At 34.6% G+C, this 44704-nt stretch carries 49 protein-coding genes and 2 pseudogenes; 41 read left to right on the top strand and 10 right to left on the bottom strand.

Annotated elements, in window-relative coordinates; all coding sequences use genetic code 11:
* On the top strand, positions 1-734 hold a 734-nt coding region (locus M1R56_RS08935; RefSeq protein WP_248035853.1), incomplete at its 5' end, for an IS3 family transposase.
* A gap of 318 nt (positions 735-1052) precedes the next feature.
* Positions 1053-1297, top strand: a pseudogene (locus M1R56_RS08930) (AI-2E family transporter); the annotation flags it as partial.
* Positions 1298-1504: 207 nt separating this feature from the next.
* Here the strand turns inward: M1R56_RS08930 and M1R56_RS08925 are convergent.
* Together M1R56_RS08925 and M1R56_RS08920 are read right to left on the bottom strand one after the other, a co-directional pair.
* Positions 1505-4957 carry an Eco57I restriction-modification methylase domain-containing protein gene (locus tag M1R56_RS08925; RefSeq protein ID WP_248035851.1) on the bottom strand — a complete coding sequence of 1151 codons (3453 nt, stop codon included), beginning with the start codon at positions 4955-4957 and terminating at the stop codon, positions 1505-1507.
* A complete protein-coding gene (locus M1R56_RS08920) occupies positions 4944-8657 on the bottom strand; it encodes an SNF2-related protein (protein ID WP_248035849.1) in 3714 nt (1237 codons plus the stop codon). Before M1R56_RS08920 ends, M1R56_RS08925 begins: the two co-directional genes overlap by 14 nt.
* 263 nt (positions 8658-8920) lie before the next feature.
* On the opposite strand from M1R56_RS08920, the gene M1R56_RS08915 reads away from it, so the two are divergent.
* The 4 genes from M1R56_RS08915 to M1R56_RS08900 are packed head-to-tail and all read left to right on the top strand — an operon-like array spanning position 8921 to position 11613.
* Positions 8921-9157: a hypothetical protein gene (locus tag M1R56_RS08915; RefSeq protein WP_248035846.1), complete on the top strand. Its 237-nt coding sequence runs from the start codon at positions 8921-8923 to the stop codon at positions 9155-9157.
* Entirely contained in the window at positions 9157-9699 is a 543-nt protein-coding gene (locus tag M1R56_RS08910) for a hypothetical protein (RefSeq protein ID WP_248035845.1), read from the top strand. Before M1R56_RS08915 ends, M1R56_RS08910 begins: the two co-directional genes overlap by 1 nt.
* Position 9700: 1 nt before the next feature.
* Positions 9701-9949, top strand: coding sequence for an ABC-three component system middle component 6 (locus M1R56_RS08905; protein WP_248035841.1), 249 nt, complete (start codon positions 9701-9703; stop codon positions 9947-9949).
* Entirely contained in the window at positions 9931-11613 is a 1683-nt protein-coding gene (locus tag M1R56_RS08900; RefSeq protein WP_248035839.1) for a hypothetical protein, read from the top strand. The genes M1R56_RS08905 and M1R56_RS08900 overlap by 19 nt, the downstream gene beginning before the upstream one ends.
* 432 nt (positions 11614-12045) lie before the next feature.
* Here the strand turns inward: M1R56_RS08900 and M1R56_RS08895 are convergent, their stop codons facing one another.
* From M1R56_RS08895 to M1R56_RS08880, 4 genes are all read right to left on the bottom strand, one after another.
* Positions 12046-12342 carry a hypothetical protein gene (locus M1R56_RS08895; RefSeq protein WP_248035837.1) on the bottom strand — a complete coding sequence of 99 codons (297 nt, stop codon included), beginning with the start codon at positions 12340-12342 and terminating at the stop codon, positions 12046-12048.
* A 15-nt stretch (positions 12343-12357) separates the two neighbouring features.
* Positions 12358-12660, bottom strand: a complete 303-nt coding sequence (locus tag M1R56_RS08890; RefSeq protein ID WP_248035835.1) for a hypothetical protein — start codon at positions 12658-12660, stop codon at positions 12358-12360.
* A 24-nt stretch (positions 12661-12684) separates the two neighbouring features.
* Positions 12685-12846, bottom strand: coding sequence for a hypothetical protein (locus tag M1R56_RS08885; RefSeq protein ID WP_248035834.1), 162 nt, complete (start codon positions 12844-12846; stop codon positions 12685-12687).
* 350 nt (positions 12847-13196) lie between these two features.
* Positions 13197-14405 (bottom strand): ATP-binding protein, encoded by a 1209-nt coding sequence (locus tag M1R56_RS08880; protein ID WP_248035832.1) that lies wholly within the window; start codon positions 14403-14405, stop codon positions 13197-13199.
* Between the two features lie 1069 nt (positions 14406-15474).
* On the opposite strand from M1R56_RS08880, the gene M1R56_RS08875 reads away from it, so the two are divergent.
* The 24 genes from M1R56_RS08875 (at position 15475) to M1R56_RS08760 (ending at position 30717) form a co-directional block, all read left to right on the top strand.
* A complete protein-coding gene (locus M1R56_RS08875) occupies positions 15475-15681 on the top strand; it encodes a hypothetical protein (RefSeq protein WP_248035830.1) in 207 nt (68 codons plus the stop codon).
* 173 nt (positions 15682-15854) lie between these two features.
* Positions 15855-16400: a T6SS immunity protein Tdi1 domain-containing protein gene (locus tag M1R56_RS08870; RefSeq protein WP_248035828.1), complete on the top strand. Its 546-nt coding sequence runs from the start codon at positions 15855-15857 to the stop codon at positions 16398-16400.
* Between the two features lie 353 nt (positions 16401-16753).
* Positions 16754-17137, top strand: a complete 384-nt coding sequence (locus M1R56_RS08865; protein ID WP_248035827.1) for a hypothetical protein — start codon at positions 16754-16756, stop codon at positions 17135-17137.
* Between the two features lie 351 nt (positions 17138-17488).
* The gene (locus M1R56_RS08860; RefSeq protein WP_248035826.1) at positions 17489-17917 is read left to right on the top strand and encodes a hypothetical protein; all 429 of its coding nucleotides are present in this window, start codon (positions 17489-17491) and stop codon (positions 17915-17917) included.
* A gap of 231 nt (positions 17918-18148) precedes the next feature.
* Positions 18149-18724 carry a TipC family immunity protein gene (locus tag M1R56_RS08855; protein WP_248035825.1) on the top strand — a complete coding sequence of 192 codons (576 nt, stop codon included), beginning with the start codon at positions 18149-18151 and terminating at the stop codon, positions 18722-18724.
* Between the two features lie 100 nt (positions 18725-18824).
* Positions 18825-19319: a hypothetical protein gene (locus M1R56_RS08850; protein ID WP_248035824.1), complete on the top strand. Its 495-nt coding sequence runs from the start codon at positions 18825-18827 to the stop codon at positions 19317-19319.
* 515 nt (positions 19320-19834) lie between these two features.
* Positions 19835-20293 (top strand): hypothetical protein, encoded by a 459-nt coding sequence (locus M1R56_RS08845; RefSeq protein WP_248035822.1) that lies wholly within the window; start codon positions 19835-19837, stop codon positions 20291-20293.
* A gap of 744 nt (positions 20294-21037) precedes the next feature.
* Positions 21038-21736 (top strand): hypothetical protein, encoded by a 699-nt coding sequence (locus tag M1R56_RS08840; protein ID WP_248035820.1) that lies wholly within the window; start codon positions 21038-21040, stop codon positions 21734-21736.
* A 150-nt stretch (positions 21737-21886) separates the two neighbouring features.
* Positions 21887-22360 (top strand): hypothetical protein, encoded by a 474-nt coding sequence (locus M1R56_RS08835; RefSeq protein ID WP_248035818.1) that lies wholly within the window; start codon positions 21887-21889, stop codon positions 22358-22360.
* A gap of 863 nt (positions 22361-23223) precedes the next feature.
* Positions 23224-23640, top strand: a complete 417-nt coding sequence (locus M1R56_RS08830) for a hypothetical protein (RefSeq protein ID WP_075231509.1) — start codon at positions 23224-23226, stop codon at positions 23638-23640.
* Positions 23641-23747: 107 nt separating this feature from the next.
* Positions 23748-23993, top strand: a complete 246-nt coding sequence (locus M1R56_RS08825) for a hypothetical protein (RefSeq protein WP_248035816.1) — start codon at positions 23748-23750, stop codon at positions 23991-23993.
* A gap of 61 nt (positions 23994-24054) precedes the next feature.
* Complete coding sequence (locus tag M1R56_RS08820; RefSeq protein WP_248035814.1) at positions 24055-24471, top strand: hypothetical protein; 417 nt, start codon at positions 24055-24057, stop codon at positions 24469-24471.
* Between the two features lie 47 nt (positions 24472-24518).
* Positions 24519-24947, top strand: coding sequence for a hypothetical protein (locus tag M1R56_RS08815; protein WP_248035812.1), 429 nt, complete (start codon positions 24519-24521; stop codon positions 24945-24947).
* A 176-nt stretch (positions 24948-25123) separates the two neighbouring features.
* Positions 25124-25444: a hypothetical protein gene (locus M1R56_RS08810; protein ID WP_248035810.1), complete on the top strand. Its 321-nt coding sequence runs from the start codon at positions 25124-25126 to the stop codon at positions 25442-25444.
* 41 nt (positions 25445-25485) lie between these two features.
* Entirely contained in the window at positions 25486-25830 is a 345-nt protein-coding gene (locus M1R56_RS08805; protein WP_248035808.1) for a hypothetical protein, read from the top strand.
* 106 nt (positions 25831-25936) lie between these two features.
* On the top strand, positions 25937-26365 hold the full coding sequence (locus tag M1R56_RS08800; protein WP_248035806.1) for a hypothetical protein: 429 nt from the start codon (positions 25937-25939) through the stop codon (positions 26363-26365).
* Between the two features lie 93 nt (positions 26366-26458).
* Positions 26459-26845 carry a hypothetical protein gene (locus M1R56_RS08795; RefSeq protein ID WP_248035803.1) on the top strand — a complete coding sequence of 129 codons (387 nt, stop codon included), beginning with the start codon at positions 26459-26461 and terminating at the stop codon, positions 26843-26845.
* A gap of 3 nt (positions 26846-26848) precedes the next feature.
* Entirely contained in the window at positions 26849-27076 is a 228-nt protein-coding gene (locus M1R56_RS08790) for a hypothetical protein (protein ID WP_248035801.1), read from the top strand.
* Positions 27077-27263: 187 nt separating this feature from the next.
* The gene (locus M1R56_RS08785) at positions 27264-27797 is read left to right on the top strand and encodes a T6SS immunity protein Tdi1 domain-containing protein (RefSeq protein WP_248035799.1); all 534 of its coding nucleotides are present in this window, start codon (positions 27264-27266) and stop codon (positions 27795-27797) included.
* 148 nt (positions 27798-27945) lie between these two features.
* Positions 27946-28485, top strand: coding sequence for a T6SS immunity protein Tdi1 domain-containing protein (locus M1R56_RS08780; protein WP_248035798.1), 540 nt, complete (start codon positions 27946-27948; stop codon positions 28483-28485).
* Between the two features lie 198 nt (positions 28486-28683).
* Complete coding sequence (locus M1R56_RS08775; RefSeq protein ID WP_248035795.1) at positions 28684-29151, top strand: hypothetical protein; 468 nt, start codon at positions 28684-28686, stop codon at positions 29149-29151.
* A gap of 249 nt (positions 29152-29400) precedes the next feature.
* Positions 29401-29718 carry a hypothetical protein gene (locus tag M1R56_RS08770; RefSeq protein WP_248035793.1) on the top strand — a complete coding sequence of 106 codons (318 nt, stop codon included), beginning with the start codon at positions 29401-29403 and terminating at the stop codon, positions 29716-29718.
* A 111-nt stretch (positions 29719-29829) separates the two neighbouring features.
* Positions 29830-30090 carry a hypothetical protein gene (locus M1R56_RS08765; RefSeq protein WP_248035791.1) on the top strand — a complete coding sequence of 87 codons (261 nt, stop codon included), beginning with the start codon at positions 29830-29832 and terminating at the stop codon, positions 30088-30090.
* A gap of 63 nt (positions 30091-30153) precedes the next feature.
* Positions 30154-30717: a hypothetical protein gene (locus tag M1R56_RS08760; RefSeq protein WP_248035790.1), complete on the top strand. Its 564-nt coding sequence runs from the start codon at positions 30154-30156 to the stop codon at positions 30715-30717.
* 154 nt (positions 30718-30871) lie between these two features.
* On the opposite strand, the pseudogene M1R56_RS10095 reads toward M1R56_RS08760, so the two are convergent.
* Positions 30872-30973, bottom strand: a pseudogene (locus tag M1R56_RS10095) (integrase); the annotation flags it as partial.
* A gap of 155 nt (positions 30974-31128) precedes the next feature.
* Here M1R56_RS10095 and M1R56_RS08755 point away from each other — a divergent pair.
* The 5 genes from M1R56_RS08755 to M1R56_RS08735 all read left to right on the top strand — a co-directional run bounded on the left by M1R56_RS08755 (position 31129) and on the right by M1R56_RS08735 (position 35891).
* Positions 31129-31641, top strand: a complete 513-nt coding sequence (locus tag M1R56_RS08755; RefSeq protein ID WP_248035789.1) for a GNAT family N-acetyltransferase — start codon at positions 31129-31131, stop codon at positions 31639-31641.
* 693 nt (positions 31642-32334) lie between these two features.
* Positions 32335-32784, top strand: a complete 450-nt coding sequence (locus tag M1R56_RS08750; RefSeq protein WP_248035788.1) for a MarR family transcriptional regulator — start codon at positions 32335-32337, stop codon at positions 32782-32784.
* 18 nt (positions 32785-32802) lie between these two features.
* Positions 32803-33657 carry an SDR family oxidoreductase gene (locus M1R56_RS08745; protein ID WP_248035787.1) on the top strand — a complete coding sequence of 285 codons (855 nt, stop codon included), beginning with the start codon at positions 32803-32805 and terminating at the stop codon, positions 33655-33657.
* Positions 33650-34378, top strand: a complete 729-nt coding sequence (locus M1R56_RS08740) for an ABC transporter ATP-binding protein (RefSeq protein ID WP_248035786.1) — start codon at positions 33650-33652, stop codon at positions 34376-34378. The genes M1R56_RS08745 and M1R56_RS08740 overlap by 8 nt, the downstream gene beginning before the upstream one ends.
* Complete coding sequence (locus M1R56_RS08735) at positions 34371-35891, top strand: ABC transporter permease/substrate-binding protein (protein ID WP_248035783.1); 1521 nt, start codon at positions 34371-34373, stop codon at positions 35889-35891. The genes M1R56_RS08740 and M1R56_RS08735 overlap by 8 nt, the downstream gene beginning before the upstream one ends.
* Positions 35892-35956: 65 nt before the next feature.
* Here the strand turns inward: M1R56_RS08735 and M1R56_RS08730 are convergent, their stop codons facing one another.
* Both M1R56_RS08730 and M1R56_RS08725 read right to left on the bottom strand, forming a co-directional pair.
* The gene (locus M1R56_RS08730) at positions 35957-36289 is read right to left on the bottom strand and encodes a glucuronide permease (protein ID WP_248035781.1); all 333 of its coding nucleotides are present in this window, start codon (positions 36287-36289) and stop codon (positions 35957-35959) included.
* 32 nt (positions 36290-36321) lie between these two features.
* Entirely contained in the window at positions 36322-36867 is a 546-nt protein-coding gene (locus M1R56_RS08725) for a TetR/AcrR family transcriptional regulator (RefSeq protein ID WP_248035779.1), read from the bottom strand.
* Positions 36868-37142: 275 nt separating this feature from the next.
* Here M1R56_RS08725 and M1R56_RS08720 point away from each other — a divergent pair, with 275 nt between their 5' ends.
* From M1R56_RS08720 to M1R56_RS08710, 3 genes are all read left to right on the top strand, one after another.
* On the top strand, positions 37143-38033 hold the full coding sequence (locus tag M1R56_RS08720; RefSeq protein WP_248035777.1) for a cation diffusion facilitator family transporter: 891 nt from the start codon (positions 37143-37145) through the stop codon (positions 38031-38033).
* 120 nt (positions 38034-38153) lie between these two features.
* Positions 38154-38996: an aldo/keto reductase gene (locus tag M1R56_RS08715; RefSeq protein ID WP_248035775.1), complete on the top strand. Its 843-nt coding sequence runs from the start codon at positions 38154-38156 to the stop codon at positions 38994-38996.
* Positions 38997-39181: 185 nt separating this feature from the next.
* A complete protein-coding gene (locus tag M1R56_RS08710) occupies positions 39182-40219 on the top strand; it encodes an alcohol dehydrogenase catalytic domain-containing protein (protein WP_248035773.1) in 1038 nt (345 codons plus the stop codon).
* 61 nt (positions 40220-40280) lie between these two features.
* Here M1R56_RS08710 and M1R56_RS08705 read toward each other — a convergent pair whose 3' ends face one another.
* Positions 40281-41282, bottom strand: coding sequence for a LacI family DNA-binding transcriptional regulator (locus tag M1R56_RS08705; RefSeq protein ID WP_248035772.1), 1002 nt, complete (start codon positions 41280-41282; stop codon positions 40281-40283).
* A 168-nt stretch (positions 41283-41450) separates the two neighbouring features.
* Between M1R56_RS08705 and M1R56_RS08700 the strand changes: the two genes are divergently transcribed.
* The 3 genes from M1R56_RS08700 (at position 41451) to M1R56_RS08690 (ending at position 44603) form a co-directional block, all read left to right on the top strand.
* Entirely contained in the window at positions 41451-42629 is a 1179-nt protein-coding gene (locus M1R56_RS08700; RefSeq protein ID WP_248035770.1) for a galactokinase, read from the top strand.
* A gap of 18 nt (positions 42630-42647) precedes the next feature.
* On the top strand, positions 42648-44129 hold the full coding sequence (locus M1R56_RS08695) for a UDP-glucose--hexose-1-phosphate uridylyltransferase (protein WP_248035768.1): 1482 nt from the start codon (positions 42648-42650) through the stop codon (positions 44127-44129).
* 69 nt (positions 44130-44198) lie between these two features.
* Positions 44199-44603, top strand: a complete 405-nt coding sequence (locus M1R56_RS08690; protein WP_006152721.1) for a PaaI family thioesterase — start codon at positions 44199-44201, stop codon at positions 44601-44603.
* Positions 44604-44704: the final 101 nt, after the last annotated feature.

Below are 44704 nucleotides of genomic sequence, written 5' to 3'. Positions count from 1 at the left end.
AAGAGCTTAAAGCTGAAATTCAATCCATTTTTATCGAACATAAGGGAAATTATGGTTATCGTCGGATTCATTTAGAATTAAGAAATCGTGGTTTTTTGATCAATCATAAAAGAGTTCAACGCTTGATGAAAGTGCTCAATTTACAGGCTAAAATGCGACAGAAACGCAAGTATTCTTCTCATAAAGGAGACGTTGGCAAGAAAGCAGATAACCTCATTCAACGTCAATTTGAAGGTTCTAAACCAATGGAAAAGTGCTACACAGATGTGACAGAGTTTGCCATTCCATCAAGCAGTCAAAAGCTCTATTTGTCGCCAGTTTTAGATGGCTTTAATAGCGAAATTATCGCCTATAATCTTTCTAGGTCTCCGAACTTAGCACAAGTAAAGACGATGTTAGAACAAGCTTTCTCAGAGGAATACTACGAGAATACTATTCTCCATAGTGATCAAGGATGGCAATATCAACACAATTCTTATCATCAATTCTTAGAGAGTAGGGGGATTCAGCCGTCCATGTCACGTAAGGGTAATAGCACAGACAATGGCATGATGGAATCTTTCTTTGGCATTTTGAAATCCGAAATGTTTTATGGCTATGAGAAGACCTTCCAATCACTTAACCAATTGGAACAAGCTATTGTAGACTATATTGATTATTACAACAACAAGAGAATTAAGGTAAAACTAAAAGGACTCAGTCCTGTGCAATACAGAACTAAATCCTTTGGATAAATTAATTGTCTAACTTTTTGGGGTCAGTACAATTCGCAGCGTTTTTTATATATCTTCTTAAAATATTTGTACACACAAATGACAGTCAAATTGATTTTTTGGATTATTTTATCGAAGGGGATAGATTTCTCATAATATGACTTTGCGAGCTCAGAGTCTGTATACACATACTCCCAAAATCACACCCAAAATTTGTATACACATAGTGTATGTACTTTTGAGGTGATTTGAATTTTGGGGAATCCCCATCCCCCTTTAGGCTAAGAGATGAAATTTTTTTAGTCTTGTTTCATTTTATTTCACAATAGATGGAATTTAATCTGGTAGTTAACAGTCAGTTCAACTCAAGCCTTATTTTCTATTTTTCTTTATCAAGTTATACAGCTGTAAATCAGTCCATTGCTTTAGCAGCTGTTTTTATGATTGCAGCAGCTAGTATCGGAGGTAAACTCTTTGGCATACTTGGAATGATATTCTTTAAAGCGATATTTGCTGTTATCTATCAATTGATTAAAGAATTTGTCGTTGCAAAGGAAAATCAGATAGATAAAGAATTAATTTAATGAGTCTTGTTAAATAAAGCCTTATTGTTTCTAACTGATATATCTGTTATATTTTTTCAAGAGGGCTTTTATCTGTTTCATCATGGAAAACATCTCCTTAACTATAATTTATCAAATAAAAAAGAAATCCAAATACAGAATTGTATTTGAATTTCTTAACCTTATGACATTGTACGAGATACGTTCTCTCTTTTAAAATATTTATACCTATTTTATTTGATATATTTCAAGAATAATATCTTCGATTTTATCTTCGATTAGTTTTAATGCCCTAGCCTTATCTTCTTGGGAGCTATAATCAGATTTCTTTATTTGAATCACCTCATGGAAGAGTGGAAGTAACTCTTGAAGTTTTTCAGGAGATGGTACAACTATTGGCAATTGGCGTGCATCGTTTATTTGGAATGTCTGAGTATTATTTACAAAATCATTAACATACTCGCTCATGAATTTTGAATTAATGATACTTATGATATAGTATTCTGGTACTTTCTGAGACAATCCATATAAACTCATACTTTTAACATCATTAATACTTTTTTGTTTCAAGCGACATTTCAAATAAGTAGTATTTATATCAGACCAACAGAAACCTTCTTTAAAAAAGTAGGAATATCCTTGATATCTTGCCCGAGGATCAGTTTTCAGATAGCTTACGTTTTCTTTTGACCACGCAATGGCAAATGGTGTTTCTAGGTACCATCTGTTTCCGTCTTTATCTCCTTTGTCATATGGAACGTAATAATTTTTTTCGGTAGAAATTCCGTGTAATTTTTCGTCATCAGTGAGGGAATCTACATCAGTAATTTCATTGTCCTCTATAATTCGATAAAGATATCCTTGTCCGAAAACATCTCGACCATATTTTTCTTTTATTGAATCAAAGAGTTCAGCGATTTGATATTCATCCAAATCAATCAATAGCTGGTTCGGATCTGAATAATCATTTAAGTCATTAGATGTAATGTTATATTTATTGATCGCATTTTTTAATTTTCTAGGGCGTGTGTTCATAATATTTTCAGCCCATTTAGTTGATTTCCTAACAGCAATATACTTACCATTATTACCAGTTTGTAAACCAACACCTCCTACTGATAAACAGCCTAATAAAGCAATGTCTCCAGGTTTTAAATTGCTTCGATATTCATTGAGTTCTTTTTTATTCTGTTCAATTTTGCTACTGGTGGAAATTTTATCCCACCACATATTATTTAGTTCTTTAATCTTATCTCTATATAATTGATAAATTTTTAGGTTGTGCTTAGTTGGTTTAAAAATAACAGTATTTTGAGTATTTACATAAGTAGATTGTTCAACTTTAAAATATATAGGTTCTAATATATTTTTACTTCCGTCAATAAACATAATCGTGTTTTCTAACTCATATTTATTCTTATTAACGGATGTAATCGCAGTATCTACCATCGCGGATTCAAATGGATTAGCAGTGTCAAAGATATAATTTATTGTGTTAGAAAGTAGTAAATCTCTTAAGTTTTTCTTCGATTGAATCGTCCAAAAAGATTTAGAAGTGATATATGTAAGACTTCCTCCTTCTTCAAGTAGTTCAATTCCTTTGAAGAAGAAGTGGCTGTATAGATCATCTGCAAATCCAAATTCATTTTCTAGAGCTATTTTATCAGCCGTGCTCCGCTTTTTGGTTCCAACGTAGGGAGGATTTCCAATAATTGCATCAAATTTGTGAACTCCAAACATAAAATAACTGTCAAAAAAGCTTGCTGGTTTCTTTACAATAAAAGGGTCGAAGGATTTTAATTGTTCGGAACGTACCGATTCCCAAAGTTGAATTTTTCCTGTTGTTAATTCATAATACTTTTTTTGCCAGTTATCTTTGGAACTCTTTATACGAGCATTAAAATATTTTTGTCGAATGTCCGAAAGTTTTAGGTCTAAATCTTGGTCGTCAAAAATATTATCGTCATCTTGAGATAAAGAGATTAAACTATTAGCACAAACAAACTTAAAATCTAGGTTAGGTAAAGGCTGGATTTTACTTTTATCGGGTTCGTCAATAATTACTGAAAGCCAAGCTCTTAAACGAGAAATCTCAATTGCCATCGGTTCGATATCTACTCCAAAGATGTTGTTTTCAATAATAGAAAGTTTAAGTTCATATGCATCAAAGGATTTTAGTAATCTTTCATATGTTCTAACAAGTAGTTGAATCATCCCCATTGGAAAAGCACCAGAACCACAAGCGGGATCTAAAACCTTATAGCTATCTAGTGCCTCAAGGATAGTTTTTGTTATATTTTTACTATTGATTCCCCATAAATCAGCACCAGATGTACTTTTTCTTGCTAAAAATTCAGCATCTGAATAGTCAATTAGTAAGTCTATTCCTTGATTGAAGACTCTATTTCCCACCTTGTTATATAAATATTCCCTTAAAGATTCTTTACAAATAAATGCTACAATATCTCTCGGAGTGTAGAATGCTCCACTTAATTTCCGTGCGCTCTGTCCAGTATCTTCATTTTGGGAAGCCAATAGATTTTCAAATACTTGTCCTAACATTTCAGGATCGACTGCAATCACTTCAAAATCAGCACTAGATTCATCAGTAGTAAAATTGAACTCGTTAAACCTATCAAAAAGATTTTTAAAATAATCTTGTGGGAAATTGATTGTTTCACCAATAAAATCATTTTCCTTGGGTTCAAATAACCCACCATTTAAATACGGTGTTATATAATCTAGGTGTTTACGATCGGAAATATCAGTGTTTAGGGTACTAAAAAATAGAAGTTTTATTTTCTTTTCATAATATTCAGTAGCTGATAAACCATCTATTTCAAAGTATCCAAAGTCCTCATAAATAATACTCATTTTCCGTAAGAACCAAATGAAAAGCATTCGTCCTAGAAGTCGGGAAGAAAATTGTTTTGCATCTTCTGAGTTCTTTCCTTGATTTTCCATAGTTTCAACTAGATCTTCAAAGAATTTTGCAATAATTGAATAGAATTGTTTATTAACTTCTTTCAGTTGCAACGCATCCCATAGTTTTTTATGAATAGTCTGTTGAGGTTCGAGATTTTGACCATTATTAATTTTTGAATCATCACCATTTGCTGCTTTAAATAGATTGTCAAAAATTTGTTTTTGAGTATTACTCAAATGATCATGTAACTCCATAACACGAATTTTTTTTCTATTTGAAAGTACAATTAGGAGAGAATTGGCATCAGATGTCAGGAAAAAATCGATTCCAATCTTGTTGCTTGGAATTCTTGTTAAGTCAGAGTCTTCCCAGTTAGATGTAAATTCTGTTGAAGCTGAAATCTTTTGTTTAGTTGCACTTTCACTAAACCAGAATAACTTACTTTCAACTACACAGTCATCCTGTTTGAAGTGTTGAAAGGCTGAACGTGCAGAATTAGATTCTGGGTGTTCACGAAACCATGTTCTTTGTTTTTGATTATGGAAAATATCCATTGGAAGAGGAGAGGGGAGATTTCCAGTATTTTGACTATCGTGTTCCAACATACTAGTCCATCTATCTTGATTTGGAAGGATCCCTCTCATTATTTCATCAGCTAAGTCAATTGCTATAGCGAGGGATATCCACTCATTCTTTTCACTCGATAGTTGTTTGACTAATTTGTCTATTGTATGAATGCCATTATGGTTTTGCATAGAATAATACACCTTCGACTTTCTCTATTCTTTTTACGTCCGATTCAGCTTGTAAAAGCTTAGTTAGTAAGTTCTCAAAATTCTTGATTACTCGTGGTGTTAATTCACCATTTTCTTTGTTTTGTTTATTTACTTCTCGAACAATTTGTTCAAAAGCTCGTTTATCATTTGAATAACGTATTCCTTTTTCAATAATTCCAACAAGATTGTAACTTGAACCAAAATAAGTTTTTAAAATTTCAAGAGCGTGCATCCCTTGTTGCTTTATACTATAAACTGGATTAGCTGATTCAAATTGCACACAAATTTCAGTATTACCTTTTTTGATATATTCCGATCTATCGACTGGTATTTTATCTATCATACGTTTATTATCTTGGGGAGTCGTTTGAATTTGTTTCAAAGCATCCTTTTCTTGAATGTATTTTGCTTGAAGCGAGCTGAATGGCCCTCTTTTTTCTGAGCTTTTTTCGATGCTTACGAAACCAATATCTTTTATCAGTGCACCAGTAGCAGAGATTTTACCTTTGGCTCTATATAGTCCGATAACATAGTCTAGATTCTCAAAATTTTCAGTTGATTTCGGAAGGTAATTCCATTTTCCATCAGGGATACTTTGAATCCTCTTAATTGCTCCATCTTCTTTGTGAGCATCAATAAATTTCCGTAATTCAGTGGAATAATTATCAACCCAATCTAATATATCTTCGGTATTTTCAAATCGTTCCATTGCTTTTGAAGCTTTGTCAATATCATCATCAAAAATGTTATCAGATTCCAATATTTCATGAAATTCTATTGGATTTTCACTTTCACCTAATATACTTTGATCGTTACCAACGGTAAAGTTGATTGTTGCAATTTTGTGTTCTAGACGTCTAATTAAGTTTAGATAGAACTCTAAGTCATCATGAGGCTTTACGTTTGCAATAAGGATGTTTTCATATGTTGATCCTAAACGATTGATTCGACCATTTCTTTGAATCATTCTCACAGGATTCCAATGTAAATCATAATTCACTAAGAAACCAGCATCTTGTAAGTTTTGACCTTCAGAAAGTACATCAGTAGCAAATAAGAAATCGAGTTCGTCCTGCTTCTTAATCGTTGCTTTTTTACTAATCGGAGAAAAGCGTTTAGTAATTTCTTCAACATAGACACTATTACCTGAAATAAATTCCGCACGTTTTGAGAAGTTAGGAATCCTATTTTCTAATATTTGTGGGAGGCTTTCTTTCAGATAATCAATTGTATCAGAAAAGAAACTAAAAACTAATAGTTTTTTTCCATATTTGTTTTCTTCTAATCGTTCTACTATTTTATCTGCAAATGCATTTAGCTTTCCGTCATGGCCTTTTTTACTTAATCTTGTTAATACAGAAGTTAAAAATTTACATATGTCTTTATCTCGTTGGAGATCTTTTTTTAATTGAGCAATATTAAATAGTTTTTCATCAGCTTCTTTTCTTTCTACACCACGTTTTTTAATGTCTTGTTCGTTACCTTGAGACATAGCCTCGTCTAAATCTGACAAGTATTTTTCATAATCTTCAAAAGCTTTATCAATATCTTCACCATATTCACTATCAAGAGTTACAGCATCGGTCAGACTAACTATATATCCCCTATCCAACCATTTTTCAAACAATGCAATCCTATCTTGGTAATTCTGCACAGATCTTAGTAGGGTGGCTGTAGATGATTCCAAGCGCTTGAGCCAAGTTACATGAAGCATATTGTGAATGGCAAGTTGAGTCCTTAATTTATTAGCTTCATTTCCTTTTAGATCTAATGCACGAATTTCATTAATTGTTTTATTGTAAATATTATGAGAATAGGAATCTGGTTTATATGGTGCAAAGCCCAGAAAGTTTATCACTTTAAATAATGTTGGAATAATACTTGAAACTTCATCTTCATTAATAAAAATAGCTTCTCTATTCGACTTTATTGAGAGGTTATATTTTTCAGAAATATTAATTCCAGATTGTTGTTCTTTATGGATTTCCTTATATAAATCAAGTGGATGAGAAGTGCGTTGTGTTAATTCACTAATTAAATTTAGGTTTAGAGTTGCAGGAGTTAGATTTTCGAAAGTTGAATCTTTTACTTCATCTAGGACTTGATGGATAAATTCATTATCCTCACTGAGATAAGTATAGGGGAACTGTTCGATTGTTGACGTTGGGAAAGGATTGGTTCGTCCATTTGTAGAATTCATCTGCTCATTTTTGATAACACCTTGTCTTGTTGATCTAACAAGATAATGCCTTATTCCAGCAATGATAGTATTTTTATGGAAATCCCAATCAAATTCTTCTCCTCGTTTTTCAGCACGAGTTGCTTCTGATTGAATTCGCCTTAATGCTTCAAAGAAGTCAATGTATTCAAGAGTTTTACCTTTATTACTTTTATACGGAACATTGATGGAAACCAGATCACCTTTTGCACCTAGTTGTATTTGATTTGCAAAATCAATCAAAGAGTTATTAATAGGTGTAGCAGTGAGTAAAAGAACTTTCGATTGAGGATTTTCCTGGAATAGTTGTAAAATTTTTTGATAGCGAGTACTTCCTTGATTTCTTAAATTGTGAGCCTCATCAACTACGAATAAGTCAATAGTATTTCGAGAGTTTTTATGATGTTTAAAGTAATCAATTTGTTCTTGTATTGTTCCAGAATCTTGTTGGGAGATCAATCTGAAATCTTTTCCCTCACGAAGATTCCATCTTTCTCCTTCTAACTCGTCAATCCATTGTTGTTTAAGCGATGCTGGTGGAATAATAACAATATTGTTGTTTCCATCCTCGATATATTGTTTAATGATAGCAGCAGCTGTGATGGTTTTTCCTAGACCGACAGAATCTGAAAGCATTGCAACGCCATAACGTGACAGTTTCCGCCTTAAATCGAGTGCATTTTGATTTTGGAATGGGTGAAGAATATCCTCAATATCTTTGTCAAAAGGATCAACAGGCTGCAGTTCCTCTGGGAAGACCTCCATAAGAGTTTTGATGTAAACATCATAAGCACCATATGTTTTATCACCAACAGGGCTATCCACAATGATGTTACTGAATTCTCCAGTCCAGTCTTCAGCGTCTTTCCATAGTTCATCAAACCATACGATATGTCCATTTTGTTGTTTATCACTGGTTGGTTTGAATTCAACAATTTGGTAGTTTTCTGTAAGAAAATTTAGCTCTGCATTGGAGGTGAGTCCTGCCTTTGTAAAATTTGAAGAACCAATAATACCAACTGAGTCAGCATCTCCTAGTTCTCCAAATATATAAGCTTTAGCATGAAGCCGAGGTTCTCTATATATTTTTACTTCAAGTTTGTTGTTTTCAATTAGATTTACAAGTTTTTTGGCGGTCATGCGGAGTTGTTCGAGTATTTTCGTATTATCTCCTCCTTTTCCATATTCTTGTAGATCATGAGTTATATCAGATTCTGGGAATAGGTTCTCAGGGGCATTTATATCAATGTTATATTGTATTTGCAGCCTGTGAGCAATAGGCTCTTTACCAATCAATAATTGAATTTTCGAATATTGCTCAAAATCGTCAATTAGTTCAATAGTGCCAGCTAGATCCCAATATCCAGTTGCTATTCGAAGTACAGAGTAATTTGGAGCAATTTCATTTAGTACATCAGATAATTTTTTTCTAGAGTTATCTATAAATTGAGGATATGCCATCTTTATTTCTCCCGAGATTTTTTATTAAACAACTTTTCTATTAGTCTATTATATTTTAACATTTTATAGTTAAAAACACTTAGTATTTAAGCAACTTTAATGACTCAAAAAATATAAATATAAATATTAATTTAGAAGATATGAATTATTAATTTTGATTTTATTATGTAATTACTCGATACACTACTGAAGCAAAAAATATAATCATATACAGGAAAATATGTTAAAATATAAACAAAAAATAGATATAGGGGTTGAAATTAATGGATAATTTAAATAATTTTTTAGGAATTATAGCATCACTTTTATCAATTATAGCTTTCGTTGCATCAGTTAATTCAGTTAAAAAGGTAAAAGAAATTGAAAAGAATATAAATACTGAGTTAAATTTTAAGAGTAAGCAATCAAAAAATGAGGTATTTACTAATAGAAAAGCAAATTCAGGAGAAAGTGGGATAAGTGTTGTTGGAGATAGCAATACTATTAATGGTGGAAGATAATGGTTTTGAATACAAATGTAAGTTCAGGAGAAAATGGAATAAGCATTTCAGGGGATGGTAATACAGTTAACGTAAATAAACTAGATAATATTAATAATCGCACTATTCCAAGATCCTTATTAAGAGAAATATGTATAAAAATCTCAAATATAGATATCGAGGAAAGTGACTACTCAATACGAAAAAATTCTGACTGGCTCCAAAAGTTTGAATATAATAATGTAAAAAAGTATATTGAAATTTTCGATGAATATTCGGAAGGATATGATTCTATTGAAAATGTTTTAAAAACTATCCCAGATCCAACTTCTATAATGAAAAAAATGAAAACGTTGTATTTGAAAATAAAACCAAATGATAATAATGATAATATCGATGGAGATTTTATTCTTGAACAGATATTCAATAAATTAAAAGAAGAGATTTGTAATGAAGATTTTGTTAACCCTACTAATTTATATGATGAACAAGTTGACTATGCGATCTATTTAATTATGTTATATGCTTTTTCTAAGTGTAAAATATTGGAGGTAGTAGACTAAAATGAATGATGATTTAATAATTGAAAGAGATTTAAAACCAAAAGACACGATTTATTATTTATCTGGATGCATTCTATCAATATTAAAGGAAGGCAACCTTAATATCGATGATTTATTAGAAGAAATCCATAAAGAATATAATGAATCTATCGATTTTACAAAATTGTTACTATCACTCGATGTTTTGTATCTTTTAAATAAAGTTGAAGTTTCTCAAAGGGGTGTAATTAGATGTATATTAGAAGATTAACTTTAAAAGAAACAAGTCCCTCAGAAAAAATAATTAGGGAAATAAATTTTAAACTAGGCTTAAACTTAATTGTAGATGCTGGAAAAAATCAGGAAAAGAGTAACAGTGTTGGAAAAACTACTATCTTAAAATTGATAGATATTGCTTTAGGGGCAAGGGAACGTAAATACATTTATTTTAATGAAGAAACAAAAAAATCAAATGAAAAGTTAAAGAATTATATTATTGATAGTAAGGTTCAAGTAGTATTGGAAGTAGCAAAATCCTTTACCGATTGCACAGATTGTCAGGAACTAGCTGTTGATTTATTTCCAAATGGGAAACGCTATATTAATGGGGGATCTGTTAGTATTAGCGATTATACTAGACACTTGAATTTTATTTTCTTTTCAAATTGCCAAGATAAACCTACATTTAGACAACTTATAAAAATGTTTGTTAGAATTGATCAAAAAGCTGATAATGATAAGTTTTTGAAATTTCTCACACGTACATCCGATAAAGTTTATAATAATGTTTATTCTTATTTATTTAACTTACAAGAACAAGAACTTGCAAATGATATTTTAGCTTATAAAGAAAAAATAGGAGAAAAAGAAAAAGAATTAAAAAATTATATGAAATCTAGTAATTTTGATTCAATTGATATAATTACACAAAAGATTAATTTGCTAGAGAAAAGAGTAGAAGATATAAATTATCAAATTGATATTTTAATCGATTCCCAAAAATTTAAGGAAAATGAAAATAAAATTTCCGAAATAAGGATTGAATATGCTCAAATAAAAGATAATTTGGATAAATTATATTTTCAGAAAGAACGTATTAAAGACATTATTGAAAGGACTGAAATTGATAGGAATAACTTAGTAAGTGAAGAGATACTAGAGACGCTTTATAAGGAGGTTTCATGTCTAACTGACAAATTAGACAAAGAGTTTAAGGATTTAATTAAATTTAATACTGAATTAGTAGAGAATAAGTTGAATTATTTTAACTATCAACTTGAGAAAAAAGAATGTCAAATAAAACAATTGGAGATAAATAAAAATAGGCTATTTTCTAGTTATAAAAATATTACGATGTTGGTAGAAGATAATAAAATAGAAGAATATACAGTTTTAAAAAATGATCTAGCTAATTATTTAGAAGAGTTAGGTAAAAATAAAAATATCAGTGAAACCTATTGTTTTTTGTTAAAAAGTTTACATAGGTTAAAAGAAGAGCTAAGAACTTTAGAAGAAAGTTCAGAATCTTCATATGAAATGATTTCAATATTCAATGAATTTTTTTCAGATTTTAGCAGAAAAACTAATGATCAGTCTTTCATGTTATACAAAACAGATGGAGCCTTCCCTTTTGGTATTAATCATGTGAATGGAGTATTGAGTACGGGTACTCGAAAGTCGATTATTACAGCATTTGACTTAGCGTATCAAAAATTTGCTAAAAAAATTAACAAAAATGTTCCGAATTTTGTAATACATGATGTAATTGAATCAATCGACTATCAAGCTTTTAAGGCAATAGCTGATATTGTCAGTGGCATTGAGTGCCAATATATAGTTGCAGTTTTGAAAGAGAAAATATCAGGCAAGGAATTTATCCATGGAGATAATATACTAGTAGAGTTATCTGAAAATGAAAAACCTTTTAATCTTTGATTGTTTTTCTGATGTAGACTCTATTTTAGAGGAGTCTTAGTTTATTTTTAAATAAATTGAAACAATAAATGAAGATAAGGTTATATTTGATTGTTCTTATTTATAACAATTTATATAAATAATTTAGAATATATGAGTTATTCTCGGAAGTATAGATTTTATTTTAATAAGTTTCGAGAAAATATAAATTTTTCTGAAAGATAAATGTACTTTGAAATTTTTTACTTTGTCTATCTTAGTTATAATGTTTATCAAATCTGATTTGAGCATTTCTTTTTCCTCATCTTAATTATTCAACTAATAAAAAATCGAGGGTGAGCAAAAACTAAAATTCAAGATAAATGAAGTAAATATCTCCAAAATAAAACGCATAGTATCAAGTTTTTTCAATGCCTGACACTATGCGCTTTTTACCCAGCCTCTTTAAATTCGCTATATTTCATATTGATTGATTTCTTGTTGTTCCCAATCTTCTTCTTCAACTTCTTTGATGTCAAAATCCTTTGAATCTTCGTTGTAAACTACCAAGAAATATCCCTCGTCATTATAAAATTTGCTTGTGACGATATCATTTCTCGGTGTGAAATAATAAATGGTTTCATCTATCTTTTGAACGGTTCTTATTTCTTTAGGTGGTGTGGGCATCAAAATACCAATAAAATTGACGCTCACCATAACAAAGAACATAAAACCGATTGTTGAATAAATAAATGCTTGCAATGCTTTCATAATGTCCCTCTTTTTCTAAAATTGTGAGCCAATTTCTTTTGTACTCCAGATATCGTATTCCACCATACGATCTTCACCTTTGTTTTTGGATTTGTTATAAACGACCAAATAGTAGTTGCCAGAATGATAATGTTTACCGATGATAACATTGTCGGTAAGGTCTATTTTGTAAAATTCTTTAGGTAATTTTTGAACATATTTCACGTTTTCGATGATTTCTATTTTTGGTGTTGTCAGATTAGCGATAAGTGCCCACAAAAATATGATTAGTAACTCACCGAAAATAATCGCAAGCATGATGTTTTTGTTTAGTTCCATAATTTATTCCTTTGTTAATTTCACTCAATTATCATTTACAGTGATATTTTTAAGATTTTTTACTTTTAAAATCACCAAAATTTTTTCAACTACAGAAAATCTCATATTATCTTTATCTAAAACAACCTTGTTAACAATCATATCTGCTTCTTGGAATAATAAAATTGTTTTATCAAGTTTCTTCAAAGTTAAACCATTATTTTTGATTTTCTAAAAAAATATTCATTTTCTTTAATAACGCAAATATATCATAAAGAAGAAACGATGTCAATTTCATTTTCTGATTTTAAATCTTGATTGTTCAGTCTCTTTTTCATTCTAATTCAGTTACAATTTAATCTCATTTGAGGAAGTGGGTGATGCTTGTCTCTAATAAGATTATGATATTAATTTTTGATAGTACTTCCAGAAGTTATAGATTCCATGTTATCTTTCAAGTGTCAGTGTTCTAAATTCCTTATATCTTGTTAGGGTTTGGGTAGAATCATTGATAACAGACTGTTGCAGATCTAGTTAGCTGTATGATTTATGATTATCTACTGTTCTAGTAACCAATCTATGATATTTTTCTTCTCAATACCATTGTAATTGGCTGTTGGTTGAATTGTATCCATTGTTAATAGATATTTTGGGAATTGATCTTTAATGGCTTCTAGTGGTCTAAGTTCTCTTTCTAGTGTTTCTGGAGCAAGTGTTGTTTCACTGACTTGATAATAAGCATAGTGACCAAGATCAGTTACAACAACAAAATCAACTTCATATTTATCTAAATTACCAACATATACTTGTGAATATCTACGTCTCAATTCCAAATACACAATATTTTCCAAGATATGCCCAATATCTTCTTTGTGGTCTGGTAATAAGAGATGTCGTAAACCTAAATCAACGGGATAATATTTTTCTAAGCGTTGCAATAATGCTCGACCTTTTACATCAAAACGTGGAACGGAATAAAAAAGTAAACTGTCTGTCAAAGTTGTCAAATAATTTTCCAAAGTATTATGGGAGATTGAAACGTTTTGGCTGATCAGAGTATTGCGAATCTTATTTGTCGATATTAGGCTTCCCGTACTGCTGAGAAGGGTTCGAACAATGCGCTCAATAATAGTAGGATTTGGATTTCCCAATCTAGTGACAATATCATTTAACAGTATTGAGTTATAGATTCCTCTGAGATAGTCAATTTTTTCAGCGTAAGATGCTGTTTGTAATAAGTAAGGGAAAGCACTAAAGAGATAATTGTTAAAAATTTCTGTTGTATTCAGATTCTCTGTGAGAGATTGACCTGATAGATATTCTTCAAATGACAAAGGAAGAACCTCTATCTCAACATACCGACCAGTCAAATTTGTAGCTAATTGGCTACTCATAAAGTAGGCGTTGGATCCAGTCAAATAGAGGTCAACATTTGGTAAGATGAATAGGCTATCTGCTACCAGTTCAAATTTCTCAACATGTTGAATTTCATCTAAAAAGATATAGTATGTTTTCTCCCCAACTAACTGCTCTTTTATATAAGCAAATAATGTTTGAAAATGTCGCAGGTCATAGTAACTCAAATCTTCGAAATTGATGGATATAATCTGATCCTCATCTACCCCAGTTGCTAGTAACTCCTCTTTATAGAGTTGAAAGAGAACAGATTTACCAGCTCGTCTCACTCCACTCACAACTTTGATGATTTGTCGGTCACGATGTCTTCTTAAAAAATCTAAATAATGTGGTCTTTTAATATAGTTCATAATAGATACCTCAAATATAGTATAATACAAATAGACATTATTTTCAAATTTTTATAAATAATTTTATATTTATTTCATTATTTTCAATTTATTAGAAATAAAATCTAGGGCTGTTTAAATGTCTTCAGGATAGAAAACGACGATAGAAAAAATTGCATTGACACGAATATACTGTAGATTTGTTATCAAACTATATCATCTTTGTGATGCAGTAGTTCGTATTTCTCAACTACATAAGCTACAAAAACAAAAAGTGATAACTACCCGAATTTTTAAAGTTTTATATGTTGTGCTTGCCACATTTAGTTGCTTATAAATGTAACTGTGAACTGACAAAGTTAATTGCCTCAAAACCTTAATCAATAAGATGCTGTTAACGTTTACGGATATTCAAGGATTTTCTCTTGGATGTCTTTTTGGTGTCTGAACTTGACTATGTATGAGAAAGATATTATGATAGTCAGGACGGCAGTTTATTAAGGCAGTGACTGAAGGACTAAGTGGCCAAATAGGTTGAGTTCCTACGCTTGATGTGCTTGTTACGAAGCCGACGGCAGGGGATTTACTAGTCACGAGGCCACGCAAAGATATGATTCCTGTTCAACAACTAGCATTGCCTGGGTAGACTAGTAAGCCACTTACCTTGCCGGCACCAGATCCTGTGTTAGCTTTACCAGCGCCTAAAGTTACATCTAAACCGGATTTTTATGTATCGCCTGATGGCAGAATTTTGTCATCAACGGCCTATCGTTATATGGATTCTAAGTATGCTGAACAGACAATGAGGACTATGGAAGTCCCTAGAAGTTACATCGGTTTATCTAAATTTGATTTAGCTAGTAAGATGCAAGATGCTTATCAAATATCTCCTGCTTGGAGTAATGCGAATCTTCGTGGAGAGTTCGATATACTTCAGATAATGTGTATGTTCCTAAGGAAGCCGGAGATACAGGAAAAGTTTTGGAGCCAATCACATCTTATTATCCCGAATATGGGAAAGGAGGCTATCCACAATTGAAAACTAATTCGGTAATTGAATTTTAAAAAGTGGATCTTATAGGTGACTAATATGAATTATGATGATGTTAAAGAAAAATTATGTAATATTATTATTAAATACATTGATCATCCAGACATACGTTTACAAATGTTAGAGCAAGCAAAGTCTGTTAATACTGTGAGAGGTGTACTCTATAGTTTAGACACAGAAAAAAACAGAGATTTAACTCAAGAGGAGATTGATTTTTGTAAAGATTTATTTTTTTACTTCGGTTAAAAATAAAATTTTCTAGAGTTTGGGATAGATTCTACGATAATTTCGCTATAGTCTAAAAATTTTACAGCAATTACTATTAAAGATAATGTTGTGGATGAAATCGTTAGAACCACACCTTTTGAAGACTTAAATAAAATTTACTTAAATGTTAAATTACAATACTAGGAGAAAAAATGAACTTACAATTTACCAAATTTGCAGCTATGCCAGAAGAAGTCATTGAAAAGTATGCCCCAAAAGTTCCAGATGAATTAGTGGAATTGTGGCAGCAATATGGACTGGGATTTTTACTTGATGGTTATCTAAAAATTATCAATCCAGAAGAATATATAGGATTTATAGAAGCTACATATTTCAGAGGAACAAATGGAGTTCCATTATTTGTTACTTGTTTTGGGGATATAATTATCTACACTCAGAACGGCTTTATTGATATCATTTATTATGCGAACAATGATTTTGATGTGATGACACAACGGATGGATCATTTTATCAAATTTTTAGATGATGATAGTTTTTTAGAAGATTTTTTTGATATTCCTTTCTATGAAGAAGCGGTTAAGGAGTATGGGAGCTTGGATTACAATCAATGCTTTGGCTTTGTTCCTCTTCTGGTACTGGGAGGAAAAAGGGATCTAACCAATATTGACAAGGTCGGCATAAAAGAACATTTAGACCTCATTACCCAGATTACAGGCGGAGTGGGATTTGAGAGCTAAGGAAAAATAATGATAAAGTGAAGTTGAGATAATGTGGTCTCAACTTCATTTTAAAGGTAACTTTTTCTGTAAAGAGCTTGGAGAATTATTGGCTAAAGAGCCTAAATTATTAGGAATTCAGGGATTAACTACTATGGTAGGTATTGCAACTGAGATAGAGAGAGTTAATCATAACCCCTTCGTTGTTAGAAAAAACACAAGAACCTCTCAAGCGTTAACAGTTGCAGGAGTTCCTAGATCAGTGCTATGTACCTGATACTATCGCTAACTCATTTCATAATAAACTACTGTTGAGCAGCTGCTACGTAATAAACTAACTATTTCTACTGTAAGATCTAGAGGGGGTACGAATAATGGAAAATAAAACGATATACACTCTTCCAATGTTTTCTTCACTTCTGTCTGAGTTACCTCAAATAACTTTTTCAGGTACAACTATTTGTATCAATTTAAAGGGATACGATTGTGATGATATCTATTCAGAAGTTGAATTGATCTTTCAAGAAGTCCACTATTTTTCAAAGACGAACGCATTGTTTTCGGCAAACACAATTGAAGCTTATGATAAAGTTTTAGAAATATTTAATTCTTCAATTATACTACAGTTAATGGAAGCCAACAGGAATCTTTTTGAAGAAATGAACAAGAATCAAGAATTAAAGCATTATTCTTTATATCTTGATGGTTATGATGGATATAATATAGTTTGCAAGTCCATAGAAATCAAAGAGTTATAAGATCTTAAGACAATAAACAATTAGCAAATTAGAATTATCAGATAAAGAACACTTGAAGAGATTGATTCAAGTGTTTTTACTGTTCAATAGGCACAAAGTCTCCCAATAATCATTCAAATAATGCGAGGCTTATCTTTATATCAGGCTCTGTGACAGCCAGACCAAGGATGGACAATCTCTTGCATCCAGTCACGATAGCCTCTAAAGCACAAGAAAGACAAGTGCAGACAAGTTATGTCAGCTAGTTGTCTATAAGGGTGAAGTGGGTGACGATACTGGACTTGACTGTTGACTTGTAAGATATTATGATAGTTAGGGAGCTACTTTCTTAACGGAGGAAAGTTTTTTAGTATGGATTGCTATAAAGAATTAGATACAGTATTATCTCAACCTTACTTAGGTGATGCTTTTTATGATGCAGATGTTGAATATGTTATGGATGTTTTGCTTCCGTCTTTAAAACAAGGAGAGTGGTGTGCTCTTGGTGCTTGTCTGGAAGAAAAGAGTAGCTTGTATAAGTACAAATTGGCTTATTGTGTAGAAGGGTATGATACTTCAAATGCTTTTAATATTCTGATGAACTTAATACTGTGTCATGATAAAAATATACTTGAAGAAGTACTTCAATCTTTTACTTCATTTGACTCTTCGAAATATAGGGAACAGCTAATCAAATTTCCACAAGTAATAAGTATTTTGAAGGATTTGTCTTCCTGTAAGGAGAATCCAACAATAGGTAGATTAAGTACTAGTATTTGCGATACATTTGGACTACAATAGTTTAGTTCCAAGTAAAGTGGTAGCTTTAGGCTCGAATAAACAATCCTATAGTAGACGAACGGATGCAGAATCTATGGAATACTTGAAGAAAAACTATCCAGATTCTTATAATTTTATTCGAAGTTTAGAAGAGGGTCAAAATGATTTGCAAGATTATATTGATTAACAAGAAAGAGGTTGATACATGAATAAAAAAATGTTTTATAGCTTATCTATAGGGCGCTTTTAATCATGCTACTACCGCTCGCTTTCATTTTTTTAAATCCACGATATAGTAATGTTTTTGAAGAAATTTATCATGACGAGTACCATCATACTGTAGGGTCCTGGTTATCTCCGACATCTTCGACTTTAGAGTATTTACCTGATATGGAAAAAAAACGTACAAGAGGCTTACTATACGGAGTAACCGGGGAAGGCTACAAGGAAAATAGCTTACCTAAGAATATTGATGGCATTTTTTTCACATTTAGTTATCCCGATAATGAGTTGGAAAATGGGAATGTTTTAATTGTCATAAATGTTGATTTGTCCAACTCAGATATTTTACAGGTTGAATACATGTATCAACATCAATCAAATCAACTAATTCAGAAAATAAGGATATATTCAGATGATTATAAGCAAGAGTATCCAGTCGAACAATACATCACTCAAAACAAACTAGATGTAAAAGTATACACTGAAATTGCAAATGATATTTTGAAAAATAAACTTATTTCAGATTGGCGTTCCGTCTATCCTAGTCAATTTTCAGCTGAAAATTGGGGGAATGTAAAGATGATTAGCGAAAACGCAATAGATTAACCAAAAATCTCACTTCATGCTCTATGATATCGTTCTAGAACGTTAGTTCAAAAATGGCAGTCAACGTTACTCGGTTGATAATCTTGGGGATGTAGAGATTGTGCCACTCAGTTTTATTGTTAACAAAAGAAGTCCAGATGCCCATATTCCATGGGATAAGTATGAATGGATATTATTAAAAAGAAATATGAATATTGAACAAAAACAAAAAGAATTAGATTTAACAAATTATTGGGACGCACCTATTTACAATTTTTATGTGTCCTATTTTGGAGATGAAACTGTTATTGAGTATGAGGATGATCAAGAAAAATATTGGCGCCTAACCTTCCTTTTATGTGGTAAAGTAGAGTATACAACAGATGCCTTATGGGAGAATTGGCGTGATTATGATGTGAAAAGTTTGAAAAAGACACAACTCGGTTATTCTGCACAAAATTTTACGTTGATTCCGCATGCTAAAGATAAAAATTTTGTAGAGTGCAGAATTGATCTAGGTATTATGGATCTAACAATTGTTTGCCGTGATATTCAGATAGAACATCTCGAGTTAAAGGATGCCCAGTTCTTTTGGCAGGATAATGATGTTTTATAGATAAACTGTTCTAAGAATCAAAGGAAGAGAAGCTAGTTTGTATTACACAACTAACTAAGCATTGTGAACAATTTATAAGGGAAAATCAGGTGAATGTAGATAGAAAAATAACAAAAATAGAGAAACGATATTTAATGTTCAAATTTTTATCTACATATTGATGGAAAACAGTACAGAGTGAAAAAGATGCTGTACAGATATTAGCGGAAGATTTTAACATTGAGGTTCTCTGAGATGGTAATTAGTGTGGAGGCGTCAAGAATGATTATGCGGGTAATTATTTATACGGTTATGTTGGAAAAGGATATTTACAATCTACGGACGCCTATTTGAAATCGGCTGCTGGACTAGCGCAGGTATGGTCTGATCTAAATAATAAAGAAGTAGGAGCGTGGTCAATCATTAAAGATATCCCAAACAGATCATACCTTGATAATTCTGGAGATTCTGACATGATACAAGATGGAATCAATGATTATAAGGTTAGAAAGAGAAACAAATAGAATGAGAAAAAAATGTATTTTTTATTGATAATAATAGTAATAGTCATGATTTTTAAGGAATCAACAAGAGGATATCATATTTTATTGCCAAACTCTGAAAAAGATATAGTCATTAAAGGGAATTCAGTAAGCTTAGATTCTTATACGGATATTCAATTAACTCGTCTAAGTACAGATGGTAAGGTAAAGTTATCATACGGGAGGAGTTGGTCTGACTATGATAATAGTATACATTATAATATTGAGAAAAGTCAGGTTGAACACTGGAAATACGATTCGGAAACAGAAACAACAAAAATCGTTGTGTTAGAGAATCCTCATAATGGCATCGGTGTCGATCACGAAGGTATTATTATGGATACATCTCAATCTTTTCTTTTTACGTTTAACTCCAAAATAGATTTTAATATTAGAGTAAAAAATTTATCGAACAAATTTATAGTTTTTAAAATGAAAGTTGATTATAAATAAAAGAGTCTGGAATCAAGTAAAAAGTCGAACTTAGAAACATGTCTGTGATCCCAAAACAACCGATGCTTCCGATAAGGGCGTAAACAAAACCCTATCTACAGCTGACTTTAGAAAGTATGAAGATGCGGCAAGACATGGACTTAGACCGAATCAGAAAGAGCGAATTGATAAAATGACATTGGAGGAGTATCTAAAGGCTCCCCCAATGACTCCTGAGGAAAATGCCTATGCATCTAATGTAAAATTTGCGAAGTTTAACCAAGAAAATAAGACTAAGCTTCCAACTTTAGCAGTTGAATGAATAGGATGGAATAATGGAGAACGTTTAGTTACTAGGAAAGATCCTTTAACGGATGGAGATACAAATCGTTGGGTAGCAGGTGTAGAGTTATACTCAATGAAAATCAAAGAGCAAACTAGGAAGCGACCCGAAGGCTGTACTTGAGTACGGCAAGGCTAAGCTGACGTAGTTTGAAGAGATTTTCTAAGAGTATTAGTTGTTGATATTGCAAGTAATCTCTATCCTGTAGCTAAGGCTAGCAAATTAAGGAAACTTGAAAAAGCACTTGAAGATTTCAATTCATTACCTTTAGAAAATATAAAGGAAATTAATACTGACTTTGGTAAAGGGTATGTGGGTATTTTAAGCGATGGAACAAAGGTTGTTGTTAGGCGTGGAAGCACAAGTAAACGAGGAGCAACACCTGGAATTTCAAATAAGGTAATCAAAAGGAGGGGGTTCATATGAAATTAGATATGGAGAGTAAATCTATGGAAGTTAAAACTTTATTTTCTTTTTCTAAAGGAGCGGAAATAATGCTTGAATCTGGTATTATTTCAGATAATGAGGATACTATAGTTTTTATAAAATCTAAAAATAATCATACTTTCATTAATTTTGGATATGTAGATTATTGTTATGTATATAATAAACATCACTTCTCCGGTCACAATTTAGAAAATCTTGAAGCAGGGCTTTATGAATTAGAAAGTAATCATCAAGTACAAGAAATACAACGTTACCTATTGATTAGTGATTGCTTTATAATAGATATTGTAACTGATTTTTCCCCGCAAATTGATACATCACCTACTGCTTATAATATTGAACATACAAAATATTTATCGTCAGATAAGATCGTTTCTGATAATTGGGAGAAATTATCTATTCCGAAAGATAATTATTTATCAGGTTTAAGGATGAACAATAAAGGAGAATTATTAATTTTATTAATTGGGAATAACTACTCACTTGGAATTGAAATACGAGATTTTGTAAGAATCCAATTTTGTGAGGAAGGGAGAGATATATATGACGCTTTCGTTGATATGGATCAATTGATGAAATCTAATGAGAATCTGTATGTTTATAGAACTGCTGATAAAAAAATCTATACTATAGAATGGATGTTGAACTATAATTTTAGAGTTGAATATTTATAGTACGTCTGTTATATGATGAAGAAAAATACTTCAAATTATAGTTATAATGACTGTGTGACTGTTCCCTTAATTGGCAATCTAAGAAAAGATAGCGGTAGTCCTCATTACAATGCCCATTCTATTATCGAAAAAGAAATGAGGTTTTTCTAAATGAAAGAAAAATATATGGATATGAAGTATATTCTTGAGTGTTTTAGAGAAGGTAATATGGAAATTCCCTTTGAGATAGAAATATTAGATAGGACTGAAGGATTGCAACATATAGAGTCTAGTGAATGGGAAGAACTTGTTTGGGAATTTCGTAGTGAATTCTTACTTAAGAACAAAGGTGAAGTTAGAGCTGGAATAGGAAAAATCTGGAATGAAAATGCAGCCTACTTTCGTAAATCTATTGAACCTATATTAAAAGAATACTTACAGAAAAATTTTTTGCCACAGACATGCATAGATTCGATTTTATTTGATGTAAGTACTCTTAGAAACTATAAATTATTGCAAGACGATTTTGGGATAGAGTCTGCCTTTCATGATGATTTGCTTTTAATTTATGAGGGAGGCTACATTCCAGTTGGTTACCAAGGCAATTATCCAGAGGGGCACTTTAAGGTAATGAAAATTGTTTAGCCTAACATGAATAGCTTCCATTGAACTTATAAAGTATTTTACACTTCATACAGAGGAGCACTCAGATGTTGCTTTTATACGAAAATGTTCTGCAACCTGACAAAGTCAGTTGTCTCAAAACGTTAATCAATACGACTGCACCAACCTTTCGAAACGCTTCATGGTTCACACCATGAGGTGTTTTTTGATGAATTTTAGAAAAGCCCATACAACTTTACTTGAAAGAATGCTATAATAGCTTAGAATAAGAGATTTTCTGTTGAAATAAATTGATGAGGGATTACGATGTCACTTGCCTTCAAGGTTGGATTGATCTATTAGACAATTGGGTTTTGAATTCCTTTTTTTAACAGTCTTTATCCGTCTTGAACATTCAAATTGTGGTAGTCGTCATCCAACCCTTATGAATGAATTGTATCAAGTGAGATTTTCAGTATATTATTTAAAGAATTGTCTACTCGAACTACAGAGTATTGGCATATAGTTTAGCAAATTATCGTCTTTTGATAATATTTTGGGCTTTGAACATGCAATTTCTGTGGAAAAGTGTTGAGATTTCTAGTTTGTAGGTTTCCTTGTTTGCTTCATCATGCGAGGAAGATTGATTTTAAGTGACTATTGAAGTTTTAGAATTCGGATACTTTGGCAATTAAGAATATCTATGGTGCTTTTAAAGTGACAAAAATTTTAAGACTTATAAGTATTTTTGACGATAGGATTCAGATCAAACTGAAATCAATCAGAACACCAAAGGTCAAAGACTAGAGTATGGCTTTGATAGGGCAAAAAACTGCTGCATATCCATTGTAGCGATGACATAATCGGAATGGTAGTTGTTACTGTAATAAGCGAAGGAAATAGACATGAGAGAATTTGAAATAAGGGAAAAACAAGATAAGATAAATCAGACGGACTATTGGGATGGTCGGATTCTAGATTTACAAATATTATATTTTGGTGATGAAGTTCATCTATATATAGAAAGTTATCATGAGAATAAAGTAGATTTAGAGGAATGTTGGAAAGTCAGTTTCCTTGCTTGTGCAGCACTGAATTATGAGACGGATGCACAAAATCGCAAAAAATTTAAAGTAAAAGATTTTACACAAAATCACTTGTATACCTGTCAAGAGATATCTCTTGAATATTACGATGACAGTTTTTTTCAAACCAGGATAGTTTTAGAAGGATTAGTCAAGTTCAATATCATTTCTAGGGATGTTACTGTTGAAAGAATCAAACGATCAGAACATGATTTTTTCTGGAGGAATAAGTCATAAATGTATTCAATTAATAGTGAGGTTGAAAGTAATACCAAAAAGATAAGGAACTCCTCCAGCTGGCACTTGTGGTGAATGAATACAATGGAGAGGTCAATTTAGTAATAATGGAACGAGATGAAGAGATGTCATATGAGTTTTTTAAGAAATGCTTATCCTATGGGGAAGAGTTTGTTCTATATTATCAAGATAGAAAGTTTTATATCAGTCAAAGGAAAGACTTAGGGGAGTTATATTTTACGGTTTCTGAGGAAGACTATCACATTTTTTATAGCCCAAAGGAACTTTTATCAGCACCATTAATCGATGGTGAGACCTTATTAGAAAAATGGAATGATCTTGCAGTTTATTAAGTCTATCCCAAAAGTTGATCATCTTATTCAAGTTATTACATAAAATCAGCAGAGGTGAGAAATGAGAGTAGTTTTATTGCCAATTTATTATAAAAATGAGAATAGAATAGAAACGTGTCAGATTTTTATTAGAGATAGCGAAGAATTATGTATTCTTGATATTGATAGAGATTCGGGTTTTAAACGTTATGAAGCCGACTCTTTCTTTGAGGCGCTTACGAACTATCGTCTGGATTTGGAAAAGGAAGGCGGGATTCTCCAATGCAATGGAGCTGACAAGTGTGTATTTCCTTCTCCGATGCAGCTGAATTTTGGAGGAGAAAAAGCCTATTTCTTGGAAATGGGAAAACAAGCCAGTTTAAACAATGTTTATGAGATTTTTGACCAAGATAAACCAAACTTAAACTGTGTCAGTGTCGCAGAACAGAAACAATTTTATGATGATTGGTTTACTAGCCTAGTAGGTGGGAGCCATTAAACCTGTTTTAAAAGTAGCTATCGGAACAAGTCTTAGTAAACTGTGTTTTGGACCGTATGACAGATGAAAGAATTGTAGATGGACCTTATCACAGAAAATTAGGAGAATACGAGTTGAAAATAAGTGGACAATTGTTAAAGGATAATCAAAAGCTGACTTTTTTTGAGATTCTTTCCCAAATACCATCTAATAATGAAGATTGGTATATCTTTGAATGTGATGCTGTAGGAAAAGCTCCAAATAATCTGCCTATGTCGGAATTTGAAGATTTAGTCTTAAATTCAAAATATGGCTATCAAATGAGTTGGGATAGACTTTTAAAATTTTCAAAGGAAATAGAGGATATAAATAATTTAATAGTTGTTTCCTCTACAAGTCCTGTTGAATTTGAAATGATAGAAAAAGGTGCAGAAGCTTTGCAAGTAAGAGTAGAAATATACGATAGTACTACTTGGGAAATTGAATTTTATGGATGATCTTGTACAGTTGACTGTTACTATTACCACATAGAGATGGGAGATGGTAGTTTTCTTAGTGGATAATGTCATCACTGAGTAGATTGAACGAAAGACTTGCCTAGCTTATGATATGGGCGGTATCTAAAGAAAGAAGATTTTGGCTGGATAGCTAGCTAGGGAATTAGGGGGATTGGATGTTGTATTATAAAACAATTTGGAATCATAGGAATGACTATGATCCGATTATAATGTACTCAGAAATAGACGCAGAACGATTTGAAACAAAACGATTAGATATATATCATGATGGACATGTAGCTTACTTTGATAATCGGACCCCCTTGGAGTTGGGAGAAGCTCCATATCCAAGTGATTTTGATGCAATAAATGCTACAGGTGAGTTTGATGTGTCTGAAATATCAGCGATAGATTTTGAGAACATTCTAAAAATGTATGACACAGAAGCTTTAATCGAAGATTATTGTATCAAATTAGCTAGATGGGCAGAAAGGTAACCAGTATTTGCCATTTTTCAATAGTTAGAGGAGGAACATTCATGTCAAATATTACATTTAATCATTCTTTTTTTTCCTATCCACAATCATTAAAGGATTTAGTTTCCGATGGTAGGGTTGATTTTGGTGTATGGTACTTGATGAATGACGATGAAATAGTGAGAAGATTTCAAGGTCTTCAAACAAGATATCCTGAGCGAACATTATATCCATTTGCAAGGAGAGGTGATAATGATGATATCGCCTGTTTTGAAGATGTTGATAGTACTCTAGTGCATATCATCCATGACTTTGCTGATTCAGGATGGGAACAAAGGGAAGTTTTCCCCACCATTGATGCCTGGTTAGAATACATTGAGGAGTGTAATCTTCAAGATAGATGGTGACTTGATGTTAGTGTGAACTTTGGGGGAGTTTAGCGACATTTATGAAAATAGTCATCTATAAATATATGAGGAATTTATTTGGGGATAAATGGGAAGGAGAAAAATCTTGTTGCTATTTGATTTATCTACTAAGCAAAAAGAGCTTGAAGAACTAGATTATTGGGAAATGGGGATACTGGATTTAAAGATATCCTATTTTGGCGATGAAGTTTCTGTATGCATAGAGGATTATCATAACAAAGAAAAATACTGGGAAATTAAGTTTTTAGTATGCGCAAAAGTAGAGTATAGCAATGATGCTTTAGACATCCAGTGGAGAAAAGATCAACACGTTAAAGATATGACTAGAGGGGAATTGCATCATCATGGTCAAGAAATTTCTTTACAAATTTATGAGGAGAATCCTGATTTTGTGAAGTGTATAGTTGATATTGGTTTGTTGCAAATGACAATTGTTTGTCGTGATATTCAGATAGAACATCTTGAGTTAAAGGATGCTCAGTTCTTTTGGCAGGATAATGAAACTGTAGAATGAGTAAAGTGTAGCTAAACTGTTATCATAACGGATCGAAGAACAACGAAAAAACGTGTAATTTATTACTGAATATTGATAAATAGGAATGAAGTGATGTTAAGTGTTGAATTGAGAATAGCGATAGCAGATGTAAGCATGATAGATAGCTTATTGAATTTATTAGATGTTAGCCATCAGATTATTACTTCTCACTTTTATTATAAGAACCAGGAACTAAGCTATTCAAGTGATATAAAGTGGGATCAGTATTTTTCGAGTCCAGCTACCGGATATTTGCATGTGGGGCAAATATTTTTAGGAAGAGTTGTTGAAGATGCGATGATTATTATTTCAGGAAATAACGATATCGTCGATTTTATCATTGAATTTCGCGTGGAATATCTGACAGATGAGGATATAAATAGTATTAAAAAATTTATCCTAAAATCTAATCGAACTATTTCAGAAAAAGACATTGAAGTTATCTGTGAAGAGTATTGAGATTTGATAGGCTATTATAAGATTGGCGAACGTAACACTTGGCTAGGAATCAAAAGAGATGAGCTCGCTGGGGAGCTGACTGGAGCTGCTGGATTTGATTTAACAATTTGGAATTTAAAGATGGCTAAACTGATGAACAAAGAGCGCAGGCATTACACGAAAATCCAAGCTTTTACTGAAGCAGTTATAGTTAAAATACAGGTGAATCGTAAATCTACATTTGCTTTGTAACGAGATAAAAAGGTTGATGGTTCAGACTCTGATTCAAACAATTACTATATTGTTTGAATTGTTGATTTATGATATAGTTAAAATATCAATCCGTTGGATAGAAGTGTAAATAGGAATTTATGTTTCCAAAATATCCAGATGGAACGGTATTTGGGAAGTTTACAATTGAAGATTAGGAGAAAAAGACATGTTTAATTCATTTTTAGAATTTTTTGGTTCAGAGAATAAAGGCTACGTAAAGCGTTCAGAAGATATTTATCTTGATTTTATTATGAACTATTCTAAGGAAAGTTTTGGTAGTGGGTTATTTAGGGTTGTTGATTCTAATAATTTAGAATACTTTAAAGGACTAGTACAGTCATGCTTTTCTGAATTATCAGATGATATACGAGTTATAGGTTTTGATTGGTTAGGCAGGATATTTGTTAGTTCTGATACTAGTGATTCAAAAATATATATGTGTGATGCAGGAAGTCATGAGATTTTAGAGATTCCACTAGGTATTAAGGAGTTTTTGAATAATGAAATTCCAGAATATCCTGATGAGCTATTTGCTTTAGATTTTTACAAAGAGTATATTTCTCAAGGAGGAACCTCTCCTTCCTATGATCAATGCATTGGTTATAAAGTACCTTTATTTTTAGGTGGTTTGGATGATCTTTCAAATATTGAACAAATTGATTTTGATGTGTTTTGGACTATCATGTCACAATTATCGTAGCATAGATTAAATCATACAGTACAATATCCTGAAGTATATCGACTTGAAGAAACCTTTCGTAAACTTATAATAAAACTAGCTACTATAATCGCGAAAACTTTACTTATAGTGAGTTATATAAACTTTAAAAGGAACACGAGGAGAAAAAATGAACTTACAATTTACCAAATTTGCAGCTATGCCAGAAGAAGTCATTGAAAAGTACGCCTCAAAAGTTCCAGATGAATTAGTGGAATTGTGGCAACAATATGGACTGGGATTTTTACTTGATGGTTATCTAAAAATTATCAATCCAGAAGAATATGTAGAATTTGTGCAAAAGACCTATTTTAGAGGTGATTTATCGATTCCTATTTTTATAACTGCATTTGGGGACATTATCACTCTGGAGGAAAGAGACTATCTGAGAATTGTAGAATACAAGGAGGAAAATTTCACCACTATTTTAGAAGATATGTACTATTTTCTAGAAGATTTAAAGGATGAAGAGTTGTTAAAGGATTATTTTGATATTCCTTTATATGAAGAAGCGGTTAAGGAGTATGGGAGCTTGGATTACAATCAATGCTTTGGCTTTGTTCCTCTTCTTGTACTGGGAGGAAAAAGGGATTTAGTCAATATTGACAAGGTTGGCATAAAAGAACATTTAGAACTCATTACCCAGATTACAGGTGGAGTGGGATTTTAGGATTTGGAATCAAGGGTAGTGATCCAGAGGAACTAAACCTACGAGCGCTGGTGATGATTCAAAAGATAATACTTGGTCAAGGGATGATCGCTGGCTACTTCAGATGCTCATATTGGATGAAGTGCTAGAAATTTTAAGTTAGTGGTTGATATGGCTACAAAACCTATTGTCCATTTTAATTTTAGAAGGCGATTATATATGTTTAAAATTACAAAAGAATATGATATGGACTATAGACGATTAGTTTATAGACCAGAAGAATATAGTTTTGATTCCATACCTATAAAAAATTCTGATTACTACATATTATTTGACACACTCCAACTTGGCTTTGATTCAGAAAGCAATGCGTGCGTACAAATTTTTGGATTTTTTCCTCAGGTATTAAAAGCAGAAGAAAGAGATGTTCTTGTTCCTAACTCGAATAAAGGGAGTATTATTCTATTATTGGATGAATGTCATTTAGATTTAGGGGATAGTATTCGATTTGTGCAATCAGATAGTTGGGTAAGTTATTATTCACCAAGCAGAGGATATACTTATTTTGGTAAGGAAAAATTATCAGATTCGGTAGAGTATGTTGAGTTTTATCCAGATTGTATTGCAGCGTTAAATGAGAAGGGTGATATAGAAGCTTTTTGGCTAAAGGTGAATTTTGAAGAGTAGTATAATGGCTATTTTAGAATATCTAATGATAAACGATAGCAATTCGTACTTATTTCATTTATCCAGTAAGTATATCTGATTAGATAGGGATTCAGTTTTGAAATCAATACCTTGTTTGAATCCTCAAAGGAGATTGTTAGTAGTTGCGCGATAGTGGCTTGGTGCTAGTGTTAACCTTGTAGTTGAGTCAATTTAAAACAAGATTATCTGCAAGTGAAGGCAGAATTCCTTTGACTGGAGGTAAATAAAATGACTTTTGAGGATTTAAGAGAACTCTTACTCTCGATAGCTGAAGAAGATGCTATTATTTCGACTTTATTTTCGTTTTTTATTAAAAATAAAGGATATTCGCCTCAGATATTGGAAGAGATTATTTTTTATGGAGTGACAATAGGTTGGTTTGAAATAGTTAATGTCGAAAATAATGATATTCTCTATACAGATATCGAGTGGAGAATTGATAATGTCTTTCAAGAAATCGTTTTTTGCGATAATGATTTTGCTGTAAAGACTTTATTTATACAAGCAGGTGGAATTCCAGAATTATTTAAGAAATTTATCTTATGACAGGAACAATCTTCATTTGTCAAAGAGAGAATTTTGATAACTTGAATCTTCATCCTATGCGATAAGGAAGTTCAACATACCCATAATAAAAGTAGAAAGACTAGATAAAGCATGACAGATCAGCAAGCACTATTTTTCCAAGAACTAAAAATCATCCAGGAGCAAGCTGTAAATATGAATATCCATCAGAGTGATTTAACTAAAGAAGAACTGCTTTTTAATGTTAGTTATGATACTTTGGTTTTGATGATGGAATTGTTGGATGGCTATCGTAACATGAACTTGGAGTTATCTGATAAAGAGAGCAAGGAAGTTTTAAATGGGAATATACAATTACATGATGGGGTTGTTGATTTTTTGAAGTCATTTTAATTTAGCTAAGATGTGACATGTGATCTAATCTCCATAAAATAGGGAGTGAATAGGAGGAGAAAAATGGTTGGAGATCTTTTGAAAATCGATAGGATTAAGACGCTATTGCTCGAGAATGGGATTTCTTTGGAACCAGGTCTAAGTGATGAAGAAATACAAAAAGTCGAGAAAATCTATGGAATTGAATTTCCTGAGCAGTGGTTGGCAGTCTATCAACAATTATTGCCTATTTCAGAAGGTTTTTATAACTGGAGAAATTTCTCAGCTGAAAATATAGAACATATAAAATGGAGCCTAGTTGCTCCCTATGATGGAATTTTGGAAAGTTTGGATGAACTGGTGTGGGATGCCTCTTGGGGGAGCGAGCCAACTACACTCTTGGACAGAAATATTCAAATCAGGAAAATGTTAGAAGCAGCACCTCGACTAATCCCCTTATATGGGCATCGTTTTCTCCCTAGTTATGAGAATCAGGAGATGCCGATTTTATCAGTAGTGGATTTAGATATTATTTATTATGGCAAAGACTTATACGATTATTTTGAGATTGAATTTGGAAATAGGAAACTTTCTCTGGCTTTAGAAGAATATAAGCAAGTACCCTTCTGGACGAGTGACTTTTATTAAATGTTTTTACAAAGATAACTGGTCGCACCCTTGAAAACTTCATCTTACTTTGAAATATGCTAAACCCACGATTGGAATTTCTAGATGTCAAGTTAAAGTTTGAGCGGTGACTAAATGGCAGGATAAGCGATGCATTTGTTCTGCCAGGAGCATTGACATAAATTCGAGTTGTACCTGAATCACTGCGTGTTAGTGCCTCCGAAATAGCTTCCATAAGCGTTCCAGCTTGTTTAGCAAGATGTTGGAATTTATGAGGACCTTGATGGATATTATTTTTCTTCATAGTATGTTGTGTTATATGTTGTGTTATAATGTAGATACGATATGAAAAAATTAAGATATCTCTTTAAATGTCACTTTGTGTGAACATGAGTACATTTGAATTTATAGAATGATAGGAAATGGTTTACAATGATAAGTTTAGAGCTGATGTCTGAAGAAAATAGCATAGATGTTTATTCTTTTGAAAAAGAAAATCGGGAGTATTTTGAGCGGAATTTACCTCCTAGACCAGCTCACTATTTTGACTTAGAAGGTTTTAAAGAAATTACAAGGGAATTGTTAAGGGAACAAGAGAATCATGATGTCTATATGCATCTTATTAGAGATGCACAAGGTACTATGGTCGGAAGAATCAATTTAAGTGTTTTAGGGAAGGATAGAAAAATAGCAGAACTTGGATATAGGATTGGAGAAAATGTTACTAATTTAGGATATGCAAGCGAAGCAGTTAAACTCGTTTTAGAAAAGGCCTTTACTACTTATGGTTTACATAAGATTATCGCAGGGACGGCAAGGGACAATCTGGCTTCTCAGAGAGTGCTTTTAAAAAACGGTTTCACCTTTAGTAAAATCATAGAAAATGACTTTCAAATGAATAACGAGTGGATTCATACGGCAGTATTTGAGATAAGGAATCTATAGCATCATCATTCCCAGTCGTTTGCCAAAACTCAACATTCCCAGTAGACATTTGTCTGCTTTTTTATGGAAAATAGGAGGATATTTGTATAGTTGATTAAAATAAGATGTGAACAAAGAGGTTAGGAAAGTCAAATTAATTTCTAAAAATGTTTTAGAATCTATATTGTACTACTCTAAGTTCAATCCACTATAGCATTCTTTGTTCTTGTTTTTATTTCCCTATCGTCATGATTACAAGCCAATTTGTATCTATAATACTTCTTTATTAGCCTTGTTTCTTGTCAAACTTTTTAATCCTCAGATCAAGACGAATATCTTATCAGCTAGTTTTGCTACGGGATTTAATATTCTATTGAATACATCAATTGTCTGTTATCTTTACTTTCTTGAGTTAAAAACTCTTAGTTTTAGTTCTTTTTTACTTTTTTGCTTACTCTACTATATAAAAATTTTTATCATTCCCTTATGGCTGGTTTATAGTCAAAATTCTAAGTATGATCCTTATCTGGTACATAGTAATTTCTTTAAGAGGAATGCTTCATATGTGATGCATGTTTGATTTTATAAAAATGATGACTTTCTACTTTTGGGTAGGAAGTTTTTTATTATTTCTATATCGAAACAGTTGACAGATGTAATCCAGAGTGTTACAATAGTTCAAAAGGTTCGATATAGAACAAAAAAGGAGACAAAATGGACAAAATGTTAGGAGGCTACCAAGCTCTACAGATTCGATTGTTGAATGGGCGTATCTTTCAAAAACTATTGAGCAAGCAACCAGATGCTCAATACAGAAGTGAACAGGGAAAAATTTTAACGATTTTGTGGAAGCAAGAGTTGGGGTGTGCTACAGCGACCGATATCGCTCTTGCGACGGGTCTAGCCAATAATACATTGACCAGTATGGTTAAGAAATTGGAAGAACAAGGCTTGGTCACGATTCAACCTTGCACGCAGGATAAAAGGAAAAAATATATCTCTTTGACAGACCTCGGTTGGGCGCAAAAAGAAATTGGAGATCGTGTCAGCAAAGAACTGGGAGAGATTTTTTATCAAGGCTTTTCGGATCAAGAAATCCAAGAATTTGAAGCTTATCAAGAGCGTGTTATCACAAATCTAAAAGCTAAAGAGAATGACATCTAGGGAAAGGAAGTGACAGTTATGATCGGAATTACAGGTGTAACAGGAAAATTAGGTTCCTATGTGGCTGATCTTGTCGATAAAAAAGGAATCGCTTCTGTCCATCTAGCAAGAAGCCCAGAGCGTGCAAAAGTTTATGCGTCTGCGGAAATCCGTAGAATATCCTATACCAATACTCCAGAGGTGGTTGAAGCCTTGAAGGGGATCGATACTTTGTTGATGGTTTCTGCTAGGGAAAATCCTGAGCGTGTCAAGGAGCACAAGGAGTTTTTAGATGCTGCAAAACTAGCAGGGGTGCAACATATCGTTTATACCTCCTTTTATGGGGCAGATGAGAAGGCAACTTTTACCTTGTCTCGAGATCATGCCCAGACGGAAGCCTATATCAAGGAGTTAGGGTTCACCTACACTTTTTTGAGAGATAATTTTTACTTGGACTTTCTGATTGATATGGCGCTTGAAAATGGAGAGATTCGTGGTCCGGCTGGCAGCGGCCTTGTGTCAGCTGTTGCCCGTAAGGACACATCTAGGGTTGCAGCAGAAATTCTTTTAAATCCTAAGGAGTGGGAAAATCAAACCTTGAATTTGACAGGGCCAGAGGATCTCTCCATGGAAGAAATCGTAGCACTTCTCTCAAATCAGACCGGTAAGGACATCACGTATATAGATGAATCAGTAGAAGAAGCCTATGAGTCACGAAAAAAATGGCCAGCACAAACTTGGGAGTACGATGCCTGGGTCAGTACCTATACAGCGATTAAAGCTGGCGAACAGGCTGGGGTTTCAACAGATATCGAAAAAGTCCTAAGGCATCCAGCAAGCAGCCTTTTGGATATTCTTAGAGATAGAAAACTTATTGAGGAAAAAAATGATTGAATACAAACATGTAGCCTTGCGCTACACGGATAAAAATATTTTAAAAGATGTCAATCTCCGCATTGAAAATGGAGAATTCATGGTGCTAGTGGGTCCTTCAGGATCTGGTAAGACCACCATGATCAAGATGATTAACCGACTCTTGGAGCCGACAGATGGCAATATCTATATGGATGGAAAACGCATCAAGGATTATGATGAACGGGAGTTGCGTCTCAGTACTGGCTATGTCCTCCAAGCTATTGCCCTATTTCCTAACTTGACGGTTGAGGAAAATATAGCATTGATTCCTGAGATGAAGGGTTGGAGCAAGGAACAAATTGCCTCTAAAACCGAAGAACTCTTAGCCAAAGTGGGGCTTCCTGCGGCAGATTATGCTCATCGTTTACCAAGCGAGTTATCTGGTGGTGAGCAACAGCGGATTGGCATTGTACGAGCCATCATTGGGGAACCAAAAATCTTGCTGATGGATGAGCCCTTTTCAGCCTTGGATGCTATCTCTCGCAAGCAGTTGCAAGCTCTCACCAAGGATTTGCACAAGGAGTTCGGGATGACCACCATCTTCGTTACTCATGATACGGATGAGGCTTTGAAATTAGGGGATCGAATTGCAGTTTTGCAGGATGGAGAAATTCGCCAGGTCGCAGAACCTGAAACAATTTTACAAGCGCCTGCGACAGACTTTGTAGCAAACTTATTTGGAGGTAGCCTTCATGTCTAATTTGATTTCAACCTTTCAAGAGCGTTTTGGGGAATGGTTAACCGCTCTTGGGCAACACTTACAATTATCGCTTTTGACCTTATTGGTTGCTATTTTTCTGACCATCCCACTTGCGGTTTATCTAAATAGCCACAAAAAAGCTGCGAACTGGGTGCTACAAGTTGCGGGTATCTTTCAGACCATTCCTTCAATGGCTTTGTTGGGGCTCTTTATTCCTTTCATGGGGATTGGGACCTTACCAGCACTCACAGCTCTTGTCATCTATGCTATTTTTCCGATTTTGGAAAATACAATCACAGCACTGAACGGCATTGATCCTAGTCTTGAGGAGGCAGGGATTGCTTTTGGAATGACCAAGTGGGAGCGACTCAAGAAGTTTGAAATTCCACTTGCCATGCCTGTCATTGTATCGGGGGTTCGTACAGCAACTGTTATGATCATTGGGACAGCAACTCTAGCCGCTCTTGTTGGAGCTGGGGGATTGGGCTCCTTTATCCTTTTGGGAATTGATCGTCGGAATGCTAGTCTCATTTTAATCGGGGCTATTTCATCGGCTATCTTGGCCATTCTCTTTAATGTTGTTCTCAAATGGTTGGAAAAGGCAAAGTTGCGTACAATTGTTGCAGCCTTTGCTGTTATGGTGCTTGGTTTGGGAGCTAGTTATGCTCCAAGCATGATTCCTAAGAAAGAAAAAGAAAATCTGGTTATAGCTGGGAAGTTGGGACCTGAGCCTGAGATTCTCATGAATATGTATAAACTTCTCATCGAGGAAAATACGGATATGACGGTGACGGTCAAGCCTAACTTTGGGAAGACAGATTTCCTTTATCAAGCGCTGAAAAAAGGGGACATTGATATCTATCCAGAATTTTCTGGAACAGTGACAGAGAGTCTCCTCCAACCATCGCCACAAATTGGGCATGACCCGGAAAAGGTCTACGAGGTGGCTCGTGACGGCATTGCCAAACAGGATCAACTAGCCTTTCTTAAACCCATGGCTTATCAAAACACTTATGCTATAGCAGTTCCCAAAAAAATTGCGCAAGAATATGAACTTAAGACGATTTCAGACTTGAAAAAAGTGGAAGGACAGCTCAAGGCAGGATTCACTCTGGAGTTTAACGACCGTGAGGATGGAAACAAGGGCTTACAGTCTGTTTATGGATTGAATCTAAATGTGGCAACAATGGAGCCAGCTCTTCGCTACCAAGCCATCCAGTCAGGGGACATTCAAATTACAGATGCTTACTCGACAGATGCTGAAATTGCTCGTTATGACTTGATGATTTTAGAAGATGATCAACATCTCTTCCCGCCATATCAAGGTGCGCCACTCATGAGAGCTGAATTACTCGAAAAACATCCTGAGTTGGAAGCAGTCCTTAATAAACTAGCTGGTAAAATCACCGAGAGCCAGATGAGTCAGATGAACTATCAGGTTGGTGTGGAAGGCCAATCAGCTGAAGAAGTGGCGCGTGAGTTTCTCCTTCAAGAAGGAATTCTTCAAAAATAAACGTAGAAAAGACTTTATACTAACAAAAACCCATCTTGCTTTTAAGACAAGATAGGGTTTTTGTATTAAAATAAAAGTAATATAAGTGTTAATACTATAGCAAATGTAATTCTGATAATATGGTGAAGCTTTTTAAAGTTTTCTTTCTGTTTGTCATTCCAATAGGCTCCGTAACAAATTACCCCACAGCCAATCAGCCAAAGAGATAGTGCGACAATCGGCAAAAAGAAGTAGAGGAAGATAGATAAGGTCGCAAGGCTACTTCCGATAAGGAGAAGCCGATTTCCTAGGAGATTCCTGCCTTTTCTTAATTCTGAAAGGCTAGCCAATAAATGAAGGAGAGGAAAAGAAAGGACTAAGAAGGCTAAAAAAATAGCAAGAATAATAACGAAGTTCATAAGATTTCCTTTCTAGCTAGAATAATGATGATTTATTTTTGTTTGGTTGTCATTTCCATGACATCTAAGTAAAATCTCACTATTTGATCTTCCTTATAAGATTTCCCTTTTTTGAGCCACCAAGTCAATGTTTCGATGAAGTTAGTTACGACAAAATGCTTGAGATAGGAAGCAGGAATATTAGGGTAAGAAGCTTGCAAGTCCTCTACGACCATGGGGTAGACGTGGTGTTCCAATTCTTTCTGTAATTGGCGGAGGAAGTAGTCATTTTTTGAGAAAAGGAGGCTGGTGACATGGTCTTGATTTTTCTTAAAATGTGAAAAGATGTGAGCCAAATAATCCTCTGTAGTTATATTTTCCTCGCGTTCAAAAAGATGATGAAAGAGATAACGGCAGAGCTCATCTAGGAGTAATTCCTTACTTTCATAATGACTGTAGAAGGTTGAACGTCCAACGTCGGCTAGGTCGATGATCTCTTGGACCGTGATGGATTCATAATCTTTTTGATTTAGTAATTGTAAAAAAGCAGTATAGATAGCTTTCCGAGTCTTGGTAATACGACGATCTTGAGTACTCATATAGACAATTTGAATCAATTGTTCAGTAACTTACAAACCGAACAGTTTGCTCCTATCCTTTCTTTTTATTTTATTGGATAATAACAATGAAGAGAAGAGATAATAGTCTCATTTCTCAGAATATTTATAGAAATATATGTTTGATGCAGTAGCTGATTGGGAACTTCTTTCGCTATTTAGCTCGAAGAGCATCTAATCAGCATTACGGGCGTGGGACTAAGAAAACTTTTTTATAAAATTTTCCTAGTCCCATTATAACAAAGGAAGGTGGAAAAATGAGTTCAAAACGTGCTATTTGGCTGGCTTTTTTCTTAAATTTGAGTTACGCCATTGTTGAGTTTATTGCAGGCGGAGTATTTGGTTCTAGTGCTGTTCTTGCGGACTCTGTCCATGACTTAGGAGATGCGATTGCAATTGGGCTATCAGCCTTTCTTGAAACAATTTCCAATCGTGAAGAGGATAGTCATTACACCTTGGGTTACAAACGATTTAGCCTTCTAGGAGCTTTGATAACGGCTGTGATTCTCATGACAGGATCTGCTCTAGTCATTTTGGAAAATATAAGGAAACTTTTTCATCCACAACCTATCAATGATGAAGGAATCCTCTGGCTTGGAATTATTGCGGTTAGTATAAATGTGCTAGCGAGTTTAGTGGTTCGTAAAGGAAAAACAAAGAATGAGTCTATCCTTAGCCTGCATTTTCTGGAAGATACCCTGGGTTGGATAGCCATCATTCTAATGGCCATTGTCCTCAGATTTACTGACTGGTATATTCTGGATCCTCTCTTATCACTTGTCATTTCCTTCTTTATCTTGTCAAAAGCCATTCCACGATTTTGGTCTGCAATTAAGATATTTCTCGATGCGGTTCCTGAGGGGCTTAATAGTGAAAAGCTAGAGCAGGATTTATTATCACTAGAAAATGTCAAGAGTATCAATCAACTGAGTATTTGGTCCATGGATGGTCTAGAAAATAATGCAATTGTTCATCTATGCTTAGAGGATTGGGCACGAATGGAAGAATGCAAAGAAGCTATTCGCAGTCAATTAAGACAAAGTGGAGTTCACAATATTACTATTGAAGTGGATACTAGTCCAATGAATCATAATCAACACAAACGCTGCCTTGAAGATATTGGGGGCATAAAAGGTCACGAACACTAGAGAAGTTTTGGAAAGGTTGATACTGTGTTTTCCTCCTAATATATGCTATTTTTCATTTGCTAGTATACAAATCTTTAAATTGAGTGTAAACTAAAAGTATCAAAAGAAGTAGGGGAAAATATGTTTTACAAAACCTTAAACAACAATATCAAAATGCCACAACTTGGATTTGGAGTATTTCAGACTCCAGTAGATGAAACAAAGCGAGCAGTTCTTGAGGCTATCGAGGTTGGTTATCGTTCCTTTGATACCGCTCAAATCTATGGCAATGAAGCAGGTGTGGGGGAAGCTATCTTGGAGTCAGGTCTTCCACGGGAAGAATTCTTCCTTACAACAAAAATTTGGATCAGCAATGCAGGATATGAGAAGGCCAAAGCCTCTATCGAAGAATCCTTGGAAAAACTACAAACAGATTATATTGACCTTTTGTTGGTTCACCAACCTTTCGGTGATTACTATGGCACATACAGAGCCATGGAAGAAGCTTATAGAGCTGGGCAGATTCGGGCTATTGGCGTCTCTAACTTTTCACCCAATCGTTTTATCGATTTACAGCATTTTGTGGAGATTAAACCAGTTGTTAATCAGATAGAAACCCATGTTTTCTATCAACAAAAAGAGACCAAAAAGTATTTGGAGAAATACAATTGTCAAATTGAATCTTGGGGGCCTTTTGCTGAAGGGAAAAATGATTTCTTCAGTACTCCTTTGTTGAAGGAAATTGGAGAAAAACATGGGAAATCAGTAGCGCAAGTAGCTCTACGTTTCTTACTTCAAAGTGACGTGGTTGTTATTCCTAAGTCTGTTCGTAAAGAACGGATGCAAGAGAACTTTGATATTTTTGACTTTGAGTTAACAGAAGATGAAATGAAGAACATAGAAGGATTGGACCAAGGACGTACACTCTTTCATGATCACCAAGAACCAGAAACAGCTGAAAGATTTCTATCATTTTTAAGCTAAGTAAAGGAGACCAGCTAGTCTGACTATTATAGTAGCAGGTGAAATCTTCTAGCCTTTTCATAAGATGATGGAGTTCTTAGAAGTCAATTTTGTTTAGCGGAAACATTTACTATCATCTTGCATGCTATTTCACTCATAAAAGTGTATACTAAAGGTGAGTAAGCAATAGAAAGTAGGTTGTTCTTATGAAGAAAACAGTCTATACAAAAGCAGGGCAAGTTGGTCTTGTCGAAGTGGAGCGTCCGCAAATTGAGGCGCCGGATGATGTCGTTCTCCGGATTGTCCGTACCTGTGTTTGTGGATCAGACCTCTGGAGCTACCGTAATCCAGACATTGAAAAGGGGCATCAAAATAGCGGTCACGAGGCTATTGGAATCGTCGAAGAAATCGGAGATGCTATTACAACGGTCAAACCAGGAGATTTTGTCATTGCGCCTTTCACCCATGGCTGTGGCGAGTGTGACGCCTGTCGCGCTGGCTATGATGGAACTTGTGATCGCCATATTGGAACTAACTGGTCTGATGGAGTGCAGGCAGAGTACATGCGTTTTGAAAATGCAAACTGGGCACTCGTAAAAGTCCCTGGACAACCGTGCGATTATACAGAAGCCATGCTCAAATCCTTCTTGACTTTGGCAGATGTCATGCCAACTGGTTACCATGCGGCGCGTGTGGCTCATGTCAAACCAGGTGACAAAGTGGTAGTAATTGGTGATGGGGCAGTTGGACAATGTGCTGTTATTGCAGCCAAAATGCGTGGAGCTTCCCAAATCGTCCTCATGAGCCGTCATGAAGATCGACAAAAGCTGGCTTTGGAATTCGGTGCTACAGCGGTGGTTGAAGAACGTGGTCAAGAAGGTATTGCTAAGGTTCGTGAAATCCTTGGTGGCGGAGCGGATGCTGCTCTTGAATGTGTCGGTACCGCAGCAGCTGTTGATCAAGCTCTGGGAGTCCTTCACAATGGAGGGCGCTTAGGATTTGTTGGTGTGCCTCACTACAATAACCGTGCTCTTGGTTCGACCTTTGCCCAAAACATCTCTGTAGCAGGTGGAGCAGCTTCTGTTACCACCTATGACAAACAGTTCTTACTCAAGGCTGTCCTTAATGGAGACATCAATCCAGGTCGTGTGTTCACTCATAGTTATCGCTTAGATGAGATTGATCAAGCCTATAAAGATATGGATGAACGTAAGACCATTAAAGCTATGATTGTGATGGAATAGAAAAGAAAATCCTAATAGAGAGTGAACTCTTATTAGGATTTTTTATTGTAAACAGTTATATTTAATGCAAGGTGCTTTCTCTTAAAGTCAGTTTGGTTCCCAGCATAGTGAGGCTTGGAATCTTGCGTCCGTGGAGTACTTCTCTATTAAGGATATCCATGCCTGTGCGTCCCATTTCCTCTGTATAAACAGTGATACTTGAAAGTGGTGGGAAAACTTGTTTGGTCAAGCTAGTGTCATTAAAGGAAATTAAACTCACTCGCTCTGGCAGGTGGATACTAGCTTCTTGAAGTGCCCGAAGGGCACCGATTGCCAGACTATCGCTTGCAGCAAAAAAGGCAGATGGAAGTTGTTCACCCAAGTTTTGAATTGCATGTTTCATTAAGTCGTAGCCAGATTGGGCAGAAAACTCTCCTTGGAAAATCAGCTCTTCATGATAGATTCCTAGTTCCTGTGTGTAGCTGATAAAGGCTTCCAGTCGTTTGTCATGGATTTGTTCCTCTTGATCAGTCGTAATCTCGAGTCCAGTCAGAATTCCAACCCTGTCCATGCCTTGATTGATAAAATAATCCAAAACTTGTTTGACAGCATTTGAAAAATCAGTGATAACACAAGTATGCCCTAAAGCTAGAGTGTCACTATCTAGAAAAACTAGAGGTTTTTGATACTCTTCAAATGATGCAATCTGTGCTTTGCTAAATTTTCCAATACAAAGAATTCCAATGACTTCTTCGCTAAGCGTAAAAGGTTGATCATTGAAATAGCGTAAGATTTCGTAATCTAATTCTTGTGCCCTATTTTCGATTCCTAGTCGAATCTGGTAGTAGTAGAGGTCTTCCAACTCACCTTGTTCGCTGACCCACTGGATAATAGCAATCTTTTGTTTAAGTTTGTGACTTTCACCTGTTTTGAGATGTTTGGTATAACCTAGTTCTTCGGCGACAGTTAAAATACGATGTCGGGTTTCTTCTGTGACAGATAGACTCTGATCGCGATTGAGGACACGGGATACAGTTGCGATTGAGACAGAGGCTAACTGAGCAATATCTTTGAGTGTAGCCATAATTCCCCTCCTTTTTAGGTTATTATATCATATTTTTCTATCTTTTTACTCATAGTTTAGTAAAATATCGGTAAAAATGTTGACCAAAGCAAAACCCTTGGGTACAATAGAAGAAAACGATTACAAGGTAAACTTTTTTACCTAACAAATTGTCAAAGGAGAATTCATATGACACAACATCTTACTGCTGATGCACTTCGCAAGGACTTTCTTGCTGTTTTTGGTCAAGAAGCAGATCAAACCTTCTTCTCACCAGGCCGTATCAACTTGATTGGGGAGCATACTGACTATAATGGTGGCCATGTTTTCCCAGCTGCTATTTCGCTAGGAACTTATGGAGCTGCACGTAAGCGTGATGACCAAGTTTTGCGTTTCTACTCCGCAAACTTTGAGGACAAAGGCATTATCGAAGTTCCTCTAGTTGACCTTAAGTTTGAGAAAGAGCACAACTGGACCAACTATCCAAAAGGTGTCCTTCATTTCTTGCAAGAAGCTGGACATGTGATTGATAAAGGTTTTGATTTCTATGTATTTGGAAATATCCCAAATGGTGCTGGTTTGTCATCTTCAGCTTCTTTGGAGCTATTGACAGGTGTCGTGGCAGAATACCTCTTTGACCTAAAATTGGACCGTTTAGATTTAGTAAAAATCGGGAAATTGACAGAGAACAACTTTATTGGGGTTAATTCTGGTATCATGGATCAATTTGCTATCGGTATGGGGGCAGATCAACGTGCCATTTATCTGGATACAAATAGTTTAGAATACGACTTGGTTCCCCTTGATCTGAAGGACAATGTTGTTGTTATCATGAATACCAACAAACGCCGTGAACTAGCAGATTCTAAGTACAATGAACGCCGAGCTGAGTGTGAAAAAGCAGTAGAAGAACTCCAAGTGGCCTTAAATATTCAAACCTTGGGTGAATTGGATGAGTGGGCTTTTGATGAATATAGCTACCTGATCAAAGACGAAAATCGCTTGAAACGTGCGCGTCATGCAGTTCTTGAGAATCAACGTACCCTTAAAGCACAAGCGGCTCTTCAAGCAGGAGATTTGGACAAGTTTGGTCGTTTGATGAATGCTTCTCATGTTTCACTTGAGCATGACTACGAAGTAACTGGCTTGGAATTAGATACCCTTGTTCATACAGCTTGGGCTCAAGAAGGTGTTCTCGGTGCTCGTATGACAGGAGCAGGTTTTGGTGGTTGTGCAATCGCCTTGGTTCAAAAGGATGCTGTTGAGTCCTTTAAAGAAGCTGTAGGCAAGCACTATGAAGAAATCGTTGGTTACGCTCCAAGTTTCTATATCGCTGAAGTGGCAGGTGGAACTCGCGTTCTTGAATAGTCAGAAGGAGGTTATCTAGTGACCTTAGTAGAAAAATTTGTGACCAAAGTCATTGCAGAAAGTAGCTTTGAAGAATTGGATCGAATCTATCTAACCAATCGTGTTTTAGCACTGGTAGGAGATGGAGTTCTTGAAGTTGAGACTGACCAGGATGATTTGATTGAACTAAAAGATCAGCTTGTCGAGGAAGCTGTTCGATTGGAAACAATTGAAGATAGTCAGGCTGCGCGTGAGATTCTCGGTGCTGACCTCATGGACTTGGTAACGCCTTGTCCAAGTCAGGTTAATCGTGATTTTTGGAACACCTATGCCCAGTCACCAGAGCAGGCAATTGCAGATTTCTACCAACTCAGTCAGAAGAATGACTACATCAAACTAAAGGCTATCGCAAAGAATATTGCTTATCGTGTACCATCTGACTACGGTGAACTAGAGATTACCATCAATCTCTCTAAGCCTGAAAAGGATCCAAAAGAGATTGCGGCAGCTAAGTTGGTCAAGTCGAGTAACTATCCTCAATGTCAGCTCTGTATGGAAAATGAAGGCTACCATGGTCGTGTCAATCATCCAGCTAGAAGCAATCACCGGATTATTCGTTTTGATATTTCTGGGCAGGAGTGGGGCTTCCAGTATTCGCCTTACGCTTACTTTAATGAGCACTGTATTTTCCTAGATAGCAAGCATCGTCCTATGGCCATTAGTCGCCAAAGTTTTGAACGTTTGTTAGCAATTGTGGAGCAATTTCCAGGCTACTTTGCAGGTTCGAATGCAGACTTACCAATCGTGGGTGGTTCCATCCTGACCCATGATCATTATCAAGGTGGTCGTCATGTTTTCCCAATGGAAGTGGCTCCTATTCAGAAAAACTTTACCTTTGCAGGTTTTGAAACTGTCAAAGCAGGGATTGTTCAGTGGCCTATGTCTGTGATTCGATTGACGTCAGATTCAAAAGACGAGCTGACCAACCTTGCTGAGAAAATCTTACTAGCTTGGCGTCAATACTCTGATTCAAGTGTCCAAGTCTTGGCGGAAAGCAATGGAACACCACATCACACTATCACACCGATAGCCCGTAAGCGTGATGGGCAGTTTGAGTTGGATTTGGTCTTGCGGGACAATCAAACATCTCCAGAGCATCCAGATGGTATCTATCATCCCCACAAGGATGTCCAACATATCAAGAAGGAAAATATCGGCTTGATAGAGGTCATGGGTTTGGCAATCTTGCCACCACGCTTGAAGGAAGAAGTGGAGCAAGTAGCAACTTATATAGTCGGAGAGGATGTTTCAGTATCAGATTATCACAAAAAATGGGCGGATGAGTTGAAAGAATCCCATCCTGGATTGACTGACAAAGACCAAGCTCTTAATATCGTCCAAGAATCTGTTGGAAAAATCTTTGCTCGAGTTTTGGAAGATGCAGGAGTTTACAAGCAAACAGAAGAAGGACAAGCTGCCTTTATGCGCTTTGTGGAGCAGGTTGGTATTTTACCCGAATAAGTGCTTCTCTCTTGCGTAGAGTCTTGAAAAGTAGTATCATAGTGTCGTTTGAAATATCAGGAGGAACGTATGAAAGATTTTCACTTTGACGCTATATCTGCCTTTGAAAATTACGAAATTGAAAAAATGAGAGACGGTCACGTGGTGGTGACGACAAAAGTAGTGGACTCTTCACTCAACTACTATGGAAATGCCCATGGAGGCTATCTATTTACCCTTTGTGACCAAATCAGTGGTCTTGTGGTGATTTCGCTAGGATTAGACGGGGTGACACTCCAGTCTTCCATCAACTATCTGAAAGCAGGAAATCTAGGGGATGTTCTCACTATCAAAGGAGAATGTGTCCACCAAGGACGTACCACTTGTGTCGTTGATGTTGACATCATCAACCAAGATGGTCGAAATGTCTGCAAGGCAACCTTCACCATGTTTGTCACAGGACAACGGTCAGAAGATAGACAGGTGAGGATATAGATAAACAAAAAAGAGGCGTCTGCCTCTTCAGATTGAAGACAAAGTCCTTGGAAGTGAAGTTTCTAAGGGCTTTTCTTTGTGTAAAGTCGTATAATAGAGGT

Source organism: Streptococcus sp. oral taxon 431 (assembly GCF_023115445.1).
In the GTDB taxonomy this organism is placed as follows: Bacteria; Bacillota; Bacilli; order Lactobacillales; family Streptococcaceae; genus Streptococcus.
The sequence above is the reverse complement of the archived record's forward strand: the minus strand, read 5'-3'. Positions and strand labels throughout refer to the sequence as shown.

What these genes read in the sequence shown, in the direction of transcription:
- M1R56_RS08735 (WP_248035783.1), top strand. Translation starts at nt 34,371, where the DNA reads ATGTCTAATTTGATTTCAACCTTTCAAGAGCGTTTTGGGGAATGGTTA.
- M1R56_RS08730 (WP_248035781.1), bottom strand. Translation starts at nt 36,289, where the DNA reads ATGAACTTCGTTATTATTCTTGCTATTTTTTTAGCCTTCTTAGTCCTT.
- M1R56_RS08750 (WP_248035788.1), top strand. Translation starts at nt 32,335, where the DNA reads ATGGACAAAATGTTAGGAGGCTACCAAGCTCTACAGATTCGATTGTTG.
- M1R56_RS08720 (WP_248035777.1), top strand. Translation starts at nt 37,143, where the DNA reads ATGAGTTCAAAACGTGCTATTTGGCTGGCTTTTTTCTTAAATTTGAGT.
- M1R56_RS08755 (WP_248035789.1), top strand. Translation starts at nt 31,129, where the DNA reads ATGATAAGTTTAGAGCTGATGTCTGAAGAAAATAGCATAGATGTTTAT.
- M1R56_RS08920 (WP_248035849.1), bottom strand. Translation starts at nt 8,657, where the DNA reads ATGGCATATCCTCAATTTATAGATAACTCTAGAAAAAAATTATCTGAT.
- M1R56_RS08895 (WP_248035837.1), bottom strand. Translation starts at nt 12,342, where the DNA reads ATGAAAGCATTGCAAGCATTTATTTATTCAACAATCGGTTTTATGTTC.
- M1R56_RS08725 (WP_248035779.1), bottom strand. Translation starts at nt 36,867, where the DNA reads ATGAGTACTCAAGATCGTCGTATTACCAAGACTCGGAAAGCTATCTAT.
- M1R56_RS08900 (WP_248035839.1), top strand. Translation starts at nt 9,931, where the DNA reads ATGTATATTAGAAGATTAACTTTAAAAGAAACAAGTCCCTCAGAAAAA.
- M1R56_RS08795 (WP_248035803.1), top strand. Translation starts at nt 26,459, where the DNA reads ATGTTAAGTGTTGAATTGAGAATAGCGATAGCAGATGTAAGCATGATA.
- M1R56_RS08825 (WP_248035816.1), top strand. Translation starts at nt 23,748, where the DNA reads ATGGAACGAGATGAAGAGATGTCATATGAGTTTTTTAAGAAATGCTTA.
- M1R56_RS08760 (WP_248035790.1), top strand. Translation starts at nt 30,154, where the DNA reads ATGGTTGGAGATCTTTTGAAAATCGATAGGATTAAGACGCTATTGCTC.
- M1R56_RS08890 (WP_248035835.1), bottom strand. Translation starts at nt 12,660, where the DNA reads ATGGAACTAAACAAAAACATCATGCTTGCGATTATTTTCGGTGAGTTA.
- M1R56_RS08700 (WP_248035770.1), top strand. Translation starts at nt 41,451, where the DNA reads ATGACACAACATCTTACTGCTGATGCACTTCGCAAGGACTTTCTTGCT.
- M1R56_RS08745 (WP_248035787.1), top strand. Translation starts at nt 32,803, where the DNA reads ATGATCGGAATTACAGGTGTAACAGGAAAATTAGGTTCCTATGTGGCT.
- M1R56_RS08840 (WP_248035820.1), top strand. Translation starts at nt 21,038, where the DNA reads ATGAAATTAGATATGGAGAGTAAATCTATGGAAGTTAAAACTTTATTT.
- M1R56_RS08810 (WP_248035810.1), top strand. Translation starts at nt 25,124, where the DNA reads ATGTTGTATTATAAAACAATTTGGAATCATAGGAATGACTATGATCCG.
- M1R56_RS08765 (WP_248035791.1), top strand. Translation starts at nt 29,830, where the DNA reads ATGACAGATCAGCAAGCACTATTTTTCCAAGAACTAAAAATCATCCAG.
- M1R56_RS08835 (WP_248035818.1), top strand. Translation starts at nt 21,887, where the DNA reads ATGAAAGAAAAATATATGGATATGAAGTATATTCTTGAGTGTTTTAGA.
- M1R56_RS08710 (WP_248035773.1), top strand. Translation starts at nt 39,182, where the DNA reads ATGAAGAAAACAGTCTATACAAAAGCAGGGCAAGTTGGTCTTGTCGAA.
- M1R56_RS08805 (WP_248035808.1), top strand. Translation starts at nt 25,486, where the DNA reads ATGTCAAATATTACATTTAATCATTCTTTTTTTTCCTATCCACAATCA.
- M1R56_RS08705 (WP_248035772.1), bottom strand. Translation starts at nt 41,282, where the DNA reads ATGGCTACACTCAAAGATATTGCTCAGTTAGCCTCTGTCTCAATCGCA.
- M1R56_RS08870 (WP_248035828.1), top strand. Translation starts at nt 15,855, where the DNA reads ATGAACTTACAATTTACCAAATTTGCAGCTATGCCAGAAGAAGTCATT.
- M1R56_RS08910 (WP_248035845.1), top strand. Translation starts at nt 9,157, where the DNA reads ATGGTTTTGAATACAAATGTAAGTTCAGGAGAAAATGGAATAAGCATT.
- M1R56_RS08830 (WP_075231509.1), top strand. Translation starts at nt 23,224, where the DNA reads ATGAGAGAATTTGAAATAAGGGAAAAACAAGATAAGATAAATCAGACG.
- M1R56_RS08770 (WP_248035793.1), top strand. Translation starts at nt 29,401, where the DNA reads ATGACTTTTGAGGATTTAAGAGAACTCTTACTCTCGATAGCTGAAGAA.
- M1R56_RS08865 (WP_248035827.1), top strand. Translation starts at nt 16,754, where the DNA reads ATGGAAAATAAAACGATATACACTCTTCCAATGTTTTCTTCACTTCTG.
- M1R56_RS08845 (WP_248035822.1), top strand. Translation starts at nt 19,835, where the DNA reads ATGTATTTTTTATTGATAATAATAGTAATAGTCATGATTTTTAAGGAA.
- M1R56_RS08860 (WP_248035826.1), top strand. Translation starts at nt 17,489, where the DNA reads ATGGATTGCTATAAAGAATTAGATACAGTATTATCTCAACCTTACTTA.
- M1R56_RS08905 (WP_248035841.1), top strand. Translation starts at nt 9,701, where the DNA reads ATGAATGATGATTTAATAATTGAAAGAGATTTAAAACCAAAAGACACG.
- M1R56_RS08740 (WP_248035786.1), top strand. Translation starts at nt 33,650, where the DNA reads ATGATTGAATACAAACATGTAGCCTTGCGCTACACGGATAAAAATATT.
- M1R56_RS08715 (WP_248035775.1), top strand. Translation starts at nt 38,154, where the DNA reads ATGTTTTACAAAACCTTAAACAACAATATCAAAATGCCACAACTTGGA.
- M1R56_RS08785 (WP_248035799.1), top strand. Translation starts at nt 27,264, where the DNA reads ATGTTTAATTCATTTTTAGAATTTTTTGGTTCAGAGAATAAAGGCTAC.
- M1R56_RS08855 (WP_248035825.1), top strand. Translation starts at nt 18,149, where the DNA reads ATGCTACTACCGCTCGCTTTCATTTTTTTAAATCCACGATATAGTAAT.
- M1R56_RS08690 (WP_006152721.1), top strand. Translation starts at nt 44,199, where the DNA reads ATGAAAGATTTTCACTTTGACGCTATATCTGCCTTTGAAAATTACGAA.
- M1R56_RS08880 (WP_248035832.1), bottom strand. Translation starts at nt 14,405, where the DNA reads ATGAACTATATTAAAAGACCACATTATTTAGATTTTTTAAGAAGACAT.
- M1R56_RS08775 (WP_248035795.1), top strand. Translation starts at nt 28,684, where the DNA reads ATGTTTAAAATTACAAAAGAATATGATATGGACTATAGACGATTAGTT.
- M1R56_RS08925 (WP_248035851.1), bottom strand. Translation starts at nt 4,957, where the DNA reads ATGCAAAACCATAATGGCATTCATACAATAGACAAATTAGTCAAACAA.
- M1R56_RS08875 (WP_248035830.1), top strand. Translation starts at nt 15,475, where the DNA reads ATGAATTATGATGATGTTAAAGAAAAATTATGTAATATTATTATTAAA.
- M1R56_RS08820 (WP_248035814.1), top strand. Translation starts at nt 24,055, where the DNA reads ATGAGAGTAGTTTTATTGCCAATTTATTATAAAAATGAGAATAGAATA.
- M1R56_RS08780 (WP_248035798.1), top strand. Translation starts at nt 27,946, where the DNA reads ATGAACTTACAATTTACCAAATTTGCAGCTATGCCAGAAGAAGTCATT.
- M1R56_RS08915 (WP_248035846.1), top strand. Translation starts at nt 8,921, where the DNA reads ATGGATAATTTAAATAATTTTTTAGGAATTATAGCATCACTTTTATCA.